Genomic DNA, 55,394 nt, shown 5'->3' with positions numbered 1-55,394 from the left:
TTTCATGTGAAACGGGCGCGAGCTTGAGTGCCGCGCGCTTGTCGGCGGCGATGATGGAGTCGAGCGCCTGATCGTTGGCGCTGGCCTTGTCAATCCTTGGCCGGGCTGGTGCCGGATCCGGTCGATGACGAGCGCCCTCGCCGGCTCCAGATCGTCGCGATAGCGGCCTGTCCCCGCCCGATCCGCGCTGTTTCACGTGAAACGCCTATGCGATTGCTTTGGACGACTTTCGGGCCTCGCGGCGGAGATAGGCCGCGAGGATGCCGAGCGCGGCCGGTGTCATGCCGTCGATCCGGCCGGCCTGGCCGACGGTGAACGGCCGCGCCTTCTCCAGCTTGGCCCGGACTTCATTGGAGAGACCGGGGACGAGGCTATAGTCGACCTCCGACAGCACCATGCCTTCGTCGCGCCGGAAAGCTTCGACGTCAGCGCTCTGCCGCTCCAGATAGACGTCGTACTTGGCGTCGATCTCGAGATGGGTGGCGATGACCGGATCGATGGACGCCAACTCCGGCCAGATCGCGCGAACCTGGCTCCAGCCGATCTCGGGATAGGCCATCAGCTCGAACGCCGAGCGGCGCTGACCGTCCCGGTTGAGGGATAGCCCGTGCTTGATCGCCTCGTTAGGGGTGATGGTCAGGGACTTCGAGAGGGTTCGGGCGGCGTTCAGCGCAGCCATCTTGGCGCGATGATGCCTGATACGGGCGCTGCCGACGCAGCCCAGAGCGATCGCCTTCTCGGTCAGGCGCTGATCGGCATTGTCGGCCCGCAGGGTCAGCCGGTACTCGGCCCGCGAGGTGAACATCCGATAGGGCTCGGTGATCCCTCGGGTGACGAGATCGTCGATCATCACGCCGAGATAACCGTCGGCACGGTCGAACACGGTCAGCGCGGCGCCGCTTGCGGCGAGCGCTGCATTGAGGCCGGCGACGATGCCCTGGCCGGCGGCTTCCTCATATCCCGTGGTGCCGTTGATCTGCCCGGCCAGGAAGAGACCGCGCAGTCGCTTGGTCTGGAGGGTCGGATCGAGCTCCCGGGGATCGATGTGATCATATTCGATGGCATAACCCGGGCGGACCATCTTTACCTGCTCGAGGCCGGGGATGGTCGCGAGGATCGCGAGCTGGACCTCCTCCGGCAGCGACGTCGAGATGCCGTTGGGGTAGACCGTGCTGTCATCGAGCCCTTCGGGCTCCAGGAAGATCTGGTGACCGTCGCGATCGCCGAAGCGGACGATCTTGTCCTCAATCGACGGGCAATAGCGCGGACCGGAGCTCTTGATCTGGCCCGAGTACATGGGGGAGCGATGGACGTTGGCCCGGATCACCTCATGGGTCGCGGCCGTGGTCCGGGTGATGCCGCACTGGATCTGCGGGGTCGTGATCCGCTCGGTCATCACCGAGAACGGCTCCGGGGGCTCGTCGCCGGGCTGCATTTCGACCGCGGACCAGTTGATGGTCGAGCCGTCCAGACGCGGCGGAGTGCCCGTCTTGAGGCGTCCGAGGGTAAAGCCGGCCCGCTCAAAGGAGGCTGAAAGGCCCATCGCAGGGGCCTCGCCGACCCGGCCCGCGGGCCAATTCCTCTCACCGAGATGGATCAGACCACGCAGGAAGGTGCCGGTTGTGACCACAACAGCCCCTGCCCGGAGCTCCCGGCCATCGGCCAGACGCAGTCCCGTGACCCGGCCATCGACCACGATCAGTTCGTCGGCCTCACCTTCGATGACGAAAAGGCCTGCAGTCTCCCGGATCGCGACCTGCATCGCGGCGGCATAAAGCTTCCGATCGGCCTGGGCGCGTGGACCACGGACTGCCGGACCCTTGCGGCGGTTCAGGACGCGAAATTGAATGCCGCCGGCGTCGCCGACCCGGCCCATCAGCCCATCGAGGGCATCGACCTCGCGGACCAGATGGCCCTTGCCGAGACCACCGATGGCGGGATTGCAGGACATCGCGCCGATGGTGGAGAACCGGTGCGTCACCAGCGCGGTCACGGCGCCCATTCGCGCAGCCGCAGCCGCGGCCTCACAGCCGGCATGGCCCCCGCCGATGACGATGACGTCGAAACTCTCTCGCTCCTGTCGCATGGGCGAACTTCTAGCTCAGCGGGGGAAAAGCCGGAAGTAGAAACTGGGTGGGCGGCTGTTTCAGGTGAAACACGGCGGGGCGGCTCCCCCGAAACAACCCCATGCACCGTAAGAAAGGCATTCGGAATGGCATCTGTTTCACGTGAAACAGATGGACTTGGGCCGGGTGCGAGAAAGGGCAAGGCCGCTCCGGCTACCGTCATTGCGAGCGCAGCGAAGCAATCCAGAATCCCACCGCGGTGGAGATCCTGGATTGCTTCGTCGCAAGGGCTCCTCGCAATGACGGGCTTGGGCGGAGGTGGTTTTCCCGTGAACCAGCTCGGAACCCATGCCTTGTTGTTTCACGTGAAACAAACAATGGAACAAGCTCTAGTTCTACATTGAAGAACTAGCTCTACTTTCCAATACAGAATTTCTGAAAGATGGCTCCAAGGACGTCCTCGACGTCCACCCGGCCGAGCAGCCGGCCCAAGGCATAGGCGGCGGCACGCAATTCTTCGGCGGCCAGCTCTTCGCCCTCTTCTACAAGCTCCAGGCTCCGGCGCAAGCTGTCCGACGCCTGGCTCAACAAATCCCGCTGGCGGGTTCGAGTCACCATTCCGCCCTCGGTGGTCCCAAAGAAATCCGAGGCGACCTTGACGAGGGCGTCGACCAGCTCGGCAATGCCATCGCCGCGACTCGCCGAGATTGCGAATTCGCCGCGCGAATCGGCGCCACCGAGGTCGATCTTGTTGCGCACGATCCAGACTGACCCATCTGGCCGATCGCCCTCTTCGGATCTCCGAAGCAACCGTACCGCGTCCGGATCGGCGGCACGGTCTCCCTCCACCAGCCACAGCACCAGGTCGGCATCGTCGGCCCGCGCCCTCGCCCGGCGCACGCCTTCCTGCTCGACGGGATCATCGGTCTCGCGGATCCCGGCCGTGTCGATGACGGTGACCGGGTAGCCGTCGAGATCGAGCTGCACCTCGATCACGTCGCGCGTGGTCCCGGCGTGCGGCGAGACGATCGCGACCTCGCGGCGGGCGAGTTGGTTCATCAGCGTCGACTTGCCGACATTCGGCTCGCCGGCGATGGCAACCACGAGCCCGTCACGCAGGCGTTCAGAATGTCCCTGTGCCGCAAGGACTTTTGCAATTTCATCGCAAAGCGCCTGGATCGCTTCCACCGCCGGCGCCCTCAGCTCCGCCGGCACATCGCCTTCATCGGAAAAATCGATGCCGGCCTCGATCAGCGCCGAGGCTTCGATGATGCGCTCGCGCCAATCGCGCGCGCGATCGCCGAGCAGACCCTGCAACTGCCGCAGCGCCTGGCGCCGCTGACGATCCGTGTCGGCATGAATGAGGTCGTCGAGACCCTCGGCTTCGGTGAGATCGAGCTTGCCGTTCTCGAACGCGCGCCGCGTGAACTCGCCGGGGTCGGCCGCGCGCGTATTCGGAATTAGCGAAATAGCGGTAAAGAGCGCAGCGAGCACCGCGCGGCCGCCATGGACGTGGAATTCGGCGATGTCCTCGCCGGTCGCGCTGGCCGGCCCCGGAAACCAGAGCACGACGGCCTCGTCGATCGGTTGACCCGTGCCGTCGCGGAGCACGCGGCGGCTTGCTTGCCGCGGTGTCGGCAGCCTGCCCGCGAGCAATGTCAGTGCGAGCGCGGCTTGCGGACCGGAGACACGCACCAAGGCGATTGCGCTCGGCGGTCGGCCGGACGACAGCGCAAAGATGGTCTGGTCTCGCGGGTGCATGGCGTATTTGTCCACCTGGCAGGGAAAAGGCAAACGGCCTGTTGGCGGACGCTGGCGGGCCTTGTTCACTGCGTTCCAATCGGCACAAATTTATATTGCAGTGCAATATAAAGCGCCGCCATTTTGCTGCAGAAATCCCTTCGGCCCGCAATATCGGCGCAACGGGAATCAAGTATTTTCAGGTATATCAAAGCGATATATCGAAACAGGCTTCGAATCCAAGCCGGACCGTTATGCTGCACCCTTTCCGCAGCAAAGCCGCACAACAAAAAGGGCGCCCCGAGGGCGCCCCAAAATGTTTCTGCACCCTGGCTCAGGTGTTCATGGAGTCGAAGAACTCCGAATTGCTCTTGGTCGAGCGCAGCTTGTCGAGCAGGAAGTCGATCGCGTCCATCGTGCCCATCGGATTGAGGATGCGGCGGAGCACGTACATCTTCTTGAGCACCTGCGGATCGGTAATGAGCTCCTCCTTGCGGGTGCCGGAGCGTGAGATGTCGATCGCCGGGAAGGTGCGCTTGTCCGAGACCTTGCGGTCGAGGATCAGTTCCGAGTTACCGGTGCCCTTGAACTCTTCGAAGATGACTTCGTCCATGCGGCTGCCGGTATCGACCAGCGCGGTCGCGATGATGGTGAGCGAGCCGCCCTCCTCGATGTTGCGGGCGGCACCGAAGAAGCGCTTCGGGCGCTGCAGCGCGTTGGCGTCGACACCGCCGGTGAGCACCTTGCCTGATGACGGCACCACGGTGTTGTAGGCGCGCCCGAGGCGCGTGATCGAATCGAGCAGGATGACGACGTCGCGGCCGTGCTCGACCAGGCGCTTGGCTTTCTCGATCACCATTTCGGCGACCTGGACGTGACGCACCGCCGGCTCGTCAAAGGTCGACGACACTACCTCGCCCTTCACCGAGCGCTGCATGTCGGTGACTTCTTCGGGACGCTCGTCGATCAAGAGCACGATCAGATAGCAATCGGGATGATTGGCCGTGATCGAATGCGCGATGTTCTGCATCAGCACGGTCTTACCGGTGCGCGGCGGCGCGACGATCAGCGCGCGCTGGCCCTTGCCGATCGGCGCGACGATATCGATCACGCGTGCGGACAGGTCCTTCCGCGTTGGATCGTCGATTTCCATGCGGAAACGCTGATTCGGAAACAGTGGCGTGAGGTTGTCGAAATTGACCTTGTGCTTGGCCTTTTCCGGGTCCTCGAAATTGAGCGTGTTGACCTTCAGCAGCGCAAAATAGCGCTCGCCCTCTTTCGGGCTGCGAATATGGCCTTCGATGGTATCGCCAGTGCGCAGGCCAAAGCGGCGAATCTGCGAGGGCGAAACGTAGATGTCGTCAGGGCCCGGCAGATAATTGGCATCGGGCGAGCGGAGGAAGCCGAAGCCGTCGGAGAGCACCTCGACCACGCCCTGGCCGACAATGTCGGTCTCGGCGAGCGCGAGCTGCTTGAGGATGGCGAACAACAGCTCCTGCTTGCGCATGGTGCTGGCATTCTCGACCCCATTCTCCTCCGCGAACGAGACGAGCTCGGCCGGCGTTTTGGATTTGAGGTCTTCGAGTTTGATTTCCCGCATTGGGGTGGTCCTGTGGGGTAACCTTGGGAGGGGTGCGAGGAGGCTCTGAAATGCGGACGTGAGAAGGTAAGGTCCGCAGGTCTGGCAAGGTTAAGTGCCGGTGGGGGCTTCAAACCTGATGCGGTGTCCGGCCTTCAAAAAGCTCGGACACAACCACATCCGCCTGCGTTGGGTGGGATATCGATAATATAGAAAATCGCTTTCCACTCCGCAAGCCGAAGCTCTGAGCGATCGTTCACGTTTCCTGCCTCAAATCTCGCCTAGAACGGCTTCACGATCACCATGATGACGATGATGATCATCAGGGCGGTCGGCACCTCATTGATAATCCGGAAGAATTTCTGGCTGTGCGGGCGCTTGTCGGCGGCGAAGTCCTTGAGCCAGCGGGAAAAAAAGCCGTGGACCGCAGACAGCGCCAGCACCATTGCCAGTTTTACGTGCAGCCAGCCGAAGCTGAACCAATGGCCGGCCCAGGCGAGATACAGCCCGGCGAGCCAGGTGAGGATCATGGCGGGGTTGATGATCGCCTTGAGCAGGCGGCGTTCCATGACCTTGAAGGTTTCTGACTGCTTCGAGCCGATCTCGGCTTCGCAGTGATAGACGAACAGCCTGGGCAGATAGAGCATGCCGGCCATCCAGGCGATGACCGCGATCACGTGCACCGCCTTGATCCAGAGATAGACGTCTTCGAACATGTCAGGCGTCCGACTTTGCGCCCAGCCGTCAGGCGGGCTGGGGATAGTAAGAACTCGTTAAGGTCTCACCTCCACACATATCCGTCCCTAGGACCTTCCTCAAATCTAGAATCTTAGATTCTTAAAGGTTTGAGTCTGAGTGACCGTGGATTGGACTCACACAATGCCGTCCGCGCGGTCGCGAGCGCTTGTTCACATCCATCAACACGTCCCGGGCCGGTTCCCGTCCGGCCAGATAAATGGTCCGGATACAAAGGCTTGCGCATCTCTGTCCGCAGCCTATCAACGGGGTTATCCGCGCAATCCCGCTTCGCTCTCGACAGGCCGTCGGATTTGTTCTGACGGGCAGCGGTGTGAAGAAAATTGGCAGATGTCCCGCCCCTGGTGTCGCGCAACCCTTTCCGAGGGGTTAAGCTCCACAGAAATCCACAAACCACACAGCCCCCATACAAAGAGTTTTTGTGCCGACCTCGAGCAATTATTTCCATCTGCACCTCGTCTCCGACTCCACCGGTGAGACCCTGATTACGGTCGCGCGCGCCGTCGCAGCGCAGTACGCGAATGTCACGCCGGTCGAGCATGTCTATCCGCTGGTGCGCAGCCAGAAGCAGCTCGACCGCGTGCTCGACGAGATCGAGGAAGCGCCCGGGATCGTGCTGTTCACGTTGCTGGAGAAGGATCTGGTCTCCAGGCTCGAGGACAAGTGCAAGGCGATCAATGTTCCGAGCCTGTCGATCATCGGCCCGGTCATGCAATTGTTCGAAGCCTATCTGGGTGCCGCGACCACGGGCCGCGTCGGTGCGCAGCACGTGCTCAACGCCGAATATTTCAAGCGCATCGATGCGCTGAACTACACGATGATCCATGACGACGGGCAGCATGTTGAAGGTCTGGAGGAAGCCGACGTCGTGCTGGTCGGCGTGTCCCGCACCTCGAAGACGCCGACCTCGATCTATCTCGCCAATCGCGGCATCCGCACCGCCAACGTGCCGCTGGTCCCGGGCATTCCCGTGCCGGCGCAGCTGGAGACATTGACCCGGCCGCTGGTGGTGAGCCTGCACGCAACGCCGGAACGCCTGATCCAGATCCGCCAGAACCGCCTGCTCTCGATGGGCGCCGAATCCGGATCGGGCAGCGACTCCTATACCGACAGGCAATCGGTGACCGAAGAGGTCGCGTTTGCGCGCAAGCTGAGCGCCAAGCACGACTGGCCGCTGCTTGACGTCACCCGGCGCTCGATCGAGGAAACCGCAGCGGCGATCATGAAGCTCTACAGCGATCGCCAACGCAACCGGCCCCCGGAATAGCTTTCGACATGGGTCTATGGCGCGGCAAAACTCCGTTGATCCTGGCCTCGCAGAGCAGCGCACGCAAAATGCTGCTGGCGAATGCCGGACTCGAATTCAAGGCCATGACGGCTGACATCGACGAACGCGGCATTCAGGTTGCGTCCAAGCTCTCGAATCCGCGTGAGATCGGTCTGCTGCTGGCACGCGAGAAGGCGAAAGCAGTCTCGACCAATCAACCGGGGAGCTATGTGATCGGTGCTGACCAGACGCTGGCACTCGGCGACCGCCTTTTTAACAAGCCTGCCGGGCGCACACAGGCGCTGGCACAATTGCGAGATCTCGCGGGCCGCACGCACGAGCTGAATTCAGCCGTGGCGGTGGCACATGACGGCAGGATCGTCTTTGAGGACGTCTCGATAGCTCGCATGACCATGCGGCAGATGGCCGAGGCCGAGCTTTCAGCCTATCTCGACGCGGCTGGCGAGGCGGTGACGACCAGCGTCGGCGCCTATCAGCTCGAAGGGCTGGGCATCCATCTGTTCGAACGTCTCGAGGGCGACCATTTCACCATTCTCGGCCTGCCGCTGTTGCCGTTGCTTGCGTTCCTGCGGAGCGAGCGGCTGGTTGCGGTCTAACTGACAGGGATGGCTGCGCGCTGATGCGGATCCTGGGACTAACCGGCTCGATCGGGATGGGTAAATCCACCACCGCAAAGTTGTTCGCGGAGGCGGGCGTGCCCGTCTACGATGCCGATGCCGCTGTCCATCAACTCTATGAAGGTGAGGCCGCGCCGGCGATCGAGGCCGCCTTCCCCGGCACCACCGCGGGCGGCAAGGTCGACAGGACCAAACTGTCCGCACGGGTGGTGCACGATCCCGCCGCGATCAAGCAGCTCGAGCAGATCGTCCATCCGATGCTCGGCGCTTCCAGGCAGAAATTTTTTGCCGATGCGGAGGCCGCCAAGGCGCCGGTCGTGGTCCTCGATATCCCGCTGCTGTTCGAGACAGGCGGCGAGAAGCGGGTCGACGCCGTCGTCGTGGTCTCGACCTCGCCGGAGCTCCAGCGCGAGCGCGTGCTGGCGCGGGGAACCATGGACGAGGCCAAGCTCAACGCCATTATCGCCAAGCAGATGCCCGACGCCGAAAAGCGCAAGCGGGCAGATTTCGTCGTGGATACCTCGGACGGACTTGAGCCGGTGCGCGCGCAAATCACGCACATCCTGGCCGAGGTCGTTAAGATGCCGCAGCGGCGGACCTGATTCGCCGAGTTCTACGGCTTCCTGCGCGGCATCTCAAAATCATGCGTGAAATCGTTCTCGATACCGAAACCACCGGCCTCGATCCGCTGCGCGGCGATCGCCTGGTCGAAATCGGCTGCGTCGAGATCTTCAACCGCATGCCGACGGGGCAGACCTATCACGTCTATATCAACCCCGAGCGGGACATGCCGGCGGAAGCCTTTGCGGTGCATGGACTGTCGTCCGAGTTTCTCTCGACCAAGCCGCTATTTCATGAGGTTGCCGACGAATTCCTGGCATTCATCGGCGATGCGCCGCTGGTGATCCACAACGCTTCGTTCGACATCAGCTTCATCAATGCCGAGCTCGACCGGATCAAGCGCGCGCCGATTCCGCGCGAGCGGCTGGTCGATACGCTGCTGCTGGCGCGGCGCAAGCATCCCGGCGTGTCGAACCGGCTCGACGATCTCTGTTCGCGCTATTCGATCGACAATTCACACCGCACCAAGCACGGCGCGTTGCTCGACTCCGAGCTTCTGGCTGAGGTTTACGTCGATCTGGTCGGAGCGCGGCAGTCGCAGCTGCTGCTCGCGTCGGAGACCGAGGAAATTCGCGTCAATACCGCCGGCGATGCGCCGCGGCGGCAGCGGCCGGTAGCCCTTGCGCCGCGGGTGTCAGACGCCGAGCGCGAGGCCCACCGGGCCTTCATCGCAACAATGGGCGAAAAGGCGATCTGGAACGAATATCTCGCCGCTCCAGTCGCCTCTCCCGCTGGCTAGATCGACAGCTCAGGCCTGACCGGCCGGTTGCTGAGCGGCCATTTGCCGCTCCATGTTCTGGCGATAGAGACCGACGAAGTCGACCGGGTCCAGCATCAGCGGCGGGAACCCGCCGTCGCGCACGGCGGTGGCAATGATCTCGCGGGCGAATGGGAACAGCAGGCGCGGGCATTCGATCATCACCAGCGGGTGCAAATTCTCTTTCGGCACGTTTGCGATGCGGAACACGCCCGCATAGGCCAGCTCGAACGAGAACATCACCTTGCCAGCGGTCTCGGCCTTGCCTTCGACCGACAGCGTCACCTCGAATTCGGTTTCGCTGAGGTTGTTGGCGCTGACATTGATCTGGATATTGATCTGGGGTGGCTGGCTCTGCTGCTGGAGCGAGCTCGGCGCGTTCGGATTCTCGAAGGACAGGTCCTTGGTATATTGCGCCAGCACATTGAGCTGGGGAGCCTGGGCCGCCTCGGGAGGGGTGCCGTTACCGTTGGTCATCAAAATCTCTCCTTACCCGATTGGGGCTGAATTTCGCGGCGGTTGGCTAACATAGGGCCGCCTCATTCCACAAGGACGAACGGCACCCGGAGAGTCGATCCGGGCTCCGCCCACAACAGTGACGCTGGACCCGCCCTGGACACCAAATCGCACGTTAAACGCTTGAAGATGCGCGATTTCCGCCCCACGATCGGGTTTCCCCTTCGGCATAAAACGCGCTACACTTGCCGCTGTGCCAAAAGGCGCCATTGGCCGGGCCAGATTTCGTGCCTACATCCCGCGGACGAGACGCGCGGGCCAAAAAGGGTGATGTCATCTTGCCGTTCCGGTATGGAACGGTCTACTGGCCGGATTGATTTTCCCGGCAGCGACCCCAAAGAAGCCTTGGCCCAAAAGACTTGGGTAAAGACCAGAAAGCGATACGACGTGGACATCTACACCATCATCTTCCTTGCGCTGGCGGTCTTTATTTTTCTGCGGCTGCGTAGCGTGCTGGGGCAGCGGACGGGCAACGAGCGCCCGCCGTTCGACCGCACCGCCCGCAATGCGCTGGGTGGTGCTCCGGACAAGAACGTCGTGACCATGCCGGGCAAGGTGATCGATCAGCCGCCGCTGGCGCCGACGGCCGAGCCGGCGCCGCCGTCGGACCGCTGGAAGGGCCTGACCGAGCCGGGCACCGCACTGGCCCAGGGTCTCGACGCCATCGTCGAGCGGGATTCCACCTTCGACCCGCGCCACTTCCTGTCCGGCGCCCGCGGCGCCTATGAGATGATCGTGCTCGCCTTTGCCAATGGCGATCGCCGCTCGCTGCGCGACCTGCTCTCGTCGGAGGTCTATGAAAGCTTCGACGCTGCGATCAAGGACCGCGAGAAGAACGAGCAGAAAACCGAGACGCGTTTCGTCTCGATCGACAAGGCCGAGTTGGTCGGCGCCGAGCTGCGCGACCGTACGGCGCAGCTGACCGTGCGTTTCGTCTCGCAGATGATCTCGGTCACCCGTGACAAGGCCGGCAACATCGTCGATGGCAATCCCGACAAGGTCGCCGACATCACTGACATCTGGACTTTCGCCCGCGACACCACCTCTCGCGATCCGAACTGGAAGTTGGTTGGCACCGGAAGCGCGAATTAAGCTCTTTCTGAAGAACAGCGCGACCGCGCTTTGCGCAGGTCTCGTCGTGCTGGCTTCGTTTTCGCTTGGCGCCGAGGCCGCGCGGCGCCACTACCGCAGTCATCACTATCGTGATCATCGCGCCCCTGAAATGGCCGCGATCCCGCCGCGCGCACTGCCCTATCCGCAGCTCCCGCTTCCGTTCGAAATTCCCGGCGCGCAATACCTGCCGCTGGCCTGGGCCGACGTGAAGGGCTGGAGCGATGACGATCATCTCGCCGCCTACAAGACCTTTCGCGCCAGCTGCCGCTCGATCAACGCACAAACCGGCGCTCCTGAACCGAAAGCACTTGAAGTGAAGGCTCTCGGCGGCTCGTTGAGCGAGCCCTGCCGCGCCGCCAAGTCGCGCGAGCCGAGCGACGATGCCAGCGCAAAGGCTTTCTTCGAAGAAAATTTTGCGCCGCTGCGCATCTCGCGCCTCGGCGAGCCCGATGGCTTCGTCACCGGCTATTACGAGCCGGTGCTGGAAGGATCGCGCACGCAGAGCGAAATCTACAACGTGCCGGTCTATCGCCGACCCTCCAACCTGTTCGTGCGCGGCTTCAATCAGGCCTCCGTCAACCTGCCCAACAAGGGGCCTGTGTATCGCAAGATCGGCCGCCGCAAGCTCGTGCCCTATTACGACCGCGGCGAGATCGAGGACGGCAAGATCGCCGGCCGCGGGCTGGAGATCGCCTGGCTGAAGGACCCGACGGATCTCTTGTTCGCCCAGATCCAGGGCTCGGCGCGGATCAAGTTCGAGGACGGCTCGACCATCCGGCTCAATTACGATTCCTATAACGGCTATCCCTACACGGCGGTCGGGCGCATCCTGATCGAGCGCGGCATCATTCCGAAGGAAGAGATGTCGATGCAGAAGATCAGGGAGTGGATGGCGCAAAACCCTGATGGCGCCAAGGAGCTGCGGCGGCAGAACCGCTCCTACATCTTCTTCCACGAGGTCAATCTGTCCGACAAGGACGAGGCGGTCGGGGCGCAAGGCATTCCGCTGACCGCCGGCCGCTCGATCGCGGTCGACAAGTCGCTGCATGTCTATGGCACGCCGTTCTTCATCGAAGGCGAGCTGCCGATCGAGTCCGACCGCGCCAGGACGCCGTTCCATCGTTTGATGATCGCGCAGGATACCGGCTCCGCCATTATCGGGCCTGCCCGCGCGGATCTCTATTTTGGTGCGGGGCTTGAAGCCGGCCGTGTCTCGGGACGGCTGCGCCACCCCATGCATTTCGTCATGCTGGTGCCGAAGAGCCTCGATCCCGCCACGCGCGCGGCCAGGCTGCCGGTGCCGGATCCGCGGCCGTCGGAGAAGATCGCAAAACTGTTTCCGCAAGCACCTGCGGCGAAGCCGGTTGCGTCCGTCGCAACCTCAGGCAAGGACGAGACTGTCGCTGTTGCGAGCCCGGTGCCGCTTCCGGCGCCGCGTCCTGTGATAGAACCTGTCCGCGAACCGCGCAGGCACATGAAGACCCGTCCCCACCAGCAATGAAGCGATCGTCCCGTCCGCCCGTGCTGGATCCGCGTCCCTCGCCGCGCCGTCGTGGCTTAAGCGAGGAAGATCGCGAGCTGTGGGATCTCGTCGCAAAGCAGGTCAAGCCGCTGCGGAAGCCTCGTGCGACCAAGCTGCACACCGCGCCGCGCGCTGAACCCTCGCCGGCGGCGCCGGTCGCCAAGCCGGTCGCCAAGCAAGCATTGTCGCCGCGACTCCTGGCTGCGGCCTCGGCCCCGCGGCCGTCAAAACCGTCGTTGCCGCCGCTCGCCCCGCTCGGCAAGCGCGAACGCACAAAACTGTCGCGTGGCCGCAGCGAGATCGAGGCGCGGCTTGATCTGCACGGCATGACCCAGACGCGTGCCCACCGCGCGCTGACCGGCTTCCTGCATCGTGCCCATCATGATGGCCTGACCTTCGTGCTTGTGATCACCGGCAAGGGCCGCAGCGGCGGCGAAAGCGGCGTGCTGCGTCGGCAAGTGCCGGAATGGCTGAGCCTGCCTGAATTCCGCGCTTTCGTGGTCGGGTTCGAGGAAGCCGGCATCGGCCATGGCGGCGAGGGTGCGCTGTATGTGCGAATCCGGCGGGCGAGGTATTAGTGGAATCAAGCCGGGCCCTGGCTCCTCTTGCCTCTCCCGCTTGCGGGAAAGGCCGACGCGCTCCGGGCGATGCAAAGCATCGTCCCGCGCGCGGCGGGTGAGGGTTCTCTCCTCTCGGGGGTTCTCGCTCGCGGAGAAAGCCCTCTCCCCAACCCTCTCCCGCAAGCGGGAGAGGGGGCGCACCTTCTCCGAGGTTGCGATTGAGTTCACCTTCAGAACGGCCTCACGATCCCGACGCGCGGGATCAGGGTGATGATCAGGCCGAAGATGTTTGTCTTCCTGTCCTCGGCCGGAATCAGCGGCGTCTCGTGCCTGGCTGGCAGCATCTTCACGGCGTGCAGGATCAGGACCATGCACACCGCCCAATTCGACATCCAGCGTGAATAGTCGAACACCATCGCGAACATCACGAGATAGGCGAGGCTGACGCCGATCAGGGCCGCGACGACGAGGCGGCGGTGGAGATCGCTCGCGAGGGCGCGGATCAGGCCGGCGAAATAGCGCCACAGCGGCGTGTGCAGCCAGAACAGCAGTGCGAACACGGGAATGCCGAGACTGTTGTGCGGCAGCCAGGCCCAGGTGTCGGAGACTTCCTTCGAGAGCGGCTGGTACCAGATGTAGGCGAATTGCAGCAGATCCTCGCGTGACGGATCGGCCATCCTGGTCTTCAGATAGGCGAGGAAATCAGCCTGCGGGACCGGCATGGTGCCGAGGAACTGCGCTGCGAAGAACAGCGCGCTGATGCAGAGCAATGCCGTGATGCCGAATGCGACATTGGCTCTGGTGATGCCGTACGAGAGATAATGCCTGATGACGACGATGGTGATGATCGTCGGCACATACATCAAGAGATGAATGTGGTGGATCAGCACGAGGATGATCGAAAACAATGCCGCCGTCGCCACGAACAGCAATGAGCCCGCCGGCATCAGCAGCAGGACCAGCGCGAAGAGACAGCCATAGATGTCGAAATGGCCGAGCGTGTGCATGAAATTCTTCAGGAAGTACGGCGAGCCGGCGATGAAGACGAACAGCGGCAGCGTCTTCGCGGTGAAGCCGAACGTCTTCTGAAACAGCCGCACGAACAGCGCCAGCGTCGCCAGCCACGCCGTTCCCGAGATCGCGAACACGAGCCACACCGGCACCTTCGCGGTGAACAGCGCAACGATCGCCCCGATCAGGGCGCGCTTGATGAAGCCGAAATGATAGTCGACGACAAGATGGATGTAGGGGACGTAAGGCGGCAGCTTCACCTTGTGAATGAAGACACCGATGATCACGGCCGCGTTGATCGCGAGCAGCAGCCGCCAGGGGTTTTTCTTGACGTCAGCGAGCATGTGGCACCAGCGGCGCGCCACGCTCCGCCGTCGTCCCGGGCAAGCGAAGCGCGACCCGGGACCCATAACCACAGGATGTTGCTTGAGCCAAGAGCGGAGCCGCTATCTTTTCCAATAAGAAATGCCGGTGGTTATGGGTCCCTGCTTTCGCAGGGACGACAACCGATTGATAGCGCGGGCCTGCCGAATTACAAAATGAACCGGCTCAGGTCGGCGTTCCTGGCGAGGTCACCGACGTGCTTCTGCACGAAATCGGCATCGACCCTGATGGTCTCGCCGTTGCGGTCGGGGGCGGTGAAGGAGATCTCGTCCAGCACCCGCTCCATGACGGTCTGCAGCCTGCGCGCGCCGATATTCTCGACGGTGGAATTGACGGCGACCGCCACGTCGGCGAGCGCGTCGATGGCGCTGTCGGTGATGTCGAGCGTCACGCCCTCGGTCTGCATCAAGGCGACATATTGCTTGATCAGCGAGGCCTCGGGCTCGGTCAGGATGCGGCGCATGTCGTCGCGGGTCAGCGCCTGCAATTCGACGCGGATCGGCAGGCGGCCCTGCAGCTCCGGCAAGAGGTCCGACGGCTTGGCGACGTGGAAGGCGCCGGAGGCGATGAACAGGATGTGGTCGGTCTTGACCGCGCCATGCTTGGTCGAGACCGTGGTGCCCTCGATCAGCGGCAACAGGTCGCGCTGCACGCCCTCGCGCGAGACGTCGCCGGCGGCGCGGCCTTCGCGGGCGCAGATCTTGTCGATCTCGTCGAGGAAGACGATGCCGTTGTTCTCGACCGCGCTGATCGCCTCCAGCGTGAGCTGATCAGTATCGAGCAGCTTGTCGGATTCCTCGTTGACGAGAATCTCGTGCGAGCCCTCGACGGTCAGTCGCCGCGTCTTGCTGCGGCCGCCCAGCTTGCCGAAGATGTCGCCGATCGAGATGGCGCCCATCTGCGCGCCCGGCATGCCCGGGATCTCGAACATCGGCATGCCGCCGCCTGAGGACTGCGTCTCGATCTCGATTTCCTTGTCGTTCAATTCGCCGGCGCGCAGCTTCTTGCGGAAGGATTCCCGCGTCGCCGAGCTTGCATTGGCGCCGACCAGCGCATCGAGCACGCGCTCCTCGGCGGCGAGCTGGGCGCGGGCCTGCACGTCCTTGCGCTTCTTCTCCCGGACCTGGGCGATCGCGACCTCGACGAGGTCGCGCACGATCTGCTCGACGTCGCGGCCGACATAGCCGACCTCGGTGAATTTTGTGGCTTCCACCTTCAGGAACGGCGCGTTCGCAAGCCTGGCAAGACGGCGCGCGATCTCGGTTTTGCCGACGCCGGTGGGCCCGATCATCAGGATGTTCTTGGGCAGCACCTCTTCGCGCAGCGAGCCGGTGAGCTGCTGCCGGCGCCAGCGGTTGCGCAGCGCGATCGAGACGGCGCGCTTGGCGTCGCCCTGGCCGACGATGAAACGGTCGAGTTCGGATACGATTTCGCGGGGGGAAAAATCTGTCATGGCACCTTAGCTAGGATCGGAAACCGGCGGGGACAAGCCGCTTTTTGGGTCATCAGATGATCGGCGGACCGGATTGCCATTGCTTCACGGCCTCGATCGGATGGATCAGCATCAGGATGTTGAGCGTCAGATTGTCCCTGATGTGCAGCGCCAGCATGAGCTCGAAGGCGAGCCCGAGCGCGACGGTTGCGGTAACAGGAAGCACGCGTGCGGTGAGGAACCCCAGCGCCATGAACAGCGTGTCCGAGACCGAATTGACGATGCTGTCGCCGTAATAATCCAGCGAGATCGTGCCGGCGCGGTAGCGCTCGATGATGAATGGCGAATTCTCGACGATCTCCCAGGCGCCCTCGATCAGCATCGCGATGATCAGCCGTGCCGGCCAGCTGAGATGCCGCGAAAACAGCAGCCACGTCAGCCCGTAGAACAGGAAGCCGTGCAGCACGTGCGAGAAACTGTACCAGTCGGCGATATGCTGGGAATTTTCCGAGCTGTTCACCACGCCGTGCCACAGCTTGACATAGCCGCAGGTGCAGATCGGCACGCGCCCCATCGCAAACAAGATCGAGGCCTGCAGCGCCAGCAGCAGCAGCGCGATGCCGAGGAAGGCGAGCGGCGGCAGTGCGGCCCTGCTCTCGCGTGTGCTCGTCAGGGTCACGGCTCACGCACCATCAACAGCGCGGTGCCATCCGGCGTCTCGACCATGCGGTCGCGGACGAAGCCTGATTTCTCGTAGGCGCGCAAGGCGCGCAGGTTGAGCGGATCGGGATCGGTGACCATGCGCGGCAGGCCGTTGCCGAACTGCTCATCGACAAATTGGCGGATGAACGCCGAACCATGGCCGCGTCCGATCATGTCGCTGACGCCGATGAACTGGTCGATTCCACGCGTGCCCTCCGGCTGTGGCCCGAAGCCCGTATTCCAGGCGGTCAGGCGATAGCATTGAAGATAGCCGAACGGCCGGTTGCCGGCCAAGACGATGAACTGCTCCATCGCCGGTTCATCGAGATCGCCGCTGACGAGTGCAAACTGCTCGCCCGGATCGCCCCACCATTCCCGCACATGCGCTTCGCCAAGCCATCGCCGGATCAGCGGCAAATCGGCCGCGCTCAGCGGGTGGAAGGCGTAGCTGGGCTCCACGACCTAACCGGTGGACAGCGCTTCGATGGTGACGTTGCGGTTGGTGTAGACGCAGATGTCGGCGGCGATGTCGAGGGAGCGGCGGACGATGGTCTCGGCGTCCTTGTCGGTGTCAACAAGGGCCCTCGCCGCGGCCAGCGCGTAATTGCCGCCGGAGCCGATGGCCATCACGCCGGCCTCGGGCTCGAGCACGTCGCCGGTGCCTGTGAGCACCAAAGAGACGTCCTTGTCGGCCACGATCATCATGGCCTCCAGCCGGCGGAGGTAGCGATCGGTGCGCCAGTCCTTGGCGAGCTCGACCGCGGCCCGGGTCAATTGCCCCGGATATTGCTCCAGCTTGCTCTCAAGCCGCTCGAACAGGGTGAAGGCATCGGCTGTGGCGCCGGCAAAGCCGCCGATCACGTCGCCCTTGCCGAGTTTCCGCACCTTTTTGGCGTTTGACTTGATCACGGTCTGGCCGATCGAGACCTGGCCGTCGCCGCCGACCACCACCTTGCCGCCCTTGCGGACCGTCAAAATCGTGGTGCCGTGCCAGACCGGCGAGCTGTTGTGGGAATCCTGCATGAATGACCCTCGTTGTCCGGCTGATTTAAGCGGTCGGGAGCGGGCGCACAACGGGCCGTTCCGGGCCAAATTTGCTCACCATAGGCAGAAGTAGAGGCCCGGCCAGCCGTTCCCGCAGTAGCGAAGGCGTCATTTGGCTGTTAAGAGACTGGCGTTTTCGGCTCAAAGCTAGAATGGAAACCGATTTTCCATGCGCACCGCGACGATCAAGCGCAAGACCAAGGAAACCGACATCGAGGTCTCCGTGAACCTCGATGGATCAGGCGTGGCCAATATCGCGACTGGCATCGGCTTTTTCGACCATATGCTCGATCTCCTCGCCCGCCACTCCCGCATCGACCTCACGGTCAAGGCGGTTGGCGACCTGCACATCGACTATCACCATACCACTGAAGACACCGGCATCGCGCTCGGCCAGGCGGTCAGGCAGGCGCTCGGCAACATGGCGGGCATCACCCGCTATGCCGGCGTGCACATGCCGATGGACGAGACGCTGACGCGCGTGGTCATCGACATCTCGGGCCGCCCCTTCCTGGTGTTCAAGGCGGAATTTCCCCGCCACAAGATCGGTGAGTTCGACACCGAGCTGGTGCGCGAGTGGTTCCAGGCCTTCGCCATCAACGCCGGCGTGACTCTGCACGTCGAGACCCTATATGGCGATAACAGCCACCATATCGCCGAGTCCTGCTTCAAGGGCCTGGCGCGGGCGCTGCGCACCGCGGTTGCGATCGATCCCAAGGCGGCGGGCGAAGTCCCCTCCACCAAGGGCTCGCTTGGCGGCTGACCTCTCCATCTTGGCGGCAACGCGCCGTCGGCGGCATCGACTTCATCTCGAGAGCGGGGCATCGAAAATGCCTGTCTACACAGTTCATGCTCCCTTCCCCGTCGGCGCCGATCTGCGCGCGACCGACAAGTTCGTGTTCGTGCGCGACGGCTTCCATGTCTGGGCGATGATCCTTGGTCCGTTCTGGCTGGCCTGGAACAGGCTGTGGCTGGCGTTGATCGGCTGGATCGTCTTCCTCGCCGCGTTCGATGCGGGGCTATCCAGCCTCGGGGTCGGTCGCCGCTCGATCTTCCTCGCCAACATCATCGTCGCGCTGCTGATGGGCTTTGAAGCCTCGAGCCTGCGCCGCTGGACCCTGTCACGCGGCAAGTGGCGGCAGCTCGACGTCGTCGTCGCCGCTGACCAAGACACCGCCGAGCGGCGGTTCTTCGAGCGCTGGAGCAAGTCGCAGCAGGGCATCGTCAACGACCAATGGGCGGTCGATCGCGGCGGCCCGCCGCCGACCCGCAATGTGGCGGGCCAGCCATTTTCGAACCCGCCGCCGCTTCCGGCCGGCGGCATCATTGGATTGTTTCCAGAACCGGGAGGGTCATCACGATGAGCGTCGCCATCATCGATTACGGTTCCGGGAATCTGCATTCCGCCGCCAAGGCCTTTGAGCGCGCCGCGCGCAGCCTGGACAATCCGCAGAAAGTCCTCGTCACCAGCGATCCCGATCAGGCCTATGAAGCCGATCGCCTGGTGCTGCCTGGTGTCGGCGCCTTCGCCGATTGCCGGCGCGGTCTCGATGCCGTCAACGGCATGGTCGAGGCGATCACCGAAGCGGTGCGCGTCAAGGCGCGGCCGTTCTTCGGCATTTGCGTCGGCATGCAGCTGATGGCGAGCCGCGGCAAGGAGCATGTCGTCACCGAAGGCCTGAACTGGATCGGCGGCGACGTCGAGAAGATCACGCCGCGTGACGAGAGCCTGAAGATCCCGCACATGGGCTGGAACACGCTCGATCTGCTGCAAGAGCACCCGGTGCTCGACAAGCTGCCGCTCGGCCCGAACGGGCAGCACGCTTATTTCGTGCATTCCTACCACCTCAACGCGGCCAATGAAGCGGATGTGCTCGCGCGCGCCGATTACGGCGGGCCCGTCACCGCGATCGTCGCCAAGGACACCGCCATCGGCACGCAGTTTCACCCCGAGAAGAGCCAGCGCTTTGGGCTAGCCCTGATCTCGAATTTTTTGCGATGGAAACCGTGATTCTCTTTCCTGCCATCGACCTCAAGAACGGTCAGTGCGTGCGCCTCGAGCAAGGCGACATGGCGCGCGCGACCGTTTTCAACCTCGATCCCGCAGCTCAAGCCCAGAGCTTCGTTGCGCAGGGTTTTGAGTATCTCCACGTCGTCGATCTCGACGGTGCCTTCGCCGGCAAGCCTGTCAATGCGCACGCCGTCGAGACGATGCTGAAGACGATTCCGATCCCGGTGCAGCTCGGCGGCGGCATTCGCGATCTCGCGACCGTCGAAGCCTGGCTCGAGAAAGGCATCACCCGCGTCATCATCGGCACCGCCGCGGTGCGCGATCCAGAGCTGGTGAAGGCAGCGGCCAAGAAATTCCCCGGCCGCGTCGCCGTTGGCCTCGACGCACGCGACGGCAAGGTCGCCGTCGAAGGTTGGGCCGAGACCTCACAGGTGACAGTGCTGGAGATCGCACAGCGGTTCGAGGATGCCGGCGTCGCCGCCATCATCTTCACCGATATCGCGCGCGACGGCCTGCTCAAGGGCCTGAACCTCGATGCGACCATCGCGCTCGCGGATGCGATCTCGATTCCCGTGATCGCCTCGGGCGGCCTCGCCTCGATCGAGGACGTCAAGGCCATGCTGACGCCGCGTGCGAAAAAGCTCGCCGGCGCGATCGCCGGCCGCGCGCTCTACGACGGCCGGCTCGATCCAGCCGCCGCCCTCGCCCTGATCCGCAACGCGCGCAGGAGCTGACACATGTTCAAGGTGCGCGTGATCCCCTGCCTCGACGTCAAGGACGGCCGCGTCGTCAAGGGCGTCAACTTCGTCGATTTGCGCGATGCCGGCGACCCCGTCGAAGCCGCGATCGCTTATGACGCCGCCGGCGCCGACGAGCTGACCTTTCTCGATATCACCGCGACCCATGAGAACCGCGGCATCATGCTGGATGTGGTCCGGCGCACGGCCGAGGCCTGCTTCATGCCCGTCACCGTCGGCGGTGGCGTGCGCGAGGTCAACGACATCAAGACGCTGCTGCGCGCCGGCGCGGACAAGGTCTCGATCAACAGCGCCGCGGTGTCGCGGCGCGAGTTCGTCAAGGAAGCCGCCGAAAAATTCGGCGAGCAGTGCGTCGTGGTCGCGATCGACGCCAAGCGGGTCAAGCGCCCCGGCGGCGACCGCTGGGAAATCTTTACCCATGGCGGCCGCAACTCGACCGGCATCGACGCCATCGAATATGCCCAGGAAGTGGTCTCGCTCGGCGCTGGTGAAATTTTGCTCACCTCGATGGACCGCGACGGTACCAGGCAGGGGTTTGACATCCCGCTGACCCGGGCGATAGCCGACAGCGTTCCTGTTCCCGTAATCGCCTCGGGCGGCGTCGGCAATCTCGATCACCTCGTCGACGGTATTCGCGACGGCCACGCCACGGCCGTGCTGGCCGCCTCCATCTTCCATTTCGGGGAATTCACCATTCGTGAAGCCAAGGAGCACATGGCGCGGCGAGGCTTGCCCATGCGCATGGATGCCTGACGACTCTCCTTGGTAAAAATGCTACACAGGCCGATGGGAAAAGGCCTGTCTGGCCGGAGCTGTTTCTGAGTATTCCGATGCCGCGTTTCACCATCCATGACCTCGCCCAAACCATCGACGCCCGCGCGGCCTCCGGTGGCGAGGCCTCCTATACCCGCAAGCTGCTCGACAAGGGCGCCGAACATTGCGCCAAGAAGTTCGGTGAGGAAGCAGTCGAAACCGTAATCGCAGCAGTCGAAAACGATCGCGCGCATCTGATCGCCGAAAGTGCCGACCTGCTCTATCACTTCCTTGTGCTGCTCAAGGCGCGCGGCGTAAAGTTGGAAGAGGTGGAAGCAGCCCTCGACAAGCGCACGAATATGTCGGGGTTGGAAGAGAAAGCGTCGCGTAAGGGCTGACAGCATGATCCGGATCCGAAGCACCGCGTTGGCGCAACGTGTGAAGCGGTTTTCCGAAGAGATCATGCGTAGCTGAAGGGCCCCAACGGAAAGGTCGCGTCATGGATATCCGCGCACCGGAGCAGCAATATAATCCATACCGCGTCTACACGCGCGAAGAGTGGGCGCGTCTGCGCGACGATACCCCGATGACGCTGGAGCCGGGCGAGTTCGACCGGTTGCGCTCGCTGCACGACCGCCTCGACCTGAAGGAGGTCGAGGACATCTATCTGCCGCTGTCGCGCCTGCTCTCGATCTATGTCGATGCGACGCAGCGCCTGTATTACGCGGAGCGGCAGTTCCTCAACATCCGCGACCGCAAGGTGCCGTACATCATCGGCGTCGCTGGTTCTGTCGCAGTCGGGAAGTCGACGACGGCCCGCGTGCTCCAGGCGCTCTTGGCGCGCTGGTCGCCTCGTCCCAAAGTCGATCTGATCACCACCGACGGATTCCTCTACCCGAAGGCCCTGCTCGAGCAGCAAGGCATTTTGCAGAAGAAGGGTTTTCCGGAGAGCTACGACCTGCCGCTGCTGCTGGGCTTCCTGTCCGACATCAAGTCGGGCCGCAGGCACGTGCGCTCGCCTGTCTATTCGCATCTGACCTACGACATCGTGCCGAATGAATGGGCCGAGATCGACCAGCCCGACATTTTGATCGTCGAGGGCGTCAATGTCCTGCAAACCGGCAAGCTGCCGCGCGACGGCAAGGCGGTGCCTGTCGTCTCCGACTTCTTCGACTTCTCGGTCTATATCGACGCCGACGAAGCGGCGCTACGGCGCTGGTACATCAAGCGCTTCCTGGCGCTGCGCGACACCGCGTTCACCGATCCAAAGTCGTACTTCCACCGCTATGCGCTGTTGTCGGACGAGGAGGCCATCGCCACCGCCACCGCGATCTGGGAGCGCACCAACCTCGCCAATCTCGAGGACAATATCTTGCCGACCCGTCCGCGTGCGACGCTGATCCTGAAGAAGGGCGCGGATCACGCGGTGGAGAGCGTGGCGCTCAGAAGACTGTAGGCAATGGTGCCGTAGGGTGGGCAAAGGCGCGAAGCGCCGTGCCCACGTTTTCCCTGTTGTCACGTGGAGAATGCGTGGGCACGCTGCGCTTTGCCCACCCTACGCCAGCTTCGCTTGTCGCTCCACCGCCACCCGCTTTGCCGCCGCCAGTCCCGCCAGCGCCTCGTCCAGCTTCTCGCGATCGAGCGGCTTGATCAGAAATCCGTTCATGCCCGCTTCGAAGCAGGCGTAGCGATCTTCCACCAGCGTGTTCGCGGTGAGTGCGAGGATCGGTGTGTGCTGGCTGCCCGTGGCGGCCTCATGGGCGCGGATGCGTTTGGTTGCTTCGATGCCGTCGAGCTGCGGCATCTGGATGTCCATCAACACCAGGTCGTAGGGCGTGCCGGCAGAGCTGGCCGCAAGCCAGGATTCCAGTGCGGCTTCGCCATGGACCGCGATGACGACGCGGTGGCCGAGTTTTGTGAGCAGCGAGCGCATCAGCAGCGCGTTGATCTCGTTATCCTCGGCGACAAGGATCGAGAGGCCGCCCGCAGGTGCCCTGACTTGCGCCGGCTCGACGGGATCGGGTGCGAGATCGGGTGATGCGACCTCCGGCGTCAGCGCGAGGCGCGCGGCGAGCGAGGCTGCACGCAGTGGCTTGACCAGGAAGCCGGTGAAATCAGCCGAGAATTTTTCATGACGCGAGCTCGCTGTCAGCAGCACGAGGCGCTGCGTCGCATGGGCGCGGGCGGCTTCGCCGACACGATCGGCAACAGCAGCGCCGAGCGCGCGGTCGACCAGCACCGCGTGCCAGGAGCGCTCCGGCAGCAGTGCTTCGGCCACCGCTGCATCTGCGACCAGGCAGGTCTGGCCGCCCCAGCGCTCCAGCCGCCGCGCGATCAGCGACGCTTCGATGCCGTGGGCCACCAGCAGGACGGATTTGCCTGATAGGTCAGGGCTCGGGAACGCTGTTGGTCCGGCATCGCCTTGCGACGGCGCGAGCGGAATGGCGACCTCGAAGGTCGAGCCCTTGCCGGGCGCGCTCTCCAGCGTGATGCGGCCGCCCATCCGCTTGACGATGCGTTCGCTGATGGCAAGCCCAAGCCCGGTGCCGCCATAGGTGCGGGCGACGCGGTCGTCGGCCTGCTCGAATTCGCGGAAGATGCGCGATTGCGCCTCGGGCGCGATGCCGATGCCGGTGTCGCGGACCAGGAAGCTGATCTCGTTCGGCCAGATGCCGGGCTCGACGATCAGCGCCACGCCGCCGCTGCTCGTGAACTTGATGGCGTTGCCGGCGAGGTTGAGCAGCACCTGGCGCAGCCGGGCGGCATCGCCGGTGACCTCGAGCGGCAGCCGCTCGTCGACGTAAGCCGCGATCTCGAGCTTCTTGGCCTGCGCGCGCGGCGCCAGCAATTCGGTGACCTCTTCGACCAGGGTCGAGAGGGCGAAGGGGCGCTGCTCCAGATCAAGCTTGCCGGCTTCGATCTTGGAATAGTCGAGCAGCTCCTCGATCAGCGTCATCAGCGCTTCGCCTGAGGTTTTCACGGCGCGTGCGTAGGTCGTCTGCTCCGGCGTCAGCGTGGTGTCGAGCAGCAGGCCACCCATGCCGATAATGCCGTTCAGGGGGGTGCGGATCTCGTGCGAGGCCATCGCGAGGAAGCGCGATTTGGCGCGGTTGGCGGCATCGGCCTGGTCGCGCGCATCGGACAGTGCGCGTTCGGTCTCGGTGCGGTCGGTGACGTCGCGTCCGACGCTTTGCAGCTCGGCGGGCCGGCCGGCATCGTGCCGCACCAAGCCCTCGCGCCAGGCGATCCAGCGCGCGCCGAGCGGCGTCGATATCTTCTGGTCATGGATGCGCGTGCCGCTCGCTTCGCGAGCGCTGTCGCCCTGTTCCAGCACGTCGAAATCGAAGCGCGTGCCGACCAGGGCGCTGCGCGCCTGACCGGCCAGCGCGCAATAGGCGTCGTTGGCGAAGGTGATACGGCCCTGATGGTCGCGCAGCACGATCAGGTCGCCCTGCGATTCGAACAGGCTGCGGGCGCGCTCTTCGGCTTCCTTCAGCTCCCAATTGCGATCGATCAGCGCCTCGTTGTGGGCGGCGAGCTTGCGCATCCGTTTGGCGACGAAACGCAGCCGCATGCTCAGCGTGGCAAGGCCAAGGCAGGCCAGCGCGAACAGGAAGCTCGCACCGATCGCAAAGGCGTTGGGATCGTAGCCCGAATTTTCCGATCGGCTGCCGGTGACGAAGCCATAGGCGCCGCCGAACGTCGCCGAAAAGATCATGAAGGAGCGGATGGCGAAGGCGATCTTCGGGTGGCGGCGCCTGAAGCGGCGCATGCGCACCTTGATCCGGAACGTCCGATCCATCGTCACCGACCCCGACTCTTACCTGCCGCCGCCGCGTGCGACGATGTCCTGCCGACCTTGCGAACAGCTTGAGGCCTTGGGGAGGCCTCGAAACATGGTTGACGAGGTCTTAATGCCTCAAAGCGAGGCGGCCTGGAGGGGCCGTGTGTGGTCGCCATGAGCACCGACGATCAGGGCTGCGGCCTCGCGCGGCGAGAACGTCTTCGAGCGGACAAAGATGCGGTAATCGGCCGGGCCGTCGCTGGAAAGATAGATCACCGGACCGCCATCGACAGGTTCCGCTGCGATGGTGATGAGGCGGTTCGCTGGATTGGCCTGGCAGGAATCGGTCTCGGAACCGACACCATCATCCACGACCGCGAAGTCCGCGGCATCGGCGTCGTCGGTGAGCTGGACCCGGACCGTGGCGCGCGACGGGTCGTCGGTGAAGGCGACATGGACGCGGGCGGTCCAGAACAGGGATGTGAGCTCGACGGAGGTATCGCCGACGGCGATGCAGGGCTGCGAGACCGGTCCGATCTCGCCGCGGGCGACCACCGCAGCCGCCAACAGGGGAACCACCGAGGCCAGGATCTTGAAACGCAACATGACGCTCTACTCGCCGGGCCCGTACCGGAACTAGTGGGCCTTATGGTTTGCAGAGCGTAAAGGAAACTCGTTACCACCGGGTTGACGCGCACCGATGATCAGGCGAGCTGGCGCACATCCTCCGCGAGTGCCCGGTAGGACAGCGCTTCGGCCAGATGCAGCCGGCCGATCTTGTCGGTGCCGTCGAGATCGGCGAGCGTGCGCGCCACCCGCAGCACCCGGTGATAGCCGCGTGCCGACAGCCGCATGGTTTCGGCGGCATCGCGCAGCAGCTTTTGCCCCTGCGCGTCGGGTCGCGCAATGTCTTCGAGCACCGACGCCGGCGCCTCGGCATTGGTGCGAACCTGCGGCAGGCCCGCCTGTGCGTAACGCGCGAGCTGGATGTCGCGCGCCGCCGCCACGCGCGCGGCGACTTCAGCGGAGCCTTCGGTCGGTGGCGGCAGGATCAGATCGGCTGCGGTGACCGCCGGGACCTCGATGCGCAGATCGATGCGGTCCATCAGCGGGCCGGAGATGCGCGCCTGGTAATCGCCGGTGCAGCGGTCGATGCGGCCGCGCTTGCAGGCATAGCCGGGCTCGAACGCATTGCCGCAGCGGCAGGGATTCATCGCGGCGACCAGCATGAAGCGGGCAGGGTAGGTGACGCGGTGATTGGCGCGCGACACCGAGACCTCGCCATTCTCCAGCGGCTGGCGCAGCGAATCCAGCACGCGCGGATCAAACTCGGGCAGCTCGTCGAGAAACAGCACGCCCTGATGCGCCAGCGAGATCTCGCCGGGCTTTGCCCGCGCGCCGCCGCCTGTCAGTGCGGCCATGCTGGCGGAATGATGCGGCGAGCGGAACGGCCGCCGCGACGTCAGCGCGCCGCCCTCGATTTCGCCCGCGACCGAGGCAATCATCGAGACCTCGAGCAGTTCGCTCGGCGACAGCGGCGGCAGGATCGAGGGCAGGCGCGCGGCCAGCATGGATTTGCCGGCGCCGGGCGCGCCGATCATCAGCAGGTGATGGCCGCCGGCGGCTGCGATCTCCAGCGCGCGCTTGGCGCTCTCCTGGCCCTTGATGTCGCGCAGATCGAGCAGCGAGCTTGCGGCCTCATGCACTTTCGGCACGGGCCGCGACAGCACCTGCGTGCCCTTGAAATGGTTGGCGATCTGAATCAGCGAATGTGCGGCGACGATCTGGATATCAGGGCTCGCCCACGCCGCCTCCGAGCCGCAGGCGGCGGGGCAGATCAAGCCTTCCTCGCGGGTGTTGGCGCCGATCGCGGCGGGCAACACGCCCGCGACAGGCGCGATCGAGCCGTCGAGGCCGAGCTCGCCGAGCACGGTGAAGCCGGCCAGCGCATCCGGCGGGATCGCGCCGATCGCCGCCATCAGCCCGAGCGCGATCGGCAGGTCGTAATGGCTGCCTTCCTTCGGAACGTCGGCGGGCGCGAGATTGACGGTGATGCGGCGTGCCGGAAGCGCCAGTCCCGAAGCGATCAGCGCCGAACGCACCCGCTCGCGCGCCTCCGACACCGCCTTATCAGGCAGGCCGACGATGGCGAAGGCCGGCAGGCCCGGCGCGACCTGCACCTGCACGTCGACCGCGCGGGCCTCTATACCCTCAAAGGCGACTGTCGAAACCCGCTGGACCATGCTGCCCCCCTTGCACAATCAAGGGTAGCAGACCGCAATCGCCCTGACAAGAACAATACAGGAACATGGGCGAGGGCCGCCGGACCCCTAACTTCAGGTAAACGGGATCAGGACATTAAGCTTCGACTACGCCTCGAATGCGAGTGGCTGCGCTCAGCACATCCCAACACATGTCCGCTACTCCTGAGGCTGCGGGATGGGCCGTGATCTAACGGGTGAAGAATTCAAATGCTTGCAAATCGCCGTAGAAGCGAACGTCGGGTGTGCAGCCGGCTGGCCAAGATTCATTTTGGCGCGGGCTCGCTGCCGCGGGACTGCACGATCACCGATATCTCGGACGGGGGCGTGAAAGTGGTGGCGGAATTTCTCGAAGTGCCGCCGCAGTTCACGATCATCTTCGCACCGGATTACTCCCGCCAATGCCGCCTGCGCTGGCGCATCGGCTGCGAGTTCGGTGCGGAATTTACCGACTAGGTCACATAAGGAGGCGTCCTTAACGGGACTTTAGCGTTAATCGGTGAAGCATCTCTGATCAGTCCGCCGGCGGTGATCAGAGTATGTTCAAGCGTTCGTCCCTTGCCCCCTCCCCGGCGAGATTCCTGCTTCCCGCACTCGCGGTGCTGGCCCTCGGCGGCTGCCAGACCACCGGCCTGGATGACGTGACCGGTGCGCTCGGCGGCCGGCCCGAACCTGTCGCCGCGGCCGACGGCAAGCCGGAGATGGCCGCCTTGCGCGAGCGCTATCGCGCCAAGCCTGATAATCCCAATATCGTTCTCGAATATGGCAAGGCGCTGCGCGACAGCGGCCAGCATGCCCAGGCCGTTGCCGTGTTCGAGCAGGCGGTGCTCGCCCATCCCAGCAACAAGGCGCTGCTCGCCGGCTATGGCCGTGCGCTCGCCGACAATGGAAATTTCCAGCAGGCTTTTGACGTGCTGGGCCGCGCGCATTCGCCCGAGGATCCTGACTGGCGCATCCTGTCGGCGCAGGGTGCGGCGCTCGACCAGCTCGGCCGCAACGAGGAAGCGCAGCAATATTACGCCGCAGCGCTGAAGATTGTGCCCGAGGAGCCGACCGTGCTGTCCAATCTCGGCCTGTCCTACATGCTGCAAAACAATCTGCCGAAGGCCGAACAGGTGCTCGGCCGCGCCTATCAGCGCAATCAGAACAATGCGCGGATCCGTACCAATCTCGCGCTGGTGCTGGGATTGCAGGGTCGCGAGACCGAGGCCGAAATCCTCGTGAAGGCCGATCTGCCGCCGGACCAGGCCGCGGCCAAGATCACGGCGCTGCGGCAGCTGCTGGCGAAGAAGCAGCAGCAGCGGGCGGAGAAATAATCCGCCGCCGCTGTTTGATGCCTACGACGCCTTGCGATGCGGCGCGGATCCGCGCCCGGTTTTGCCCTTCAGCTTCTTCAGCAGCGGTCCGAGCAGCGAGCGCTTCGGTTTCTTCACCTCGCCGCGCCCGGCGAGCCGGTTGGCCATGATCTGGAACAGCTCGGTGGTGCGGTGGCTCTTGGAGACCTCCGCGATCATCTGGCCGTTATTGGCCGCGGTCGAGAACAGTTTCGAATCGAACGGAATCACCGCGAGCGGCTGGCTTTCCATGGTCTTGGCGAACGCCTTGACCTCGATCTCGGCGCGCTTGTGCATGCCGACCTGGTTGATGCAGTAGAGCGGCGGCCGGTCGTTCGGCCGCGCCGCTTTCAGCACCGTCAGCATGTTCTTGGTGTTGCGCAAATTGGCGAGATCCGGCTCGGCCACGATGACGATGTCGTCGGCGTTGACGAGGGCGCGCTTGGTCCAGGCCGACCATTGATGCGGAATGTCGAGCACGATGCAGGGCGTGGTCATGCGCAGCGTGTCGAAGATCGCATCGAACGCTTCCGCGCCGAAATCATAGACGCGATCGAGTGCGGCGGGCGCCGCAAGCAGGCTGAGATGCTCGGTGCATTTGGCGAGCAGGCGCTCCATCAGTGCGGTGTCGGGCCTGTCAGGCGACAGCACCGCATTGGCGATGCCCTGCGCCGGATCCTGGTTGTAATCGAGCCCGGCGGTGCCGAAGGCGAGGTCGAGGTCGATCACGACGGAATCGAGCGCGAGGTCGCGCGCGATGGTCCAGGCCACGTTGTGCGCGACCGTGGACGCGCCGACGCCGCCCTTGGCGCCAACCACCGCGATGATGCGGCCGGTGATGATGGCTTCCGAGGCCGAGAACAGGCTGCAGATCGAGCGCACCACGTCGATGGTCTGGACCGGCCCGACCACGTAGTCGTTGACGCCGCGCCGCACCAGCTCGCGATAGGGCGCGGTGTCGCCGGGATTGCCGATCACGACCACGCGCGTGCCGGGATCGCAGACGCCGGCGAGGTCGTCGAGACCTTCGAGGATGTCGCGCGTGCCGTCGGATTCGATCACGATGACGTTCGGCGTCGGCATCGTGTCATAGACTTCGATGGCCGCGGCAAGTCCGCCGCTCTTGGCGGTGAGATGCGCTTTGGCGAGACGGCGATCCTGGCCGGCCGCGGTCACCGCGGCGAGCGTCTGCTCGGTCTCGCAAAAGGCCTGCACCGAGATGCGGGGAACCGGCGCGATGTGGTCCTCGGGGTGGCGCGGATCGTCCGCCTCTTCGTCGTCGTGGATCTCAGTCATTTGCCTGTGTCGCTGAGTTTGGCCTTGTCAGACTCGGGATAGGTGGTCGCGGTCGGGTTGCCCTTGCGGTAGCGGTCGAAAGCGATGTCACGCCGCGCCGTATAGACCGGCGTCTCCGCGCGCGGCTGCTCGAGATCGGCGGGGTTGTCGATCATGGCCGCAAGGTTGCGCTGGCTGGCGCAGCCGAAATTGAAATAGGGCCGGTTCTCGTTGTAGCCGGGATCGAGAATCGACGGACCCAAGTCCTCGGGCCACAGCCCGCAAGGACCGGCGACCGCAGTGATCTTGGAATAGCTCAGGCGGATGGTCGGCAGCAGGCCGGGATCTTCAGGGCGATAGGAATGCTGGACGATGGCGCGCGACGGTACGCCGCCGCTGCCCAGAACAGTGCGGATCTCGTGATAGGTCGCAGCAGCTGCGCGCGAATTTGCGGTGTCGATCGGCACGTCGACGACGACCGAGCCGCTGCCCTCGCGGACCCAGTCCTGGGCGATGCCCATCACGTCGGCGTGCTGCGCGGCCGACAGACCGCCGCGCGCCTTGCCGACGAAGATCACGATCGAGCGCTTGCCTTCCTGCACCGCGATCGGATGACGCATGCGGTAGTCGGTCGGCACCGTCTGCGTGGTGACGACCTCGCCCGTGGTGTTGCAGGCCCCGAGCAAGACGGACAGCCCCGTCAGCGCGAGCGCGATGCGCAAATTGCGACGTCGATCTGATGTCTTCGTCATCGCCTGGTCCCCTCTTGCCCCGTGTCTCGCCCCGGTCCCCAAACCGTCCGTATCAGTCGATGATGAAGCCGAAATCGCCCCTGTCGCCGTCGATCGGATCGACGCGGCGCGCGATGCCGTAAAGCCGGTTCATGCGCCCGAGCAGCGCCGATTGCGCATCCGAGGAGGGCGCGAAGCCGTCATCGGGCCGCGACAATTCCTTCTGGGCGACCGCGCGCACCACATAGGGCGTCACGATCACCATCAGCTCGGTCTCGTTGTTGACGTAGTCCTGGCTGCGGAACAGCGCGCCGAGGATCGGGATCTGGTCGACGCCGGGCAGGCCGTTGACGGCCTGCTTGGTCTGCTGCTGGATCAGGCCGGCCATCGCCATCGAGCCGCCCGACGGGATTTCCAGCGTGGTCTCGGCGCGGCGGGTCTGGACCGAGGGGATGGTGATAGAGTTGTTGGTGCTGCCGGACACCGCCTGGGTCAAGGTGATCGCATTCGTGTTCGACAACTCCGAGACCTCGGTCATCACGCGCAGGCTGATGCGGCCCTCGCTCAGCACGACCGGGGTGAAGTTCAGGGAGATGCCGAATTTCTTGTAGGTGACCTGGGTGGTACAGACATGGGTGACCGGATCGCAGGCATAGCCGCCGGGGATCGGGAATTCGCCGCCGGCAATGAAGGTCGCCGATTCACCCGAGATCGCGGTCAGGCTCGGCTCGGCCAGCGTGCGCATCACGCCTGCGGTTTCCATCGCGCGCATGGTGGCGTTCACGGTGGCAACGCCCTTGGCGAGGCCGGTGACGCCGAGCCCGTTGCTGCTGACCAGGGGACCGCCGGAGACCGAGAACGGGTTCGAATTGTTGAAGTTCACGACCGCGGTGCCGGCATTGAGGCTGGCGCTGAGGTCGACACCCAATTGCTTGACAATGTCGCGGCGGACTTCGCCGACCACGACTTTCAGCATCACCTGGTCGCGGCCACGCACGACGATGTTGTTGACGACCTTGTCGGCGCCGCCGACGAGCTTTGCGGCGACGTCGCCGGCCTGCTGGGCCTCGACCGGGCTCGCCACCGAGCCGGTCAGCATCACGCTGTCGCCGACGCCCTCGATCTGCACGCCGGGCAGGGAAGCGCGCAGCGCCGTGCGCATGCCATTGAGATCGCGCTTCACCGCGATGTCGTAGGAGGCGACCTGCTGGCCGTCGGCGGTGAAGAACACCACGTTGGTCTGACCGACCTGGGCGCCGATGATATAGGCGCGCTGCGACGAGCGGATCACCGCATTGGCGATCTTGGGGTCGGCTACCAGCACGTCCTTCACCTCGCGCGGCAGGTCGATGACGACCGACTTGCCGACGCCAAGCGAGAGCGAGCGCGTCCTTGCCGACGCAATGGTTGCAACCGGCGCCACGCCGAGGTCCGGCGCCTGCATCGGCACCTGGTCTCCGACCGGCGCATCCGCAGCGCGGACGAGATCCGGGGCTGCGACCAGCCCCAGCAGCATGACAGCCCCTGCCCAGAACGAGCTTGCGCGCTTCCCCCGAATGCGCACGCCCGTCCGATCATCCCCGTAGTTCATCATGTCTCCATCACTTCTGTGACGTCAGCTGCCGCGCCTGTACGCCGTAGCGGATCACGTTCACGCCGGTCTGGCGCTGCTTGAGTGCCTGTTCTTCCGGACCACCGTCGGAGGCGTTGGCATCGGCAATGCTGCGCAATGCGAGCGTCAGCGTGCCGCCCTGGCGCGAGGCCGAGAGCGTCGCGACCTGGTCGGGCCGGAGCTCGAGCGTCACGGTCTTGCCGAGCACGGCGTTCTGGCCGTCCTTTTCCTTCGGCGCCTGATCGATCGCGAGCACGCGGATGTTGGTCAGGATGACTTCCGACAGGACGAGGTCATTGCCGCCGGTCTGGCCGTTGGGGCCGTCGGGATTCTTCAGGCGGCGCGTCAGGACGATGTCGACGCGGTCGTTCGGCAGGATAAAGCCGCCAGCGCCGGTCTCTGCTGAAATCTCGGTCGATACGGCCCGCATGCCGGAGGGCAGGATCGCGGCCATGAAGCCGGAGCCGTCGGCCTTGACGAGCTTCTGCTCGCGGATCGGCTCGCCCTGCATCAAGGGCACGCGCGCGATCGAGCCGGCGATCTGCGTCTGGGCGTCGGGCCTGCTGTCGCGGCGGATGAAGGCGCTGCTGGCGGTCGCTTGCGGCCAGGTCTGCCATTGCAGATCCTCGGCCTTGACCGCCTGGCCGAGCTGGATGTCGGATTTGGCGACGAGCACATCGACCGTCGGCAGCTTCTCGACGACAGGGACAACAGGCGCGGGCTTGTTGTCGTAACCGCTGGCCAGATACGCAGCGACGCCGCCGGCGCCGAGCGCAATGACGAGAACGACAATGCGTGCGGTGTTCATACGCTTCTACTCTTACGCGGGGCACTCGGACCGCACGTGGCGGGTTCCCCAGGCATCGATGAGTAGGGAGTAAAAGTATAAGGGGTGTTGCGAGGCCGAGTGTGACGGCCAGTGACATCGCGGGTTTTGGGCAGATGGTGAATGCCAAGTTATCCCGGTGGCGCGATGGCCCGTAGAAACACGCGGGTTTGCTGCCGCGTTCGGATGAGAACGCGGGGCGTCATGGTGAATGGGTGGTTAGCGAGCGAGCGGGTGACGCCGCGCGGTCATGGAGACTACGGTGGGCAATCCGTCATCCTGAGGTGCGAGGCTTGCGATGCGACGCATCGCAAGGTGAGCCTCGAAGGATGAACGGCCACCGCTGATGCGAGGAGAGAGCTGGGCCGTCGCCCTTCGAGGGCCGCTGAAGAAGCGGCCACCTCAGGGTGACGGGGATGGTTTCGCGCTTCGGGTTACGAAGCTACTTCGCCCGCTTCTGCTCGATCACGTCCCAGATCTTCGCCGCCACGTCAGGCCCGCCGAGCCGCGCGATGGCGCGGATGCCGGTGGGCGAGGTCACGTTGATCTCGGTGAGGTTGCCGTTGATGACGTCGATGCCGACGAATAGCAGGCCTCGCTCGCGTAGCGCGGGTCCCACGGTGGCGCAGATCTCGCGCTCGCGCGGCGTCAGCTCGGTCTCCTTGGCCGCGCCGCCGCGCACCATGTTGGAGCGGAGGTCGTCGGTCGCCGGCACGCGGTTGACCGCGCCGGCGAACTCGCCATCGACCAGGATGATGCGCTTGTCGCCGTGCTTCACCTCGGGGATGAACTGCTGGATCACCCAGGCCTCCTTGAATGTCACCGAGAACATGTCGTACAGCGAGCCGAAATTCATGTCCTGCGGCATCACGCGGAACACCGCGGCGCCGCCATGGCCGTGCAGCGGCTTCATCACCACGGCACCATGCTTGTCGCGGAACGCGTTGATCTCCTCCAGGTCGCGCGAGATCAAAGTCGGCGGCATCAGCTGCGGAAAATTCATCACGAACAGTTTTTCGGGCGCGTTGCGCACCGAAGCGGGATCGTTGACGACCAGCGTCTTCGGATGGATGCGCTCGAGCAGATGCGTCGAGGTGATGTAGGCGAGGTCGAATGGCGGGTCCTGGCGCAGCAGCACCACGTCAAAGCCGTTCAGCGCCTCGCGCCTGGGCTCGCCGAGGGTGAAATGATCGCCAGGCTCGTCGCGCACCGTCAGCGGCTGCACCGGCGCGACGATCTCCTCGCCGACCATCGAGAGCTTGTCGGGGGTGTAATAGGACAGGCCGTGGCCGCGCTTCTGCGCTTCCAGAAGCAGCGCAAAGGTGGAATCGCCCTTGATGTTGATGCGGGCGATGGGGTCCATCTGGACGGCGATGTTGAGTTTCATGGTCTGCCTTTCAGGTCGAGGCGTCGAATGCCGCCAACACATGGCGCGGAAGCGATCGCGGCGCAATCAGCATGGCATCGAATCGCAATTCGAATTCCGCATGCTCGGGATGCGCGACAAGCCAGCCCTGCGCGGCATCGATGATGCGTCGCTGCTGGCGCGGCGTCACCGCATAGGCGGCCTCGTCGAGGCTGGCGCGCGCCTTGACCTCGACGAAGGCGATCAGGTTGCGGCGGCGCGCCACGAGGTCGATCTCGCCATGCGCCGTGCGGTAGCGTTTTGCGAGAATGCGGTAGCCCTTCGCCATCAGGTAGGCTGCCGCACGGCTCTCGGCGGAGATTCCGGTGCGGAACGCGGCGACGCGCTCGGGCGAGGCGATCTTCGGTTCCCGTTTGGGTTCCTGTTCAGGTTCTTCAGATTCCTGGACGCCCTTAATCCTCTTCATCGCCGCTCCGCAAGTCCTTGGCGAGCTCGAGCGCGCGGGCATAGACCTCGCGGCGCGGCCGCCCCGAGAGGGCGACGGCATGCGCAACCGCATCCTTGACGCTGTGGGTGGCGAGCTGTGTGCGCAACAGATCGTCCAGCGCGTCCGCGGTCAGCACGTCGGCATCCGCGGCAGGCGGGGCGATCACCAGCACGAATTCGCCGCGCGTCTCCAGCGTGTCGGCCTCGCGCGCGAGCTCGCTCAGCGTTGCGCGCGAGATCTCCTCATGCAGCTTGGTCAGCTCGCGGCAGATCGCGGCCTCGCGCGCACCCATGATGTCAGAGAGCTCGGCGAGCGTATCCTGCACACGGTTGCCGGATTCGAACATCACCAGCGTCGCATCGATGCGGGCGAGCTCGGCGAGGCGCGAGCGCCGCGCGGCGGATTTCGCCGGCAGGAAGCCTTCGAAGAAGAAGCGGTCGGTCGGCAGCGCCGCGACCGACAGCGCCGCCAGCACCGAGGAGGGACCGGGCAGCGCATAGACCGCATGACCGGCGGCGCAGACCTCCCGCACCAGCTTGTAGCCGGGATCGGAAATCAGCGGCGTGCCGGCGTCCGACACCAGCGCGACCGAGCCGCCGGCCGCGAGCGCCTCCAGGATCCTGGGCCGCGCGGCCTCGGCATTGTGCTCGTGATACGGCTTGAGCTGCGCCGCGATGTCGTAACGCTCGGTCAGCCGCCGCGTGATCCTTGTGTCCTCGCAGGCGATGATGTCGACGGCGGCCAGCGTTTGCAGCGCGCGCAGCGTGATGTCACCGAGATTGCCGATGGGGGTTGCCACCAGATAGAGGCCGGCCGGCAGCTTCGGTGCCACCAGCCGGTGGGCATCGATGGAGAACCCGCGCGAGGCGGCGTCAGTGGCTTCAGTCGTATTTATCGGGGCCGGCTTTGCGCGCATAATGAGATGAACTTAGGCATGATGTCAGGGGCTGGGAACCGGCCCCTCGAAAAAGATCATGCCTGGCTGGGATATTGAAGCGGGGCGAGGAAGGACTGGAATGTGATCCATCCGGCATCACATTCCAGAGGGAGTGGAGCGTCAGCGCCATATTCGCGGCGGAAACGGCGTCTTGATGCTTTCGTGACGGACGGCGGACAGCAAGCCAGGAAAGGAGGAGGATCGCGTTAAGCGGTCATTATCCTTTTGTTTTGGTTAACTATTTGCCGACAATATGCCTGAATCCGCACCCTGTGTCGCGGAAAGAGTATCGTGACTGGCGCGAGCGGCCGGTCAGAAGAGAAGCTGAGATGGTGGGCCCGCGTGATCTGAAGTCTCCCGTCCAGGGACGCCTGATGTCAGGGGCGACCCGGCGGAGTGCGCTTGGCCTGCTGCTCGGCACGCCGCTATTGTCCGCCTGCGCCGGTGTGCAGCAAAGCCTCAGCCAGTTCTCCAATCCCTTCTCGAGCTCCTCGCCGCCGCCGGCGCAGCCGGCCGGTCCGCCGCAGCAGGGGACGACCGCCGGCACCGGCGGCGTGAAGGTCGCCGTCATCCTGCCGCTCTCGGCCGCCGGCAATGCCGGGCTCGCGGCGCAATCCATGCGCAATGCCGCCGAGATGGCGCTGGCCGAGTTCCAGAACCCGAACATCCAGCTCCTGATCAAGGACGACAATGGCAGCCCGCAGGGCGCCCAAGCCGGCGCGCAGCAGGCGGTGGATGAAGGCGCCGAGATCATTCTGGGACCGCTGTTCGCGCAGTCGGTGCCGGCGGTGGCCCAGGTCGCGCGCACGCGCGGCATTTCGGTGATCGCCTTCTCGACCGATTCCAGCATCGCCGGCCGCGGCGTCTATCTGCTGAGCTTCCTGCCGGAATCCGACGTCAATCGCATCATCGAATATTCCGCCAGCATCGGAAAACGCTCGGTCGCCGTGCTGGTGCCTGATAACGCCTATGGCAACGTGGTCGAAGCCGCGGTGAAGGCAGCCGTGCCCAGGCGCGGCGGGCGCATCGTCGCATTCGAGAAATACGGCGCCGATCGTGCCACGCCGGCGCGATCAGTGGCGCAGCAGCTCGGCAGTGCGGATGCGCTGTTCATTGCCGATGACGGCGATGCCGTGGTTGCGGTCGCCGATGCGATGACCGCGGCCGGCGCGAATTTGCGCAACATCCAGTTGCTCGGCACCGGCCTGTGGGACAGTCCGCGTGTCTATGCCAGCCCAAACTTGCAAGGCGGACTCTACGCCGCGCCCGATCCGGCCGGCTTTCGCGCCTTCTCCGGCCGCTATCGCACCAAATACGGCGCCGAGCCGATCCGCACCGCGACGCTTGCCTATGACGCGGTGGCGCTGGTCGCCGCGCTCGCGCGCACGCAAGGCACCACGCGCTTCTCGTCCGACGTGCTCACCAATCCCTCGGGTTTCGCCGGCATCGACGGCCTGTTCCGCTTCCGTGCCGACGGCACCAACGAGCGCGGACTTGCGGTGATGAAGGTGACGACAGGGGGCGGTGTTGCGGTCGCGGGCTCGCCGAAGAGCTTTGGGGCGTAGCCAGCACGACGGTGCCGTAGGGTGGGTTAGCTTTGGTGTTTCAGGAGGTTGTCCATCTGGTCTGAACCGAGGAAGCTGAGGTTGCGAAGCTTCAACGTTCCAAGGAAAGACCAGATGAACGTCCACAAGAATGCGCCTTTGACGCCTAAAGGTCGAGAGACATGGTGGGCACGGCGCGCGAAGGGCGCGCCTTTGCCCACCCTACGAGATCTCGCTACGCCGCGAGATCCGCGACCACGGCATCGAGCACCGGAAATCCGCTGCTGGTCACGCGCAAGCGGCCCGTCGCATCGACCGTGATTGCGCCTTCCTCGCGCAGCAGCGAGATGCGCTTGGGGTCAAGCGGTCGGCCCGAGAGGGCCTTGTAGCGCTCGGGGTCGATACCTTCGGCCAAACGCAACCCCATCAGCAAAAATTCGTCGGCGCGTTCTTCGCTGTTGAGGAGATCGTCGGTGACGACGCCGTCGCCATTGGTCTCGACCCGCATCAGCCAGGCTTCCGGGCGCTTCTCGGTGGCGGTGGCGTGCCTGATACCGTCGATGTCGAGGCGGCCATGGGCGCCGGGGCCGATGCCGGCATATTCCTCGCCGCGCCAATACACCAGATTGTGCCGGCACTCGGCGCCGCGCCGTGCGTGGTTGGAGATCTCGTAGGCGGGCAGCCCCAGCCTGTCGCAGGTCTCCTGCGTCACGTCGTAGAGCGCGCGCGCAACCGCCTCGTCCGGCGTCTTCAACTTGCCGGCCTGGTGCAGGCCGAAGAACGGCGTGCCCTCTTCGATGGTGAGCTGATAGAGCGACAGATGCTCGGCCGCTTCACCGATGGCGAGACGCAGCTCCTCCGCCCACATCGCCGGCGTCTGGTCGGGGCGGGCGTAGATCAGGTCGAACGAGTAGCGATCGAACGAGCGGCGCGCGATGGCGACGGCATCGAGCGCTTCGCGCGCGCTATGCATGCGGCCGAGCGCTTTCAGCGAGGCGTCGTCAAGCGCCTGCACGCCGAGCGAGACGCGATTGACGCCGGCCGAGCGATAGCCGGCAAAGCGCGTGGCTTCCACACTGGTCGGGTTTGCTTCCAGCGTGACTTCGACATCGTTGGCGACGCTCCAGTGCTTGGCGATGGCCTCCAGCACGGCGCCGACGGTGGCCGGCTGCATCAGCGACGGCGTGCCGCCGCCGAGGAAGATCGAGGTGACCTCGCGGCCGGGTGCGCGCGCGGCGGTCGTCGCGATCTCGCGCGCAAAGGCCGAAGCAAAGCGCGCCTCGTCGATCGCTGCGTGGCGGACATGGCTGTTGAAGTCGCAATAGGGGCACTTCGACAGGCAGAACGGCCAGTGCACGTAGACGCCGAACGCATCCTTGTCAGCGCGGCTCAAGGCAGATCTCCGCCAGTTTCACGAAGGCGCGGGCGCGGTGCGACAGGCCGAGGCCGAGCGGCGGCAGGCCGTGCTTCTCGATGCTCTCCATCTCGCCAAAAGTGCGCGTATGACCGTCGGGCAGGAACATCGGATCGTAACCGAAGCCGGAAGTGCCGCGTGGCGGCCATACCAGCGTGCCGTCGACGCGCGCCTCGACCTCTTCGAGATGATGATCGGGCCAGGCGACGCAGAGCGCGGAGACGAAATGGGCCTTGCGCTTGTCGGGCTTGATGGCACCGCGCTCCTGCAACAGGCGCTCGATCTGCGCCATCGCGGCGCCGAAGTCTTTGTTTGGACCGGCCCAGCGCGCGCTGTAGATGCCCGGTGCGCCATCGAGCGCGTCGACCACGATGCCGGAATCGTCGGCGAAAGCAGGCAGCCCGGTCGCCTGCGCCGCCGCGATCGCCTTGATCGCGGCATTGCTGCGGAAGTCGTTGCCGGTCTCGTCAGGCTCGGAAAGGCCGAGCTCACCGGCCGACACCACCTCGATGCCGTGAGGCGCGAGCAGCTCCTTCATCTCGGCGAGCTTGCCGGGATTGTGGGTGGCGATGACGAGCTTTCCGGTGATTCGGCGGTGCATGGGCCTATTGACTACGCGACAGCCAGTTTCTGCAAGTCCACCAGCCGCGCGATGCCCTTTTGAGCGAGAGCGATCAGCTTCAGGAACTCGTCCTGCGTGAACGGCTCGCGTTCCGCGGTGCCCTGCACCTCGATGATGCGGCCATCGCCGGTCATGACGAAATTGGCGTCGGTCTCGGCCTCCGAATCCTCGGCATAGTCGAGATCGAGCACCGGCGTGCCGTTGTAGATGCCGCAGGAGATCGCGGCGACGTTGTCGCGCATCACGTTGGCCTTGACCATGTTGCGCGCCTTCATCCAGTTGATGCAATCGGCGAGTGCGACCCAGGCGCCGGTGATCGAGGCGGTGCGGGTGCCGCCGTCGGCCTGCAGCACGTCGCAATCGACCGTGATCTGGCGCTCACCGAGCGCTTCGAGATCGACGATGGTGCGAAGCGAGCGGCCGATCAGGCGCTGGATCTCGACGGTGCGGCCGCTCTGCTTGCCTGCGGAGGCTTCGCGGCGGGTGCGTTCGGAGGTGGCGCGCGGCAGCATGCCGTATTCGGCGGTGACCCAGCCGCGCCCCTGGCCCTTCAGCCATGGCGGCAGGCGGTCTTCCAGGGTGGCGGTGACGAGCACATGGGTGTCGCCGAATTTCACCAGGCAGGAGCCTTCCGCATATTTGACCACGCCGCGCTCCAGCGTCACGGGGCGCAATTCGTCGGGCGCACGGCGGCTTGGCCGCATGGGAAATCCTCCAGAACTCATGGTCTAGAACTTGTGGGGTAGGGCTGTTCGCGGTGCTTGTAGGTGGGGTCAGGGTGGGCAGCAAGGCTTTTTCACCCCCCGATATCCACCCCGCAAACGCGACGCTTGTCAGAACCGTCCTGGATGGACAAATTATGTGCATCTGAGAGGAGTTACCGTCTGTGGCCCATCACGATCCGATCCATCTGATCGCGCCGCGCGCAGGCCTCGCCCAGCTCAACGAGCGCTCCCGCGACATCTTTCGTCAAATTGTCGAAAGCTATCTCGCGACTGGCGAACCGGTCGGCTCGCGCAACATTTCCCGCTTGATCGCGATGCCGCTGTCGCCGGCCTCGGTCCGCAACGTCATGGCCGATCTGGAACAGCTCGGGCTGATCTATGCGCCGCACACCTCGGCCGGCCGCTTGCCGACGGAACTCGGCCTGCGCTTCTTTGTCGACGCCTTGATGCAGGTCGGCGACCTCAACGAGGCCGAGCGGCAGTCGATCCAGAGCCAGCTGACCTCGGTCGGCCAGGCCCAATCGGTCGAGGCGGCGCTGGACCAGGCGCTGACGCGGCTGTCCGGCCTCACCCGCACCGCAGCCGTCGTTCTGACGCCGAAGTCCAATACGCGGCTGAAGCACATCGAATTCGTCCGATTGGAACCCGAGCAGGCGCTGGTGATCCTGGTCGGCGAGGACGGCCAGGTCGAAAACCGCGTGCTGACGCTGCCGCCGGGGGTTCCCTCCTCGGCCATCACTGAAGCCGGCAATTTCCTCAACGCGCGGATCCGCGGCCGCACGCTCGCCGAGGCGCGGCTCGAGCTGGAAACCGCGCTCGCGGAAGCTCGCGCCGAGCTCGATCAGCTGACCCAGAAGGTGATCTCGGCCGGGATCGCGAGCTGGTCGGGCGGCGAGAACGAGGACCGTCAGCTCATCGTCCGCGGCCATGCCAATCTATTGGAAGATCTGCATGCGCTGGAGGATCTCGAGCGTGTCAGGCTGCTGTTCGACGATCTCGAGACCAAGCGCGGCGTGATCGACCTGCTCGGGCGCGCCGAAACCGCTGAAGGTGTCAGGATCTTCATCGGCAGCGAGAACAAGCTGTTTTCGCTATCGGGCTCTTCCACCATCATCTCGCCCTACCGGGATGCCGCCGGCCGCATCGTCGGCGTTTTGGGCGTGATCGGGCCGACGCGGCTGAATTATGCCCGCGTGATCCCGACCGTGGATTACGCCGCCCGTATCGTCAGTCGCCTGGTGGGAGGCTGACCGGCATTTGAGCCGATCACGGGCGCTTGATTTTCAGCGCCCGAAGCACGATATCCGGGCCAGAAAACCTCCCCTTGAGCGAGTTCGAGAAGCAGCCGATGACCGATCCAACCCGGCAACCCGAAGACACGACTGCCGCGACCGGCGAGCCCGTGGTGTCAAAGCCCTACATCATGCCCGACGATCCCGAGCCGGGTTCGGTGGAGACGTTGCAGAAGGAAGCCGCCGAGGCCCGTGACCGCATGCTGCGGACGCTGGCCGAGATGGAAAACCTGCGCAAGCGCACCACCAAGGAGGTCGCCGATGCCCGACTCTACGGCATCACCGGCTTTGCCCGCGATGTGCTCGAGATCGCCGACAATCTCCAGCGCGCGCTCGACGCCGTTCCGGCCGAGGCGCGTGCCGCCGCCGATCCCGGTCTGACCGCGCTGATCGAGGGCGTCGAGCTCACCGAGCGTTCGCTGCTCAACGCACTGGAAAAGCATGGTGTGAAGAAGCTCGATCCCCAGGGTCAGAAGTTCGACCCCAACTTCCATCAGGCGATGTACGAAGTGCCCGATGCGTCGGTGCCCACGGGCACCGTCGTGCAGGTCATGCAGGCCGGCTACACCATCGGCGAGCGCGTGCTGCGGCCGGCGCTGGTCGGCGTCGCCAAGGGCGGCGCAAAGGCCGCGCCTGCTGCGAACAGCAACGAGGCGAACTGAGCGATGAAGTCATTCCGGGGCGATGCGCGGCATCGAACTACGGTGCGCAATTGCGCACCTGAGAATCTCGAGATTCCGGGTTCGGCTCTGCGAGCCGCCCCGGAATGACGATCGTCCAGTCTTACGCGCTCAACGCAATATCGCTCGACTGAATCCGCTTCACGCCGGCCTTGGCCATGTCGGCCCAGGCCTTGGCCAGCGAGCCCTGCGTGTCGATGCCGCGGCAGGCGTCCTCCACGACATAGACCTCAAAACCCGCCTTGCGCGCATCGAGCGCGGTCCAGGCGACACAGAAATCCGTGGCGAGACCCGCGACGAAGACGCGCTTGATCTTGCGCGACTTCAGATAGGCGGCAAGGCCGGTCGTTGTCTTGCCGTCGGCTTCGAGGAACGCCGAATAGCTGTCGACGTCCTTGTGAAAGCCCTTGCGGATGATGAGCTCGGCCTGCGGGATCGAGAGATCCTTCGACAGCGAGGCGCCCTCGGTGCCCTGCACGCAATGGTCGGGCCACAGCACCTGCTTGCCATAGGGCAGGTCGATGGTCTCGAACGGCTTCTTGCCGGAATGCACCGACGCGAACGAGATGTGGCCGGGCGTGTGCCAGTCCTGCGTCATCACCACGTTCGAAAATGCCTTCGCCATTTTATTGATGACGGGCACGACCTGCTCGCCTTCCTTCACCGCAAGGCTGCCGCCCGGCAGGAAGCAGTTTTGCACGTCGATCACGAGCAGCGCGGAGCTGTCGTCCGGCTTGATCGCAGCTGCTGCAAACAGTGCCGATGGAGCAAGGGCCACAAGCGCCGTCGTTCCCATCGCGGCCAAGATCTGTCGTCGATTAAGCATCGTCCGCCTCCCCTCCAGGATGATCCAAAACCTGATCCAACGCAGGCAAGCCTAGTTCCGTTCGTGTACGAACGAAAGCCCGAAAATGCGGCCGGGTTTGGTGAGTGGTTGGGCTGTCAGCCCCCCGTTTTCTACCCCTTCGGCTGGATGCCGTCGCGCACGGCGCGGAAGCGGGTGAAGGCGTCGGACCACTGGTCGCGCGGGGCGCTGGCGATGATGCGCAGCGAGGTGCCGCCGCCGAAGCGGATCCACTGCACCACCGTCACCGGGATCTTGTCCCTGCCGCTGACGCCGTCGATCCGGGTCTCGAAGCCCGGCTGGCCGTTGATGCGGATCGGCTCCGACATAGTGACCTTGGTTTCGCGCAAGCCGGCGATTTGAAGCGCCGCCTCCTGGGCGAAGCGCGCGCGGTCGTCGGCCGCCTGCGGGGTGGCGCCGATCAGGCCGAGGATCATGAACGGCTTGGATTCATAGCCCGAGCTCTCATTGCCATCGGCCAGGATGATGCTCGAGCCCGGCACCAGCGTGCGGATATCCTTGAAGCCGGCGAGATCGGTGATCTTGAACGGCAACAGCCCGATCTGCTCGTCAGCCGACACCTCCTTGCGGATGACGGCAGTCGCAAACATCTGCCGCACCGCCTCGTCGGTGTAGATCTTCGAAGCGTTCTCGGGGATTTGCACCGCGACATAGCCGGAGAAGCCGGTGCCCGGCACGATCATCGAATAGCGCTTCACCAGCGTGTCGCCAGCCTTGGCACTTTCGGTGGTAAAATACGCAAGGCCCGCTGATGTCTCGATCTTGTCCGGCTTGACGCCATTGGCGCCGGCCGGATTGGCGTTGAAGGCGCTGACGACTTCGTTATAGGCCGCCGGCGGCAGCTCGGTGATCAGCACCTTGACGCTGCCATCCTCGCTCTCGAAGCCCGGAAAGGTCTTGGCCTTGCTGAGGCCGACCAGAGGCACCATGCCGAGACGCAAGCCGGGCGGATAGACGGCATCGGCGGCGAGCGCCGGAAATGCCGTGGCGACGAGGAGGGCCAGCGCAGCGAGGGAGCGGGTCAGCTTCATGGGCACTCTGTTTGGTTCACATTGAGGCCGTACGATGGTCGGCCTTTGGGCCGCTTTATCGCGCGAAGCAGCCCCATGGCGAAGCTGTCCGGCCGGCCGCCTTTTAGCGGGTTTGGCGCCCCGGTAACAGGGCCGGGCCGCTGATGGCGACGGGCGGCCGGTCGATCTCCGAACCCGTTAATATTTCCTCACCCGCAAGGGCTGGAGGGGCGGATACGATCTTCCAAAACCCAATGTTTTCACGGCCCAAAGTTGCGTTCGGTCCTTGCGGGCCCCTCCCCCCCTCCTATATGAGCCTCAACCATCGCAATATCGCGAATGTTTGATCTTAGGGGGTTTCGGTTCGGGTGCCTTCTGGGCCCAGCCAACCTGCCGCAAAAAGAAGGATATCAGGACCATGGGAAAGGTCATTGGGATCGACCTCGGCACCACGAATTCGTGCGTCGCCGTAATGGACGGCAAGAACGCCAAAGTCATCGAGAATTCCGAGGGCATGCGCACGACGCCTTCGATCGTCGCCGTGACCGACGACGGTGAGCGCCTCGTCGGCCAGCCTGCCAAGCGCCAGGCCGTGACCAATCCGGAGCGTACGTTCTTCGCAGTGAAGCGCCTGATCGGCCGCCGCTACGACGACCCGATGGTCGAGAAGGACAAGAAGCTCGTTCCGTACAAGATCGTGAAGGCTTCCAACGGCGACGCCTGGGTCGAGGCCGACGGCCAGACCTACTCGCCCTCGCAGGTCTCGGCGTTCATCTTGCAGAAGATGAAGGAGACCGCGGAAGCCCATCTCGGCCAGAAGGTCGACCAGGCTGTTATCACCGTTCCCGCTTACTTCAACGACGCCCAGCGCCAGGCCACCAAGGATGCCGGCAAGATCGCGGGCCTTGAAGTGCTGCGCATCATCAACGAGCCGACCGCGGCTGCGCTGGCCTATGGCCTCGACAAGACCAAGGCCGGCACCATCGCCGTGTACGACCTCGGCGGCGGCACGTTCGATATTTCCATTCTCGAAATCGGCGACGGCGTGTTCGAGGTGAAGTCGACCAACGGCGACACCTTCCTCGGTGGCGAAGACTTCGACATGCGCCTCGTGGGCTACCTCGCGGACGAGTTCCAGAAGGAGCAGGGCATCAACCTGCGCAACGACAAGCTTGCGTTGCAGCGCCTGAAGGAAGCCGCTGAAAAGGCCAAGATCGAGCTGTCGTCGACAACGCAGACCGAGATCAACCTGCCCTTCATCACCGCGGACCAGACCGGCCCGAAGCATCTGACGATGAAGCTCACCCGCGCCAAGTTCGAGGCGCTGGTCGACGACCTCGTGCAGAAGACCATCGAGCCCTGCCGCAAGGCGCTGAAGGATGCCGGCGTCACCGCCGGCGAGATCGGCGAAGTGGTTCTGGTCGGCGGCATGACCCGCATGCCGAAGGTCCAGGAAGTCGTGAAGCAGCTGTTCGGCAAGGAGCCGCACAAGGGCGTCAACCCGGACGAAGTCGTGGCGATCGGCGCTGCGATCCAGGCCGGCGTGCTCCAGGGCGACGTCAAGGACGTGCTGCTGCTCGACGTGACCCCGCTGTCGCTGGGCATCGAGACCTTGGGCGGCGTGTTCACCCGCATCATCGACCGCAACACCACGATCCCGACCAAGAAGAGCCAGGTGTTCTCGACGGCTGAAGACAATCAGAATGCCGTCACCATCCGCGTCTTCCAGGGCGAGCGTGAAATGGCGGCCGACAACAAGATGCTCGGCCAGTTCGACCTGATGGGCATTCCGCCGGCTCCGCGCGGCATGCCGCAGATCGAGGTGACCTTCGACATCGACGCCAACGGCATCGTCAACGTCTCGGCCAAGGACAAGGCCACCGGCAAGGAGCAGCAGATCCGCATCCAGGCCTCTGGTGGTCTGTCGGAAGCCGACATCGACAAGATGGTCAAGGACGCCGAGGCCAATGCCGCGGCCGACAAGCAGCGCCGCGAGGCGGTCGATGCCAAGAACCATGCCGACGCGCTGGTGCACTCTACCGAGAAGGCGCTGGCCGAGCACGGTTCGAAGGTCTCGGAGACCGAGCGCCGCGCCATCGAGGACGCCGTCAGCGACCTCAAGGAAGCGCTGAAGGGCAGCGATGCCGAGGCGATCAAGGCCAAGACCAACACGCTGGCCCAGGCTTCGATGAAGCTCGGCGAGGCCATGTACAAGCAGCAGGCCGAGGCCGACGCGGCCAAGGACGCTGCGAAGGACGACGTCGTCGACGCGGAATTCACCGAAGTCGACGACGACAAGAACAACAAGAAGTCCGCATAAGCCCCGCGAGGGTCATGATGCGGACGGCTTGGACCCCACACGCTGAAGCGGCCTCCCCCCTCAGGGGGGAGGCTTTCGTGTCGGGGCGGGCGGGTAGGCCCGTTACGATCAATCAATTCCCAGCCTTTATGCTCAACGCTGCCATGCAGCCCTCTGCAGTGATGCCGAAGGCTGCCTATATCGTCGCGTGGCGACGTTGTTTCGCACCGACTTGAATCGCGATCGGATAGACCTGAGTCAGACATGTCCACGTCCACCAAGCGCTGCTACTACGAAACCCTCGAAGTCGATCGCACGGCCGACGAGAGCAAGCTGAAATCGTCGTTCCGCAAGCTGGCGATGAAATTCCATCCCGACCGCAATCCCGGGGATGAGACCAGCGAAGTCAAGTTCAAGGAAATCAACGAGGCCTACGAGGTCCTGAAGGACAAGGACAAGCGCGCCGCCTATGACCGCTTCGGCCATGCCGCGTTCGAGCAGGGTGGCCCTGGTGGCGGCGGTGCCGGATTCGGCGCGGGCTTTGCCTCCTCCTTCTCCGACATTTTCGAAGATCTGTTCGGCATGGCCGGGCAGCGCGGCCGCGGCGGCCGCGAGCGTGGCGCCGACCTGCGCTACAACATGGAAATCACCCTCGAGGAAGCCTTCGGCGGCAAGACCGCGCAGATCGAGATTCCGGTCTCGGTCACCTGCGAGGCCTGCTCGGGTATCGGCGCCAAGGCCGGCACCAAGCCGAAGACCTGCTCGACCTGTGGCGGGCAAGGGCGCGTGCGGCAGTCGCAGGGCTTCTTTACCCTCGAGCGCACCTGCCCCGGCTGTCAGGGCCGCGGCCAGATGATCGAGGACGCCTGTCCGTCCTGCTCGGGCCAGGGGCGCGTCACTCGCGAGCGAACGCTGTCGGTCAACATTCCGCAAGGAGTAGAGGACGGCACCAGGATCAGGCTCGCCGGCGAAGGCGAGGCCGGGGTGCGCGGCGGTCCGCCCGGCGACCTCTACATCTTCCTGTCGCTGGCCCAGCACCAGTTCTTCCAGCGCGACGGCGCCGACCTGCATTGCCGCGTGCCGATCTCGATGGTCACGGCCGCGCTCGGCGGCGAATTCGAGGTGCCCACCATCGAGAAGGGCAAGGCCAAGGTGAAGGTGCCCGCCGGAACCCAGTCCGGCCGTCGATTCCGCATCGCATCAAAAGGCATGCCGGTGCTGCGCTCGCGCCAGATGGGCGACATGTACGTCCAGGTCGTGGTCGAGACCCCGCAGAACCTCACCAAGAAGCAGCAGGAATTGCTGGCCGAGTTCGAAAAGCTCTCCTCCGGCAACACCCAGCCGGAATCCGAGGGCTTCTTCGCCAAGGTCAAGGATTTCTTCGGTAATCGGGCGAACTGAGCCGGCTTGACCGTATCGACTTCGGCCTATACGTCTTTATGACCATTTTCTGACAGCCGCGGTCACGCGGTCTCGTCCCGTCCGGTCCAGACATGCCATTGCCGTCGTCCGCGCGTGCGTTGAAGAAGCCCCGTCTCGATGACGAGGTGCGCTTCCTCAGATCGTGGATTGAAAAGCCCCTCCACATGGGCGCGGTGATGCCCTCGGGCAAGCTGCTCGCGCGGACCATGGCGCATTATGTCGACGTCGATTCGGATGCTCCGGTGGTCGAGCTCGGGCCCGGCACGGGCGCTATCACCTCGGCCCTGGTCGAGCGCGGCGTCGATCAGAAGCGTCTCGTTCTCGTCGAATACAATCCCGGCTTCTGCGCGCTGCTGCGTGACCGTTATCCGCAGGCCAAGGTGGTGCAGGGCGATGCCTATCGCCTGCGCGACACGCTCTGGAACGTGCTGAGCGCGCCGGCGAGTGCGGTGGTCTCCGGCCTGCCGCTCGTCACAAAACCGATGCTGACGCGGCTTCGGCTGATTCGCGATGCCTTCGCGGCGCTCGCGCCCGGCGCGCCCTTCGTCCAGTTCACCTATGCGGTGGTGCCGCCGATCCCGAAATCGCTGCCCGGCGTGTCCACAGAGGCCTCGGAACGGATCTGGATGAACCTTCCGCCGGCCCGCGTCTGGGTGTATCGCAAGGACTAATTCCGCCGGCGTCTTCCTTTGCGCGGCGGGCTTGTTTCGCCGAACGTATGGAAGAGGATGTCCGCTCCGAAGATCCTGGTCATTCCCGGCTCGCTGCGCACCGGCTCGCACAATGTGAAGCTGGCGGCGGTCCTCGCTTATGAAATCGCCCAGGCCGGCGTCGACGTCACCCGCATCTCGCTCGCCGATTTTCCGCTGCCGATCTACGACGGCGATCTCCAGGCCAAATCGGGCATCCCGAAGCATGCCATCAATCTCAAGCGCATGATCGGCGCGCATCACGGCGTGCTGTTGGTCTCGCCCGAATACAATGCTTCGGTGCCGCCGCTGCTCAAGAACGCTATCGACTGGGTCAGCCGCGTGCACGATCTGCACGAGGCGCGCGGCGACGTCTTCCGCAACCGCGCCTTCGCGCTCGCCGGTGCGTCGCAGAGCCGGCTTGGAGCTGCTCGCGCGCTGCAGGCGTTGCGCCTGATCCTGACCTCCTGCCACGCCAATGTGATCGCAAGCCAGTTCACGCTCGCCTTTGCCGACCAGGCCTATGACGATATGGACAGGCTCAAGGGTCAGGGCGATATCGACTCCATGCGGGAGATGGTGCGGCAGTTGATCGATATTTCCCAACGCTTGATGTGAGGTGACATGACGCCAGCCGAAATCGCCCCGAAAGACCGCCTGATCGTCGCGCTCGATCTGCCCAGCGTCGATGCCGCGGAGGCGATGATTGCGAAGCTCGGCGACAGCGTCACATTTTACAAGATCGGCTATCGCCTCGCTTATGCCGGCGGCTTGCCGCTGGTTACCAAGCTTGCCGACGGCGGCAAGAAGGTCTTTCTCGATCTCAAGCTGCACGATATCGGCAATACGGTGTCGCAAGGCGTCGAGAGCATCACCAGGCTGGGGGCGACCTTCCTCACCGTGCACGCCTATCCGCAGACCATGAAGGGCGCCGTCGAGGGCCGCGGCTCGTCGAAGCTGAAGCTCCTCGCCGTGACGGTGCTGACCTCCTACAATGACGACGATCTGCATGCGGCAGGCTTCCGGCTCGGCGTCTCCGAACTGGTCGAGGCGCGTGCGCAGCAGGCGCAGGCCCTCGGCATCGACGGTCTCGTGTCCTCGCCCGAGGAGGCCGAAGGCTTGCGCAAGATCGTCGGCCAGCAGATGAACCTCGTCACACCAGGCATCCGTCCCGCGGGTGCGGCGTCAGGTGACCAGAAGCGCATCATGACGCCCGGCCGCGCGATTGCCGCGGGCGCGGATTATCTCGTCGTCGGGCGGCCGGTGGTGGAAGCCGCCGACCCCAGGGCGGCGGCTGACGCCATCCAGGCCGAGATCGCGCAAGCACTCGGCTAGCGCATGATCCGGAAAAGTGTGAAGCGGTTTTCCGAAAAGATCATGCGCAAACAAAGAGCTAAAGCGCGATGACGATTCAACCCAATCTCATCGCGCTTTAGCGAACAACAAAGGAGAAGAACAATGGCAAAAGGCTACTGGATCGGACGCGTCGACGTGAACAATGACGAGGGCTACAAACCCTATGCCGTCGCCAATGGTCCGATCTTCAAGAAGTGGGGCGGCCGCTTCGTGGTCCGCGGCGGCAAGTTCACCACCGTCGAGGGCGGCAGCCGCAACCGCAACGTCGTGATCGAATTCCCTGATTACCAGACCGCGATCGCCTGTTACAATTCGCCGGAATATCAGGCCAATATCAAGGTGCGCCAGCCGCACTCGATCGCCGACCTCATCATCATCGAGGGCTACGACGGCCCGCAGCCGTCGGACGGCTAACACACACCGTCATTCCGGGGCGATGCGCAGCATCGAACCCGGAATCCAGAGATTCCGGGTTTGCCTTCGGCGCCCCGGAATGACGGCCTTTCATCCCCTCGGTTGCCGGAACTGCATCCCGCCGCTACAACGGCCCCTGAGAGGATCACACCATGCCAGAGATGCGCCTGATTGTTGCTGGAGCCGGCGGCCGGATGGGCCGCGCCCTGACGCGGGCGATTGCCGACAGCAAAGGCGCGGTGCTGGCAGGCGCCCTCGAGGCGCCCGGCTCGGAGCTCCTGGGCAAGGATGCCGGCGTGCTCGCCGGCCTGCCGGAAAACGGCATCAAGCTGTCCGCCGATCTCTGGGCGATGTCGAAGGACGCCGACGGCATTCTGGATTTCACCGTGCCGGCCGCAACCATTGCCAATGTCGCGATCGCGGCCGAGCGCGGGCTGGTTCATGTCATCGGCACAACCGGGCTGTCAGGCTCCGACAATGCCGTGATCAAAAGCGTCACCAACCGCGCAGTCGTGGTGCAGTCGGGCAATATGAGCCTGGGCGTCAATCTGCTCGCGGCCGTGGTCAAGCGCGTCGCCAAGGCGCTCGACGAAAGCTTTGACATCGAGATCGTCGAATCCCATCACCGCATGAAGGTCGATGCGCCCTCAGGGACCGCGCTGATGCTCGGCCAGGCGGCAGCCAGCGGTCGCGGCATCCCGCTCGACGATGCGCATTCGGAGCGCGGCCGCGACGGCATCACCGGCGCGCGCAAGCCGGGCGCGATCGGCTTTGCTTCCTTGCGCGGCGGCACCGTCGCCGGCGATCACAGCGTGACCTTCCTCGGCCCGTTCGAACGCCTGACGTTGTCGCATCAGGCGGAGGACCGTATCCTGTTCGCCCATGGCGCGCTCAAGGCGGCGCTGTGGGCGCATGGCAAGAAGCCCGGACACTACTCGATGGCCGACGTGCTCGGCCTCACCGACATCTGAACCAAGCAAGCAACGGAATTGGGCAATGAGCGAACGTCTTCTCGTGCTGGTGCGCCACGGCCAGAGCGAATGGAATTTGAAGAATCTGTTCACCGGCTGGAAGGATCCTGACCTCACCGAGCAGGGCGTCGCGGAAGCCAAGGAAGCCGGCCGCAAGCTGAAGGCCCACGGCCTCGTGTTCGACGTCGCCTTCACCTCCGTGCTGACGCGCGCGCAGCACACGCTCGATCTCATTCTCACCGAGCTCGGCCAGACCGGCCTGCCCACCTCGAAGAATCTCGCCCTGAACGAGCGCGACTATGGCGACCTCTCCGGCCTCAACAAGGACGACGCCCGCAAGAAATGGGGCGAGGAGCAGGTGCATGTCTGGCGCCGCTCCTACGACGTGCCGCCGCCCGGCGGCGAAAGCCTGAAGGACACGCTGGCGCGCGCGCTGCCGTACTACGTGCAGGAGATCCTGCCCGGCGTGCTCAATGGCAAGCGCACGCTGGTCGCGGCCCACGGCAACTCGCTGCGGGCTTTGATCATGGTGCTGGAAAAACTGTCGCCCGAAGGCATTTTGAAGCGCGAGCTCGCCACCGGCGTGCCGATCATCTACCGGCTCAATGCGGATTCGACGGTGGCCTCGAAGCTGGATCTGGCGTCGTAGGCGTTCGGGAGAGGCCGCAGAGCGGCGCAGAAAGGGCGGGTTCCATGGCAGAGGATTCGGCTCGCAGTGGAATCTCCCGACGTGACGCCGCCAAGCTGGGCCTTGGCCTTGGTTTGTTGTCGGTCGCCGGTGCCGGACAGGCGGCCGAGCCCTATGAGACGGTTCTCGAAGCCAAAATCATGGTGCCGATGCGCGACGGCATCAGGCTTGCGACCGATGTCTATCGTCCGGCGCGGAACGGGAAGGCGCTGCCTGGCCCGTTTCCGGTGATTCTCGAGCGGACTCCCTACGGCCGCAATATCGTCAGCCGATCCGAATTGTCCGTCGCGGAGCCGAAGCCGAAATCGCGCGCCGAGGTCGCGGCGTACTTCGCGAAGGCCGGCTACGTCGTGATCTATCAGGATTGCCGCGGGCGCTATGACAGCGAAGGCGAGTTCGTCAAATATCTGAGCGACGGAAACGACGGCTACGATTGCTGCAAATGGATCGTGGCTCAGCCATGGTGCAACGGCAAGATCGGCACCATGGGGCTATCCTATGCGGCTCATACGCAGGGCGCGCTCGGCTGCACCAACCCGCCGGGCATTGCTGCGATGTTTCTCGACAGCGGCGGCTTCTCCAATTCCTACCAGGGTGGGATTCGCCAGGGCGGAGCTTTCGAGCTGAAGCAGGTGACTTGGGGCTTCAACAACGGATTGGTCAGCTCGGCGGTTCAGAACGATCCAATCAGGCTCGCCGAAATGAAGGCGATGGACCTGAAGGCCTGGTTCGCGCGCATGCCCTGGAAGCGCGGCCATTCGCCGCTGACGCCCGCTCCCGAATACGAGAACTATGTCTACGACCAGTGGGAACACGGCAATTTCGACGCGTACTGGAAGCAGATCGGCATTCATGCCGCCGGCTATTATGACCAGTTCAGCGACGCACCGATGGTGCACATGTCGTCGTGGTTCGATCCCTACCCGCGCACGGCGACCGAGAATTACATCGGTCTCAAGGCCCGCAAGAAAGGGCCGGTCAGGCTGATCCTTGGCCCCTGGACACACGGCGACCGCTCGCTGACCTATGCAGGCGACGTCGATTTCGGACCTGCCGCCACGCTCGACCGCAATCTGGCGCCGGACTATCTGAGCCTGAGATTGCGCTGGTTCGACGCCTGGCTGAAAGGCGAGCCCAACGGCGTGGCCGAAGAGCCGCCGGTGCGGGTCTTCGTCATGGGAGGCGGCTCCGGCCGCCGCAACGATGCAGGCCGGCTCGATCACGGCGGGCGCTGGCGCAGTGAGAAGGACTGGCCGATCCCGGACGCGCGCAACACGCTCTATTATCTGCATGAGGATGGCCGGCTGGCGCCGGAGCTGCCTGCAGCGGCGGCCGAGCCGCTGACCTTCGATTTCGATCCCGCGCATCCGGTGCCGACGATCGGTGGCACCGTGACGTCGGGCGCGCCGGTGATGGTTGGCGGCGCGTTCGACCAGACCGAGGGGCCGCGCTTCTTCGGCTCGCGCGAGCCTTATCTGCCGCTCGCCGCACGCGCCGACGTGCTGGTGTTCGAGACGCCGATGCTCGATCGGGACATCGAGATCACCGGGCCGATCGCGGCGCATCTGTGGGTTTCGTCCGACCAGCCCGATACCGACATCACCATCAAGCTGGTCGACGTCTATCCGCCCTCAGAGGATTATCCGCAGGGCTTTGCCATGAACCTGACCGACGGCATCCTGCGGCTGCGCTATCGCAAGTCCTGGGAAAAACCCGAGATGCTGAAGCCCGGTGAGCCCGTTGCGGTGACGGTGGAGGCTTTCCCCACTGCCAATCTCTTCAAGCGCGGGCATCGCATCCGGCTCGATATCTCCTCGAGCAATTTTCCTCACTTCGACGTCAATCCGAACACCGGCGCCCCTGAAGGCAGGGGCCTGTCGCGACGCGTCGCTCGCAACACGATCTACCTGGATCGCGATCGCCCGTCGCACGTGGTGCTGCCTGTCATCCCCGAGCGCTCGTGATCCACTAGTCTAGCCAGCTGTAGGGTGGGTTAGACGGTGACTGCGCGAAGCGCAGTCGGCGGCGTAACCCACCACTTCTGCCATCACGGAAATCGAAGAGGTGGGTTACGCCAAGGGGACTGCGCTTCGCGCAGCCCGGGGCTAACCCACCCTACTGCATCTTGCCTACTGCATCCCGAGCTGCCCGGCTTCCCAGCCCAGCATCGCCTGCTTGCGAGTGATGCCCCAGTGATAGCCTGTCAGCGTGCCGCTCTTGCCGAGGGCGCGGTGGCAGGGCACGACGAAGGACACCGGGTTCTTGCCGACGGCTGCACCGACGGCGCGTGAGGCCTTCGGGCTGTTGATGTTGCAGGCGATGTCGGAATAGGACACCGCGCGGCCCATCGGAATTTTCAGCAGCGTCTCCCACACCCGCACTTCGAAATCGGTGCCGATCAGGACCACGCGCAGCGGCTGATCCGGCCGCCACAGTTTGGTGTCGAAGATGCGTGCCGCCAGCGGTGCGGTGCCCTCGTGGTCTTCGACATAGGTTGCGTTCCGCCAGCGCCGCGTCATGTCGGCAAGGGCGGCTTTCTCGTCGCCGGGGTCGGCGAAGGCGAGGCCGGCAAGGCCGCGATCGGTCGCGATCACGATCGCTGTTCCAAAGGGAGACGGATGGAAGCCGAAGCGCAAGGTCAGCCCCGCGCCGCCGTTCTTCCATTCACCCGGCGACATCGCTTCGTGGGTGACGAAGAGATCGTGCAGACGGCCCGGGCCCGACAGGCCCGAGTCGAGCGCCGCATCGAGGATGCTGGCGGAATCCCGCAACAGACCCTTGGCGTGGTCGAGGGTGAGCGCCTGCATGAAGGCCTTCGGCGTGATCGAGGCCCAACGGCGGAACAGATGATGCAGCTCATCCGCCGTGACGCCGGCCGCATCCGCCATCGCCTCGATGGTCGGCTGCGCGCGCCAGTTTTCCGAGATGAACGCGATGGCCCGGCGCACCGAATCATAGTCGCGCAGCGCGGCGTTCTGGGGGCCCGGCTTGGCCAGGCGCTGGTCATGTATGGCGAGTGTCATCATGAGCGGAAATGTAGGCGCGGGGAGGCGCCGAAACCACCCGATTTCCGACTGGGTTCAGGTCACCGGGTTGTAGGTCGGGCCGCGCTTGGCGGCGTTCAGGGCCTCAATCAAGCCTTTGTAGAAACTTGCCTTTTCGTCCGGTCCCAAGAAACGGGCGAGCTGGATCTGGTGGCCGCGCGAGATCAGATAGAGATGCTCGATGCCAAAGTCCTCGTCGACCTCCATGTCGAGCCGGACCCAGAGCGGATTGAAGGTCCATTCGGCGACCTGGCCGTGATGGCTGATACGCCGCACGCGTAGTTCTGTGGTCGTGACGGTGATCTCCTCGCGCGCCCGCCCGGTGCGGAAATTGACCTTGAAGGCCCACCAGACCACGAGCACGTCGAGGCCGAAAAAGCCGAGCACGGGCCAGGCGCCCTGCATCAGGAAGACAATTCCGGTGACGAAGCTGACGACGCTCAGGAACAGCATCACGGCCAGGAAGCCGGTGCGGTTCAACGAGCGGTGCGGCGTCAGCAGCGCGGAGAAGATCTG

56 protein-coding genes (2 of these 56 running past the window's edge) are annotated in these 55,394 nt (G+C 64.6%); 28 read left to right on the top strand and 28 right to left on the bottom strand.

The genetic code is table 11. The features are described 5' to 3' along the window. The 5 genes from rsmG to hemJ form a co-directional block, all read right to left on the bottom strand. Window positions 1-196, bottom strand: the 5' end (the start) of a protein-coding gene (rsmG, locus tag XH98_RS25380; protein ID WP_442868630.1) for a 16S rRNA (guanine(527)-N(7))-methyltransferase RsmG. Its footprint begins 578 nt before the window's first position; only the first 196 of its 774 coding nucleotides appear in the window; its start codon is at window positions 194-196; its stop codon lies off the left edge, out of view. A gap of 9 nt (window positions 197-205) precedes the next feature. Beyond that, complete coding sequence (mnmG, locus tag XH98_RS25375; protein WP_271620253.1) at window positions 206-2,086, bottom strand: tRNA uridine-5-carboxymethylaminomethyl(34) synthesis enzyme MnmG; 1,881 nt, start codon at window positions 2,084-2,086, stop codon at window positions 206-208. A 394-nt stretch (window positions 2,087-2,480) separates the two neighbouring features. Beyond that, entirely contained in the window at window positions 2,481-3,827 is a 1,347-nt protein-coding gene (mnmE, locus tag XH98_RS25370) for a tRNA uridine-5-carboxymethylaminomethyl(34) synthesis GTPase MnmE (RefSeq protein WP_271620252.1), read from the bottom strand. Between the two features lie 313 nt (window positions 3,828-4,140). Then, window positions 4,141-5,406 (bottom strand): transcription termination factor Rho, encoded by a 1,266-nt coding sequence (rho, locus tag XH98_RS25365; protein ID WP_057751982.1) that lies wholly within the window; start codon window positions 5,404-5,406, stop codon window positions 4,141-4,143. Window positions 5,407-5,666: 260 nt separating this feature from the next. Beyond that, on the bottom strand, window positions 5,667-6,101 hold the full coding sequence (hemJ, locus tag XH98_RS25360) for a protoporphyrinogen oxidase HemJ (protein ID WP_057751985.1): 435 nt from the start codon (window positions 6,099-6,101) through the stop codon (window positions 5,667-5,669). A 461-nt stretch (window positions 6,102-6,562) separates the two neighbouring features. Between hemJ and XH98_RS25355 the strand changes: the two genes are divergently transcribed. From XH98_RS25355 to dnaQ, 4 genes are read left to right on the top strand one after another with little or no spacing between them, the layout of a single operon-like run. Then, window positions 6,563-7,408, top strand: a complete 846-nt coding sequence (locus tag XH98_RS25355) for a pyruvate, water dikinase regulatory protein (protein WP_057751988.1) — start codon at window positions 6,563-6,565, stop codon at window positions 7,406-7,408. An 8-nt stretch (window positions 7,409-7,416) separates the two neighbouring features. Next, window positions 7,417-8,025, top strand: coding sequence for a Maf family nucleotide pyrophosphatase (locus XH98_RS25350; protein ID WP_271600223.1), 609 nt, complete (start codon window positions 7,417-7,419; stop codon window positions 8,023-8,025). A gap of 23 nt (window positions 8,026-8,048) precedes the next feature. Then, on the top strand, window positions 8,049-8,648 hold the full coding sequence (gene coaE, locus XH98_RS25345) for a dephospho-CoA kinase (protein WP_271620251.1): 600 nt from the start codon (window positions 8,049-8,051) through the stop codon (window positions 8,646-8,648). 41 nt (window positions 8,649-8,689) lie between these two features. Beyond that, the gene (dnaQ, locus tag XH98_RS25340; protein ID WP_057751998.1) at window positions 8,690-9,406 is read left to right on the top strand and encodes a DNA polymerase III subunit epsilon; all 717 of its coding nucleotides are present in this window, start codon (window positions 8,690-8,692) and stop codon (window positions 9,404-9,406) included. Between the two features lie 9 nt (window positions 9,407-9,415). Here dnaQ and secB read toward each other — a convergent pair whose 3' ends face one another. Further along, window positions 9,416-9,901, bottom strand: coding sequence for a protein-export chaperone SecB (secB, locus tag XH98_RS25335; protein WP_057752001.1), 486 nt, complete (start codon window positions 9,899-9,901; stop codon window positions 9,416-9,418). A 426-nt stretch (window positions 9,902-10,327) separates the two neighbouring features. Between secB and XH98_RS25330 the strand changes: the two genes are divergently transcribed. Genes XH98_RS25330 through XH98_RS25320 form a run of 3 tightly spaced genes read left to right on the top strand, consistent with a single transcriptional unit; the run spans window position 10,328 to window position 13,153 of the window. Then, window positions 10,328-11,032, top strand: coding sequence for a Tim44/TimA family putative adaptor protein (locus XH98_RS25330; RefSeq protein WP_057752362.1), 705 nt, complete (start codon window positions 10,328-10,330; stop codon window positions 11,030-11,032). Continuing rightward, the gene (locus XH98_RS25325; protein ID WP_271620250.1) at window positions 11,010-12,554 is read left to right on the top strand and encodes a murein transglycosylase A; all 1,545 of its coding nucleotides are present in this window, start codon (window positions 11,010-11,012) and stop codon (window positions 12,552-12,554) included. Before XH98_RS25330 ends, XH98_RS25325 begins: the two co-directional genes overlap by 23 nt. Continuing rightward, a complete protein-coding gene (locus XH98_RS25320) occupies window positions 12,551-13,153 on the top strand; it encodes a Smr/MutS family protein (protein ID WP_271620249.1) in 603 nt (200 codons plus the stop codon). Before XH98_RS25325 ends, XH98_RS25320 begins: the two co-directional genes overlap by 4 nt. Window positions 13,154-13,365: 212 nt before the next feature. On the opposite strand, the gene XH98_RS25315 is transcribed toward XH98_RS25320, so the two are convergent. From XH98_RS25315 to hslV, 5 genes are all read right to left on the bottom strand, one after another. Next, the gene (locus tag XH98_RS25315) at window positions 13,366-14,490 is read right to left on the bottom strand and encodes a hypothetical protein (protein ID WP_271620281.1); all 1,125 of its coding nucleotides are present in this window, start codon (window positions 14,488-14,490) and stop codon (window positions 13,366-13,368) included. 188 nt (window positions 14,491-14,678) lie between these two features. Beyond that, window positions 14,679-15,983, bottom strand: a complete 1,305-nt coding sequence (gene hslU / locus XH98_RS25310; protein WP_057752011.1) for an ATP-dependent protease ATPase subunit HslU — start codon at window positions 15,981-15,983, stop codon at window positions 14,679-14,681. 52 nt (window positions 15,984-16,035) lie between these two features. Then, window positions 16,036-16,641 carry a DUF2585 domain-containing protein gene (locus tag XH98_RS25305; protein ID WP_271600228.1) on the bottom strand — a complete coding sequence of 202 codons (606 nt, stop codon included), beginning with the start codon at window positions 16,639-16,641 and terminating at the stop codon, window positions 16,036-16,038. Next, the gene (locus XH98_RS25300; protein ID WP_271620248.1) at window positions 16,638-17,123 is read right to left on the bottom strand and encodes a GNAT family N-acetyltransferase; all 486 of its coding nucleotides are present in this window, start codon (window positions 17,121-17,123) and stop codon (window positions 16,638-16,640) included. Before XH98_RS25300 ends, XH98_RS25305 begins: the two co-directional genes overlap by 4 nt. A gap of 3 nt (window positions 17,124-17,126) precedes the next feature. After that, window positions 17,127-17,687 carry an ATP-dependent protease subunit HslV gene (gene hslV / locus XH98_RS25295; protein WP_057752020.1) on the bottom strand — a complete coding sequence of 187 codons (561 nt, stop codon included), beginning with the start codon at window positions 17,685-17,687 and terminating at the stop codon, window positions 17,127-17,129. 190 nt (window positions 17,688-17,877) lie between these two features. Here hslV and hisB point away from each other — a divergent pair, with 190 nt between their 5' ends. The 7 genes from hisB (at window position 17,878) to coaA (ending at window position 22,686) form a co-directional block, all read left to right on the top strand. Beyond that, a complete protein-coding gene (gene hisB / locus XH98_RS25290; RefSeq protein ID WP_271620247.1) occupies window positions 17,878-18,471 on the top strand; it encodes an imidazoleglycerol-phosphate dehydratase HisB in 594 nt (197 codons plus the stop codon). Between the two features lie 67 nt (window positions 18,472-18,538). Continuing rightward, window positions 18,539-19,072, top strand: coding sequence for a DUF2628 domain-containing protein (locus XH98_RS25285; RefSeq protein ID WP_271620246.1), 534 nt, complete (start codon window positions 18,539-18,541; stop codon window positions 19,070-19,072). Further along, on the top strand, window positions 19,069-19,719 hold the full coding sequence (hisH, locus tag XH98_RS25280; RefSeq protein ID WP_271620245.1) for an imidazole glycerol phosphate synthase subunit HisH: 651 nt from the start codon (window positions 19,069-19,071) through the stop codon (window positions 19,717-19,719). The genes XH98_RS25285 and hisH overlap by 4 nt, the downstream gene beginning before the upstream one ends. Then, a complete protein-coding gene (hisA, locus tag XH98_RS25275; RefSeq protein WP_271620244.1) occupies window positions 19,716-20,453 on the top strand; it encodes a 1-(5-phosphoribosyl)-5-[(5-phosphoribosylamino)methylideneamino]imidazole-4-carboxamide isomerase in 738 nt (245 codons plus the stop codon). The genes hisH and hisA overlap by 4 nt, the downstream gene beginning before the upstream one ends. A gap of 3 nt (window positions 20,454-20,456) precedes the next feature. Beyond that, the gene (gene hisF, locus XH98_RS25270) at window positions 20,457-21,230 is read left to right on the top strand and encodes an imidazole glycerol phosphate synthase subunit HisF (RefSeq protein ID WP_057752035.1); all 774 of its coding nucleotides are present in this window, start codon (window positions 20,457-20,459) and stop codon (window positions 21,228-21,230) included. A 77-nt stretch (window positions 21,231-21,307) separates the two neighbouring features. Beyond that, window positions 21,308-21,628 (top strand): phosphoribosyl-ATP diphosphatase, encoded by a 321-nt coding sequence (locus XH98_RS25265; RefSeq protein WP_057752038.1) that lies wholly within the window; start codon window positions 21,308-21,310, stop codon window positions 21,626-21,628. 101 nt (window positions 21,629-21,729) lie between these two features. Then, window positions 21,730-22,686, top strand: coding sequence for a type I pantothenate kinase (gene coaA / locus XH98_RS25260; protein ID WP_057752041.1), 957 nt, complete (start codon window positions 21,730-21,732; stop codon window positions 22,684-22,686). Window positions 22,687-22,785: 99 nt separating this feature from the next. Here coaA and XH98_RS25255 read toward each other — a convergent pair whose 3' ends face one another. The 3 genes from XH98_RS25255 to XH98_RS25245 all read right to left on the bottom strand — a co-directional run bounded on the left by XH98_RS25255 (window position 22,786) and on the right by XH98_RS25245 (window position 27,257). Then, window positions 22,786-25,032, bottom strand: a complete 2,247-nt coding sequence (locus XH98_RS25255) for an ATP-binding protein (RefSeq protein WP_271620280.1) — start codon at window positions 25,030-25,032, stop codon at window positions 22,786-22,788. Window positions 25,033-25,149: 117 nt separating this feature from the next. Further along, entirely contained in the window at window positions 25,150-25,620 is a 471-nt protein-coding gene (locus tag XH98_RS25250; RefSeq protein WP_271620243.1) for a hypothetical protein, read from the bottom strand. 98 nt (window positions 25,621-25,718) lie between these two features. After that, window positions 25,719-27,257 carry a YifB family Mg chelatase-like AAA ATPase gene (locus XH98_RS25245; RefSeq protein WP_271620242.1) on the bottom strand — a complete coding sequence of 513 codons (1,539 nt, stop codon included), beginning with the start codon at window positions 27,255-27,257 and terminating at the stop codon, window positions 25,719-25,721. Between the two features lie 228 nt (window positions 27,258-27,485). Here XH98_RS25245 and XH98_RS25240 point away from each other — a divergent pair, with 228 nt between their 5' ends. Beyond that, window positions 27,486-27,731 (top strand): PilZ domain-containing protein, encoded by a 246-nt coding sequence (locus XH98_RS25240; RefSeq protein WP_011083489.1) that lies wholly within the window; start codon window positions 27,486-27,488, stop codon window positions 27,729-27,731. 83 nt (window positions 27,732-27,814) lie between these two features. After that, the gene (locus tag XH98_RS25235) at window positions 27,815-28,591 is read left to right on the top strand and encodes a tetratricopeptide repeat protein (RefSeq protein ID WP_271620241.1); all 777 of its coding nucleotides are present in this window, start codon (window positions 27,815-27,817) and stop codon (window positions 28,589-28,591) included. A gap of 21 nt (window positions 28,592-28,612) precedes the next feature. Here the strand turns inward: XH98_RS25235 and XH98_RS25230 are convergent, their stop codons facing one another. The 7 genes from XH98_RS25230 to rsmI all read right to left on the bottom strand — a co-directional run bounded on the left by XH98_RS25230 (window position 28,613) and on the right by rsmI (window position 35,822). After that, the gene (locus XH98_RS25230; protein ID WP_271620240.1) at window positions 28,613-29,905 is read right to left on the bottom strand and encodes an AAA family ATPase; all 1,293 of its coding nucleotides are present in this window, start codon (window positions 29,903-29,905) and stop codon (window positions 28,613-28,615) included. Further along, the gene (locus XH98_RS25225) at window positions 29,902-30,636 is read right to left on the bottom strand and encodes a CpaD family pilus assembly protein (protein ID WP_271620239.1); all 735 of its coding nucleotides are present in this window, start codon (window positions 30,634-30,636) and stop codon (window positions 29,902-29,904) included. Before XH98_RS25225 ends, XH98_RS25230 begins: the two co-directional genes overlap by 4 nt. Window positions 30,637-30,688: 52 nt before the next feature. Continuing rightward, window positions 30,689-32,206, bottom strand: a complete 1,518-nt coding sequence (locus XH98_RS25220; RefSeq protein WP_083514471.1) for a type II and III secretion system protein family protein — start codon at window positions 32,204-32,206, stop codon at window positions 30,689-30,691. Window positions 32,207-32,216: 10 nt separating this feature from the next. Further along, window positions 32,217-33,035 (bottom strand): Flp pilus assembly protein CpaB, encoded by an 819-nt coding sequence (gene cpaB, locus XH98_RS25215; RefSeq protein ID WP_271600239.1) that lies wholly within the window; start codon window positions 33,033-33,035, stop codon window positions 32,217-32,219. A gap of 460 nt (window positions 33,036-33,495) precedes the next feature. Beyond that, window positions 33,496-34,440: a glutathione synthase gene (gene gshB, locus XH98_RS25210; RefSeq protein ID WP_057752077.1), complete on the bottom strand. Its 945-nt coding sequence runs from the start codon at window positions 34,438-34,440 to the stop codon at window positions 33,496-33,498. Window positions 34,441-34,450: 10 nt separating this feature from the next. Next, window positions 34,451-34,885, bottom strand: a complete 435-nt coding sequence (locus tag XH98_RS25205) for a YraN family protein (RefSeq protein ID WP_271620238.1) — start codon at window positions 34,883-34,885, stop codon at window positions 34,451-34,453. Then, window positions 34,872-35,822 carry a 16S rRNA (cytidine(1402)-2'-O)-methyltransferase gene (gene rsmI, locus XH98_RS25200; protein WP_271620237.1) on the bottom strand — a complete coding sequence of 317 codons (951 nt, stop codon included), beginning with the start codon at window positions 35,820-35,822 and terminating at the stop codon, window positions 34,872-34,874. Before rsmI ends, XH98_RS25205 begins: the two co-directional genes overlap by 14 nt. A gap of 350 nt (window positions 35,823-36,172) precedes the next feature. Here rsmI and XH98_RS25195 point away from each other — a divergent pair, with 350 nt between their 5' ends. Then, a complete protein-coding gene (locus XH98_RS25195; protein WP_271620236.1) occupies window positions 36,173-37,408 on the top strand; it encodes a penicillin-binding protein activator in 1,236 nt (411 codons plus the stop codon). 214 nt (window positions 37,409-37,622) lie between these two features. Here XH98_RS25195 and hemW read toward each other — a convergent pair whose 3' ends face one another. Genes hemW through rph form a run of 3 tightly spaced genes read right to left on the bottom strand, consistent with a single transcriptional unit; the run spans window position 37,623 to window position 40,127 of the window. Continuing rightward, window positions 37,623-38,780, bottom strand: coding sequence for a radical SAM family heme chaperone HemW (hemW, locus tag XH98_RS25190; RefSeq protein WP_271600241.1), 1,158 nt, complete (start codon window positions 38,778-38,780; stop codon window positions 37,623-37,625). Beyond that, window positions 38,767-39,402: an RdgB/HAM1 family non-canonical purine NTP pyrophosphatase gene (rdgB, locus tag XH98_RS25185; RefSeq protein ID WP_271620235.1), complete on the bottom strand. Its 636-nt coding sequence runs from the start codon at window positions 39,400-39,402 to the stop codon at window positions 38,767-38,769. Before rdgB ends, hemW begins: the two co-directional genes overlap by 14 nt. A gap of 11 nt (window positions 39,403-39,413) precedes the next feature. Next, a complete protein-coding gene (gene rph, locus XH98_RS25180) occupies window positions 39,414-40,127 on the bottom strand; it encodes a ribonuclease PH (protein ID WP_220003677.1) in 714 nt (237 codons plus the stop codon). Between the two features lie 182 nt (window positions 40,128-40,309). On the opposite strand from rph, the gene hrcA reads away from it, so the two are divergent. Both hrcA and grpE read left to right on the top strand, forming a co-directional pair. Next, window positions 40,310-41,398, top strand: a complete 1,089-nt coding sequence (hrcA, locus tag XH98_RS25175; protein ID WP_057752098.1) for a heat-inducible transcriptional repressor HrcA — start codon at window positions 40,310-40,312, stop codon at window positions 41,396-41,398. Window positions 41,399-41,496: 98 nt separating this feature from the next. Further along, complete coding sequence (gene grpE / locus XH98_RS25170) at window positions 41,497-42,102, top strand: nucleotide exchange factor GrpE (RefSeq protein WP_057752368.1); 606 nt, start codon at window positions 41,497-41,499, stop codon at window positions 42,100-42,102. A 121-nt stretch (window positions 42,103-42,223) separates the two neighbouring features. Here the strand turns inward: grpE and pncA are convergent, their stop codons facing one another. Continuing rightward, window positions 42,224-42,946: a bifunctional nicotinamidase/pyrazinamidase gene (pncA, locus tag XH98_RS25165; protein WP_271600243.1), complete on the bottom strand. Its 723-nt coding sequence runs from the start codon at window positions 42,944-42,946 to the stop codon at window positions 42,224-42,226. Window positions 42,947-43,077: 131 nt separating this feature from the next. Next, complete coding sequence (locus XH98_RS25160; RefSeq protein WP_271600244.1) at window positions 43,078-44,016, bottom strand: hypothetical protein; 939 nt, start codon at window positions 44,014-44,016, stop codon at window positions 43,078-43,080. Window positions 44,017-44,413: 397 nt separating this feature from the next. Between XH98_RS25160 and dnaK the strand changes: the two genes are divergently transcribed. The 9 genes from dnaK to XH98_RS25115 all read left to right on the top strand — a co-directional run bounded on the left by dnaK (window position 44,414) and on the right by XH98_RS25115 (window position 53,798). Further along, the gene (gene dnaK / locus XH98_RS25155; protein ID WP_057752106.1) at window positions 44,414-46,315 is read left to right on the top strand and encodes a molecular chaperone DnaK; all 1,902 of its coding nucleotides are present in this window, start codon (window positions 44,414-44,416) and stop codon (window positions 46,313-46,315) included. A gap of 243 nt (window positions 46,316-46,558) precedes the next feature. After that, window positions 46,559-47,695 carry a molecular chaperone DnaJ gene (gene dnaJ, locus XH98_RS25150; protein WP_271600245.1) on the top strand — a complete coding sequence of 379 codons (1,137 nt, stop codon included), beginning with the start codon at window positions 46,559-46,561 and terminating at the stop codon, window positions 47,693-47,695. Window positions 47,696-47,787: 92 nt separating this feature from the next. Next, the gene (locus tag XH98_RS25145; protein ID WP_057752113.1) at window positions 47,788-48,387 is read left to right on the top strand and encodes a class I SAM-dependent methyltransferase; all 600 of its coding nucleotides are present in this window, start codon (window positions 47,788-47,790) and stop codon (window positions 48,385-48,387) included. 57 nt (window positions 48,388-48,444) lie between these two features. After that, window positions 48,445-49,023, top strand: a complete 579-nt coding sequence (locus tag XH98_RS25140; RefSeq protein WP_057752117.1) for an NADPH-dependent FMN reductase — start codon at window positions 48,445-48,447, stop codon at window positions 49,021-49,023. A gap of 6 nt (window positions 49,024-49,029) precedes the next feature. After that, window positions 49,030-49,740, top strand: a complete 711-nt coding sequence (pyrF, locus tag XH98_RS25135; protein ID WP_271620234.1) for an orotidine-5'-phosphate decarboxylase — start codon at window positions 49,030-49,032, stop codon at window positions 49,738-49,740. A 123-nt stretch (window positions 49,741-49,863) separates the two neighbouring features. Further along, complete coding sequence (locus tag XH98_RS25130) at window positions 49,864-50,175, top strand: DUF1330 domain-containing protein (RefSeq protein WP_271600247.1); 312 nt, start codon at window positions 49,864-49,866, stop codon at window positions 50,173-50,175. 152 nt (window positions 50,176-50,327) lie between these two features. Continuing rightward, entirely contained in the window at window positions 50,328-51,146 is an 819-nt protein-coding gene (gene dapB, locus XH98_RS25125; RefSeq protein ID WP_271600248.1) for a 4-hydroxy-tetrahydrodipicolinate reductase, read from the top strand. Window positions 51,147-51,171: 25 nt separating this feature from the next. Further along, complete coding sequence (locus tag XH98_RS25120; protein WP_271600249.1) at window positions 51,172-51,795, top strand: 2,3-bisphosphoglycerate-dependent phosphoglycerate mutase; 624 nt, start codon at window positions 51,172-51,174, stop codon at window positions 51,793-51,795. Window positions 51,796-51,839: 44 nt separating this feature from the next. Beyond that, window positions 51,840-53,798 carry a CocE/NonD family hydrolase gene (locus XH98_RS25115; protein ID WP_271620233.1) on the top strand — a complete coding sequence of 653 codons (1,959 nt, stop codon included), beginning with the start codon at window positions 51,840-51,842 and terminating at the stop codon, window positions 53,796-53,798. A 165-nt stretch (window positions 53,799-53,963) separates the two neighbouring features. Here the strand turns inward: XH98_RS25115 and XH98_RS25110 are convergent, their stop codons facing one another. Both XH98_RS25110 and XH98_RS25105 read right to left on the bottom strand, forming a co-directional pair. Then, window positions 53,964-54,860, bottom strand: coding sequence for a bifunctional helix-turn-helix domain-containing protein/methylated-DNA--[protein]-cysteine S-methyltransferase (locus XH98_RS25110; protein WP_271600251.1), 897 nt, complete (start codon window positions 54,858-54,860; stop codon window positions 53,964-53,966). Window positions 54,861-54,914: 54 nt separating this feature from the next. After that, window positions 54,915-55,394, bottom strand: partial view of a DUF2244 domain-containing protein gene (locus XH98_RS25105; RefSeq protein ID WP_271600252.1) — the 3' portion only. The gene runs 54 nt beyond the window's last position; 480 of the gene's 534 nt are visible here — the last part of the coding sequence; its start codon lies off the right edge, out of view; its stop codon occupies window positions 54,915-54,917.

Source organism: Bradyrhizobium sp. CCBAU 51745, from assembly GCF_028128715.1.
GTDB lineage: Bacteria > Pseudomonadota > Alphaproteobacteria > Rhizobiales > Xanthobacteraceae > Bradyrhizobium > Bradyrhizobium manausense.
The sequence above is the reverse complement of the archived record's forward strand: the minus strand, read 5'-3'. Positions and strand labels throughout refer to the sequence as shown.

What these genes read in the sequence shown, in the direction of transcription:
- mnmG (WP_271620253.1), bottom strand. Translation starts at nt 2,086, where the DNA reads ATGCGACAGGAGCGAGAGAGTTTCGACGTCATCGTCATCGGCGGGGGC.
- mnmE (WP_271620252.1), bottom strand. Translation starts at nt 3,827, where the DNA reads ATGCACCCGCGAGACCAGACCATCTTTGCGCTGTCGTCCGGCCGACCG.
- rho (WP_057751982.1), bottom strand. Translation starts at nt 5,406, where the DNA reads ATGCGGGAAATCAAACTCGAAGACCTCAAATCCAAAACGCCGGCCGAG.
- hemJ (WP_057751985.1), bottom strand. Translation starts at nt 6,101, where the DNA reads ATGTTCGAAGACGTCTATCTCTGGATCAAGGCGGTGCACGTGATCGCG.
- XH98_RS25350 (WP_271600223.1), top strand. Translation starts at nt 7,417, where the DNA reads ATGGGTCTATGGCGCGGCAAAACTCCGTTGATCCTGGCCTCGCAGAGC.
- coaE (WP_271620251.1), top strand. Translation starts at nt 8,049, where the DNA reads ATGCGGATCCTGGGACTAACCGGCTCGATCGGGATGGGTAAATCCACC.
- dnaQ (WP_057751998.1), top strand. Translation starts at nt 8,690, where the DNA reads ATGCGTGAAATCGTTCTCGATACCGAAACCACCGGCCTCGATCCGCTG.
- secB (WP_057752001.1), bottom strand. Translation starts at nt 9,901, where the DNA reads ATGACCAACGGTAACGGCACCCCTCCCGAGGCGGCCCAGGCTCCCCAG.
- XH98_RS25320 (WP_271620249.1), top strand. Translation starts at nt 12,551, where the DNA reads ATGAAGCGATCGTCCCGTCCGCCCGTGCTGGATCCGCGTCCCTCGCCG.
- XH98_RS25315 (WP_271620281.1), bottom strand. Translation starts at nt 14,490, where the DNA reads ATGCTCGCTGACGTCAAGAAAAACCCCTGGCGGCTGCTGCTCGCGATC.
- hslU (WP_057752011.1), bottom strand. Translation starts at nt 15,983, where the DNA reads ATGACAGATTTTTCCCCCCGCGAAATCGTATCCGAACTCGACCGTTTC.
- hslV (WP_057752020.1), bottom strand. Translation starts at nt 17,687, where the DNA reads ATGCAGGATTCCCACAACAGCTCGCCGGTCTGGCACGGCACCACGATT.
- hisB (WP_271620247.1), top strand. Translation starts at nt 17,878, where the DNA reads ATGCGCACCGCGACGATCAAGCGCAAGACCAAGGAAACCGACATCGAG.
- XH98_RS25285 (WP_271620246.1), top strand. Translation starts at nt 18,539, where the DNA reads ATGCCTGTCTACACAGTTCATGCTCCCTTCCCCGTCGGCGCCGATCTG.
- hisH (WP_271620245.1), top strand. Translation starts at nt 19,069, where the DNA reads ATGAGCGTCGCCATCATCGATTACGGTTCCGGGAATCTGCATTCCGCC.
- hisF (WP_057752035.1), top strand. Translation starts at nt 20,457, where the DNA reads ATGTTCAAGGTGCGCGTGATCCCCTGCCTCGACGTCAAGGACGGCCGC.
- XH98_RS25265 (WP_057752038.1), top strand. Translation starts at nt 21,308, where the DNA reads ATGCCGCGTTTCACCATCCATGACCTCGCCCAAACCATCGACGCCCGC.
- coaA (WP_057752041.1), top strand. Translation starts at nt 21,730, where the DNA reads ATGGATATCCGCGCACCGGAGCAGCAATATAATCCATACCGCGTCTAC.
- XH98_RS25255 (WP_271620280.1), bottom strand. Translation starts at nt 25,032, where the DNA reads ATGGATCGGACGTTCCGGATCAAGGTGCGCATGCGCCGCTTCAGGCGC.
- XH98_RS25250 (WP_271620243.1), bottom strand. Translation starts at nt 25,620, where the DNA reads ATGTTGCGTTTCAAGATCCTGGCCTCGGTGGTTCCCCTGTTGGCGGCT.
- XH98_RS25245 (WP_271620242.1), bottom strand. Translation starts at nt 27,257, where the DNA reads ATGGTCCAGCGGGTTTCGACAGTCGCCTTTGAGGGTATAGAGGCCCGC.
- XH98_RS25240 (WP_011083489.1), top strand. Translation starts at nt 27,486, where the DNA reads ATGCTTGCAAATCGCCGTAGAAGCGAACGTCGGGTGTGCAGCCGGCTG.
- XH98_RS25235 (WP_271620241.1), top strand. Translation starts at nt 27,815, where the DNA reads ATGTTCAAGCGTTCGTCCCTTGCCCCCTCCCCGGCGAGATTCCTGCTT.
- XH98_RS25230 (WP_271620240.1), bottom strand. Translation starts at nt 29,905, where the DNA reads ATGACTGAGATCCACGACGACGAAGAGGCGGACGATCCGCGCCACCCC.
- XH98_RS25225 (WP_271620239.1), bottom strand. Translation starts at nt 30,636, where the DNA reads ATGACGAAGACATCAGATCGACGTCGCAATTTGCGCATCGCGCTCGCG.
- XH98_RS25220 (WP_083514471.1), bottom strand. Translation starts at nt 32,206, where the DNA reads ATGAACTACGGGGATGATCGGACGGGCGTGCGCATTCGGGGGAAGCGC.
- cpaB (WP_271600239.1), bottom strand. Translation starts at nt 33,035, where the DNA reads ATGAACACCGCACGCATTGTCGTTCTCGTCATTGCGCTCGGCGCCGGC.
- gshB (WP_057752077.1), bottom strand. Translation starts at nt 34,440, where the DNA reads ATGAAACTCAACATCGCCGTCCAGATGGACCCCATCGCCCGCATCAAC.
- XH98_RS25205 (WP_271620238.1), bottom strand. Translation starts at nt 34,885, where the DNA reads ATGAAGAGGATTAAGGGCGTCCAGGAATCTGAAGAACCTGAACAGGAA.
- rsmI (WP_271620237.1), bottom strand. Translation starts at nt 35,822, where the DNA reads ATGCGCGCAAAGCCGGCCCCGATAAATACGACTGAAGCCACTGACGCC.
- XH98_RS25195 (WP_271620236.1), top strand. Translation starts at nt 36,173, where the DNA reads ATGGTGGGCCCGCGTGATCTGAAGTCTCCCGTCCAGGGACGCCTGATG.
- rdgB (WP_271620235.1), bottom strand. Translation starts at nt 39,402, where the DNA reads ATGCACCGCCGAATCACCGGAAAGCTCGTCATCGCCACCCACAATCCC.
- rph (WP_220003677.1), bottom strand. Translation starts at nt 40,127, where the DNA reads ATGCGGCCAAGCCGCCGTGCGCCCGACGAATTGCGCCCCGTGACGCTG.
- grpE (WP_057752368.1), top strand. Translation starts at nt 41,497, where the DNA reads ATGACCGATCCAACCCGGCAACCCGAAGACACGACTGCCGCGACCGGC.
- pncA (WP_271600243.1), bottom strand. Translation starts at nt 42,946, where the DNA reads ATGCTTAATCGACGACAGATCTTGGCCGCGATGGGAACGACGGCGCTT.
- XH98_RS25160 (WP_271600244.1), bottom strand. Translation starts at nt 44,016, where the DNA reads ATGAAGCTGACCCGCTCCCTCGCTGCGCTGGCCCTCCTCGTCGCCACG.
- dnaK (WP_057752106.1), top strand. Translation starts at nt 44,414, where the DNA reads ATGGGAAAGGTCATTGGGATCGACCTCGGCACCACGAATTCGTGCGTC.
- dnaJ (WP_271600245.1), top strand. Translation starts at nt 46,559, where the DNA reads ATGTCCACGTCCACCAAGCGCTGCTACTACGAAACCCTCGAAGTCGAT.
- XH98_RS25145 (WP_057752113.1), top strand. Translation starts at nt 47,788, where the DNA reads ATGCCATTGCCGTCGTCCGCGCGTGCGTTGAAGAAGCCCCGTCTCGAT.
- XH98_RS25140 (WP_057752117.1), top strand. Translation starts at nt 48,445, where the DNA reads ATGTCCGCTCCGAAGATCCTGGTCATTCCCGGCTCGCTGCGCACCGGC.
- pyrF (WP_271620234.1), top strand. Translation starts at nt 49,030, where the DNA reads ATGACGCCAGCCGAAATCGCCCCGAAAGACCGCCTGATCGTCGCGCTC.
- XH98_RS25130 (WP_271600247.1), top strand. Translation starts at nt 49,864, where the DNA reads ATGGCAAAAGGCTACTGGATCGGACGCGTCGACGTGAACAATGACGAG.
- dapB (WP_271600248.1), top strand. Translation starts at nt 50,328, where the DNA reads ATGCCAGAGATGCGCCTGATTGTTGCTGGAGCCGGCGGCCGGATGGGC.
- XH98_RS25120 (WP_271600249.1), top strand. Translation starts at nt 51,172, where the DNA reads ATGAGCGAACGTCTTCTCGTGCTGGTGCGCCACGGCCAGAGCGAATGG.
- XH98_RS25115 (WP_271620233.1), top strand. Translation starts at nt 51,840, where the DNA reads ATGGCAGAGGATTCGGCTCGCAGTGGAATCTCCCGACGTGACGCCGCC.
- XH98_RS25110 (WP_271600251.1), bottom strand. Translation starts at nt 54,860, where the DNA reads ATGATGACACTCGCCATACATGACCAGCGCCTGGCCAAGCCGGGCCCC.